56 protein-coding genes (1 of these 56 running past the window's edge) are annotated in these 56,198 nt (G+C 70.3%); 31 read left to right on the top strand and 25 right to left on the bottom strand.

The genetic code is table 11. From position 1 onward, the window contains the following. The 4 genes in view from Q0P88_RS05975 to Q0P88_RS05960 are tightly spaced (at most 41 nt apart) and all read left to right on the top strand, a layout consistent with a single transcriptional unit that may run on beyond the window. On the top strand, window positions 1-224 hold the 3' end of the coding sequence (locus Q0P88_RS05975; protein ID WP_295012101.1) for a DUF2252 domain-containing protein. The gene continues 1,174 nt to the left of window position 1, outside the view; the window shows 224 of its 1,398 coding nt (coding positions 1,175-1,398); its start codon lies off the left edge, out of view; its stop codon occupies window positions 222-224. Next, window positions 221-1,150 (top strand): aldo/keto reductase family oxidoreductase, encoded by a 930-nt coding sequence (locus tag Q0P88_RS05970; protein ID WP_295012099.1) that lies wholly within the window; start codon window positions 221-223, stop codon window positions 1,148-1,150. The genes Q0P88_RS05975 and Q0P88_RS05970 overlap by 4 nt, the downstream gene beginning before the upstream one ends. 41 nt (window positions 1,151-1,191) lie before the next feature. Then, window positions 1,192-1,572 (top strand): PLD nuclease N-terminal domain-containing protein, encoded by a 381-nt coding sequence (locus Q0P88_RS05965; RefSeq protein ID WP_295012097.1) that lies wholly within the window; start codon window positions 1,192-1,194, stop codon window positions 1,570-1,572. Continuing rightward, entirely contained in the window at window positions 1,569-2,558 is a 990-nt protein-coding gene (locus Q0P88_RS05960; RefSeq protein WP_295012095.1) for an epimerase, read from the top strand. The genes Q0P88_RS05965 and Q0P88_RS05960 overlap by 4 nt, the downstream gene beginning before the upstream one ends. A gap of 230 nt (window positions 2,559-2,788) precedes the next feature. Here Q0P88_RS05960 and Q0P88_RS05955 read toward each other — a convergent pair whose 3' ends face one another. The 8 genes from Q0P88_RS05955 to Q0P88_RS05920 all read right to left on the bottom strand — a co-directional run bounded on the left by Q0P88_RS05955 (window position 2,789) and on the right by Q0P88_RS05920 (window position 9,289). Next, entirely contained in the window at window positions 2,789-3,799 is a 1,011-nt protein-coding gene (locus Q0P88_RS05955) for a hypothetical protein (protein ID WP_295012093.1), read from the bottom strand. Then, window positions 3,796-4,281 carry a hypothetical protein gene (locus tag Q0P88_RS05950; protein WP_295012091.1) on the bottom strand — a complete coding sequence of 162 codons (486 nt, stop codon included), beginning with the start codon at window positions 4,279-4,281 and terminating at the stop codon, window positions 3,796-3,798. The genes Q0P88_RS05955 and Q0P88_RS05950 overlap by 4 nt, the downstream gene beginning before the upstream one ends. A 28-nt stretch (window positions 4,282-4,309) precedes the next feature. Beyond that, complete coding sequence (locus Q0P88_RS05945) at window positions 4,310-4,753, bottom strand: hypothetical protein (RefSeq protein WP_295012089.1); 444 nt, start codon at window positions 4,751-4,753, stop codon at window positions 4,310-4,312. Between the two features lie 50 nt (window positions 4,754-4,803). After that, complete coding sequence (locus Q0P88_RS05940; RefSeq protein ID WP_295012087.1) at window positions 4,804-5,382, bottom strand: hypothetical protein; 579 nt, start codon at window positions 5,380-5,382, stop codon at window positions 4,804-4,806. A 220-nt stretch (window positions 5,383-5,602) separates the two neighbouring features. Continuing rightward, the gene (locus Q0P88_RS05935; protein WP_295012085.1) at window positions 5,603-6,640 is read right to left on the bottom strand and encodes an epimerase; all 1,038 of its coding nucleotides are present in this window, start codon (window positions 6,638-6,640) and stop codon (window positions 5,603-5,605) included. Next, a complete protein-coding gene (locus Q0P88_RS05930) occupies window positions 6,637-7,287 on the bottom strand; it encodes a DUF4166 domain-containing protein (protein ID WP_295012083.1) in 651 nt (216 codons plus the stop codon). Before Q0P88_RS05930 ends, Q0P88_RS05935 begins: the two co-directional genes overlap by 4 nt. A 57-nt stretch (window positions 7,288-7,344) precedes the next feature. Beyond that, entirely contained in the window at window positions 7,345-8,265 is a 921-nt protein-coding gene (locus Q0P88_RS05925) for an NYN domain-containing protein (protein ID WP_295012082.1), read from the bottom strand. Between the two features lie 25 nt (window positions 8,266-8,290). Beyond that, the gene (locus Q0P88_RS05920; protein WP_295012081.1) at window positions 8,291-9,289 is read right to left on the bottom strand and encodes a Gfo/Idh/MocA family protein; all 999 of its coding nucleotides are present in this window, start codon (window positions 9,287-9,289) and stop codon (window positions 8,291-8,293) included. 53 nt (window positions 9,290-9,342) lie between these two features. Between Q0P88_RS05920 and Q0P88_RS05915 the strand changes: the two genes are divergently transcribed. Continuing rightward, window positions 9,343-10,215 (top strand): sulfurtransferase, encoded by an 873-nt coding sequence (locus Q0P88_RS05915; RefSeq protein ID WP_295012079.1) that lies wholly within the window; start codon window positions 9,343-9,345, stop codon window positions 10,213-10,215. 9 nt (window positions 10,216-10,224) lie between these two features. Here the strand turns inward: Q0P88_RS05915 and Q0P88_RS05910 are convergent, their stop codons facing one another. The 5 genes from Q0P88_RS05910 to hrpA all read right to left on the bottom strand — a co-directional run bounded on the left by Q0P88_RS05910 (window position 10,225) and on the right by hrpA (window position 19,220). Next, window positions 10,225-11,748, bottom strand: a complete 1,524-nt coding sequence (locus Q0P88_RS05910; protein WP_295012078.1) for a Mur ligase family protein — start codon at window positions 11,746-11,748, stop codon at window positions 10,225-10,227. Window positions 11,749-11,791: 43 nt separating this feature from the next. Continuing rightward, a complete protein-coding gene (locus Q0P88_RS05905) occupies window positions 11,792-12,610 on the bottom strand; it encodes a shikimate 5-dehydrogenase (protein ID WP_295012076.1) in 819 nt (272 codons plus the stop codon). A 23-nt stretch (window positions 12,611-12,633) separates the two neighbouring features. Next, the gene (locus Q0P88_RS05900; protein ID WP_295012074.1) at window positions 12,634-13,959 is read right to left on the bottom strand and encodes an O-acetylhomoserine aminocarboxypropyltransferase/cysteine synthase family protein; all 1,326 of its coding nucleotides are present in this window, start codon (window positions 13,957-13,959) and stop codon (window positions 12,634-12,636) included. A gap of 98 nt (window positions 13,960-14,057) precedes the next feature. Continuing rightward, window positions 14,058-15,005 carry an NADP-dependent oxidoreductase gene (locus Q0P88_RS05895; protein WP_295012072.1) on the bottom strand — a complete coding sequence of 316 codons (948 nt, stop codon included), beginning with the start codon at window positions 15,003-15,005 and terminating at the stop codon, window positions 14,058-14,060. A 45-nt stretch (window positions 15,006-15,050) separates the two neighbouring features. Further along, a complete protein-coding gene (gene hrpA, locus Q0P88_RS05890; RefSeq protein WP_295012070.1) occupies window positions 15,051-19,220 on the bottom strand; it encodes an ATP-dependent RNA helicase HrpA in 4,170 nt (1,389 codons plus the stop codon). Between hrpA and Q0P88_RS05885 the strand changes: the two genes are divergently transcribed. From Q0P88_RS05885 to Q0P88_RS05865, 5 genes are all read left to right on the top strand, one after another. Then, complete coding sequence (locus tag Q0P88_RS05885; protein ID WP_295012068.1) at window positions 19,185-20,021, top strand: aldo/keto reductase; 837 nt, start codon at window positions 19,185-19,187, stop codon at window positions 20,019-20,021. The two genes, hrpA and Q0P88_RS05885, sit on opposite strands and share 36 nt — an antisense overlap. 10 nt (window positions 20,022-20,031) lie before the next feature. After that, window positions 20,032-21,801 carry a thioredoxin domain-containing protein gene (locus tag Q0P88_RS05880; protein WP_295012066.1) on the top strand — a complete coding sequence of 590 codons (1,770 nt, stop codon included), beginning with the start codon at window positions 20,032-20,034 and terminating at the stop codon, window positions 21,799-21,801. Between the two features lie 75 nt (window positions 21,802-21,876). Next, window positions 21,877-23,130, top strand: a complete 1,254-nt coding sequence (locus tag Q0P88_RS05875; RefSeq protein ID WP_363316500.1) for a histidinol-phosphate transaminase — start codon at window positions 21,877-21,879, stop codon at window positions 23,128-23,130. Further along, window positions 23,127-24,542, top strand: coding sequence for an amino acid permease (locus tag Q0P88_RS05870; RefSeq protein ID WP_295012062.1), 1,416 nt, complete (start codon window positions 23,127-23,129; stop codon window positions 24,540-24,542). Before Q0P88_RS05875 ends, Q0P88_RS05870 begins: the two co-directional genes overlap by 4 nt. A 2-nt stretch (window positions 24,543-24,544) precedes the next feature. Further along, on the top strand, window positions 24,545-25,024 hold the full coding sequence (locus tag Q0P88_RS05865) for an Lrp/AsnC family transcriptional regulator (protein WP_295012060.1): 480 nt from the start codon (window positions 24,545-24,547) through the stop codon (window positions 25,022-25,024). A 35-nt stretch (window positions 25,025-25,059) separates the two neighbouring features. On the opposite strand, the gene Q0P88_RS05860 is transcribed toward Q0P88_RS05865, so the two are convergent. Both Q0P88_RS05860 and Q0P88_RS05855 read right to left on the bottom strand, forming a co-directional pair. Further along, on the bottom strand, window positions 25,060-26,049 hold the full coding sequence (locus Q0P88_RS05860; protein ID WP_295012058.1) for a magnesium transporter CorA family protein: 990 nt from the start codon (window positions 26,047-26,049) through the stop codon (window positions 25,060-25,062). Further along, window positions 26,040-27,638 carry a dolichyl-phosphate-mannose--protein mannosyltransferase gene (locus Q0P88_RS05855; protein WP_295012056.1) on the bottom strand — a complete coding sequence of 533 codons (1,599 nt, stop codon included), beginning with the start codon at window positions 27,636-27,638 and terminating at the stop codon, window positions 26,040-26,042. Before Q0P88_RS05855 ends, Q0P88_RS05860 begins: the two co-directional genes overlap by 10 nt. A gap of 22 nt (window positions 27,639-27,660) precedes the next feature. Between Q0P88_RS05855 and rsmI the strand changes: the two genes are divergently transcribed. The 5 genes from rsmI to rsmA all read left to right on the top strand — a co-directional run bounded on the left by rsmI (window position 27,661) and on the right by rsmA (window position 32,121). Next, entirely contained in the window at window positions 27,661-28,476 is an 816-nt protein-coding gene (rsmI, locus tag Q0P88_RS05850; protein ID WP_295012054.1) for a 16S rRNA (cytidine(1402)-2'-O)-methyltransferase, read from the top strand. 30 nt (window positions 28,477-28,506) lie between these two features. Further along, window positions 28,507-28,647, top strand: a complete 141-nt coding sequence (locus Q0P88_RS05845) for a hypothetical protein (RefSeq protein WP_295012052.1) — start codon at window positions 28,507-28,509, stop codon at window positions 28,645-28,647. Between the two features lie 62 nt (window positions 28,648-28,709). Further along, window positions 28,710-30,287 (top strand): methionine--tRNA ligase, encoded by a 1,578-nt coding sequence (gene metG, locus Q0P88_RS05840; RefSeq protein ID WP_295012050.1) that lies wholly within the window; start codon window positions 28,710-28,712, stop codon window positions 30,285-30,287. 10 nt (window positions 30,288-30,297) lie between these two features. Further along, window positions 30,298-31,206 (top strand): TatD family hydrolase, encoded by a 909-nt coding sequence (locus Q0P88_RS05835; RefSeq protein ID WP_295012048.1) that lies wholly within the window; start codon window positions 30,298-30,300, stop codon window positions 31,204-31,206. A 72-nt stretch (window positions 31,207-31,278) separates the two neighbouring features. After that, on the top strand, window positions 31,279-32,121 hold the full coding sequence (gene rsmA, locus Q0P88_RS05830; protein ID WP_295012046.1) for a 16S rRNA (adenine(1518)-N(6)/adenine(1519)-N(6))-dimethyltransferase RsmA: 843 nt from the start codon (window positions 31,279-31,281) through the stop codon (window positions 32,119-32,121). A gap of 126 nt (window positions 32,122-32,247) precedes the next feature. Here rsmA and Q0P88_RS05825 read toward each other — a convergent pair whose 3' ends face one another. After that, window positions 32,248-32,928, bottom strand: coding sequence for a DUF998 domain-containing protein (locus Q0P88_RS05825; RefSeq protein WP_295012044.1), 681 nt, complete (start codon window positions 32,926-32,928; stop codon window positions 32,248-32,250). 221 nt (window positions 32,929-33,149) lie between these two features. Here Q0P88_RS05825 and mgrA point away from each other — a divergent pair, with 221 nt between their 5' ends. The 11 genes from mgrA (at window position 33,150) to Q0P88_RS05770 (ending at window position 45,824) form a co-directional block, all read left to right on the top strand. Then, complete coding sequence (gene mgrA, locus Q0P88_RS05820) at window positions 33,150-34,217, top strand: L-glyceraldehyde 3-phosphate reductase (protein WP_295012042.1); 1,068 nt, start codon at window positions 33,150-33,152, stop codon at window positions 34,215-34,217. Window positions 34,218-34,221: 4 nt separating this feature from the next. Continuing rightward, complete coding sequence (locus tag Q0P88_RS05815) at window positions 34,222-35,211, top strand: 4-(cytidine 5'-diphospho)-2-C-methyl-D-erythritol kinase (RefSeq protein ID WP_295012040.1); 990 nt, start codon at window positions 34,222-34,224, stop codon at window positions 35,209-35,211. A gap of 100 nt (window positions 35,212-35,311) precedes the next feature. Next, the gene (locus Q0P88_RS05810; RefSeq protein WP_295012038.1) at window positions 35,312-36,325 is read left to right on the top strand and encodes a LacI family DNA-binding transcriptional regulator; all 1,014 of its coding nucleotides are present in this window, start codon (window positions 35,312-35,314) and stop codon (window positions 36,323-36,325) included. A gap of 166 nt (window positions 36,326-36,491) precedes the next feature. Then, window positions 36,492-38,012, top strand: coding sequence for a multiple monosaccharide ABC transporter ATP-binding protein (gene mmsA / locus Q0P88_RS05805; protein ID WP_295012231.1), 1,521 nt, complete (start codon window positions 36,492-36,494; stop codon window positions 38,010-38,012). A 77-nt stretch (window positions 38,013-38,089) separates the two neighbouring features. Next, window positions 38,090-39,337, top strand: coding sequence for a multiple monosaccharide ABC transporter permease (gene mmsB, locus Q0P88_RS05800; RefSeq protein WP_295012227.1), 1,248 nt, complete (start codon window positions 38,090-38,092; stop codon window positions 39,335-39,337). 59 nt (window positions 39,338-39,396) lie between these two features. Further along, entirely contained in the window at window positions 39,397-40,512 is a 1,116-nt protein-coding gene (locus Q0P88_RS05795) for a sugar-binding protein (protein WP_295012036.1), read from the top strand. A gap of 119 nt (window positions 40,513-40,631) precedes the next feature. After that, complete coding sequence (eno, locus tag Q0P88_RS05790) at window positions 40,632-41,912, top strand: phosphopyruvate hydratase (RefSeq protein WP_295012034.1); 1,281 nt, start codon at window positions 40,632-40,634, stop codon at window positions 41,910-41,912. Between the two features lie 50 nt (window positions 41,913-41,962). After that, complete coding sequence (locus Q0P88_RS05785; protein ID WP_295012032.1) at window positions 41,963-42,475, top strand: septum formation initiator family protein; 513 nt, start codon at window positions 41,963-41,965, stop codon at window positions 42,473-42,475. A 34-nt stretch (window positions 42,476-42,509) separates the two neighbouring features. Then, entirely contained in the window at window positions 42,510-43,031 is a 522-nt protein-coding gene (locus tag Q0P88_RS05780; RefSeq protein ID WP_295012030.1) for a DUF501 domain-containing protein, read from the top strand. A gap of 10 nt (window positions 43,032-43,041) precedes the next feature. Further along, window positions 43,042-44,349 carry a S8 family serine peptidase gene (locus tag Q0P88_RS05775; RefSeq protein WP_295012028.1) on the top strand — a complete coding sequence of 436 codons (1,308 nt, stop codon included), beginning with the start codon at window positions 43,042-43,044 and terminating at the stop codon, window positions 44,347-44,349. Window positions 44,350-44,420: 71 nt separating this feature from the next. Next, complete coding sequence (locus tag Q0P88_RS05770; RefSeq protein ID WP_295012225.1) at window positions 44,421-45,824, top strand: NAD(P)/FAD-dependent oxidoreductase; 1,404 nt, start codon at window positions 44,421-44,423, stop codon at window positions 45,822-45,824. Window positions 45,825-45,895: 71 nt separating this feature from the next. Here the strand turns inward: Q0P88_RS05770 and Q0P88_RS05765 are convergent, their stop codons facing one another. Continuing rightward, window positions 45,896-47,353: an MFS transporter gene (locus Q0P88_RS05765; protein WP_295012026.1), complete on the bottom strand. Its 1,458-nt coding sequence runs from the start codon at window positions 47,351-47,353 to the stop codon at window positions 45,896-45,898. Window positions 47,354-47,473: 120 nt separating this feature from the next. Here Q0P88_RS05765 and Q0P88_RS05760 point away from each other — a divergent pair, with 120 nt between their 5' ends. The 4 genes from Q0P88_RS05760 to Q0P88_RS05745 all read left to right on the top strand — a co-directional run bounded on the left by Q0P88_RS05760 (window position 47,474) and on the right by Q0P88_RS05745 (window position 49,476). Beyond that, window positions 47,474-47,968: a GNAT family N-acetyltransferase gene (locus Q0P88_RS05760; protein WP_295012024.1), complete on the top strand. Its 495-nt coding sequence runs from the start codon at window positions 47,474-47,476 to the stop codon at window positions 47,966-47,968. 55 nt (window positions 47,969-48,023) lie between these two features. Next, window positions 48,024-48,536, top strand: coding sequence for a hypothetical protein (locus tag Q0P88_RS05755; protein ID WP_295012022.1), 513 nt, complete (start codon window positions 48,024-48,026; stop codon window positions 48,534-48,536). Between the two features lie 121 nt (window positions 48,537-48,657). Further along, on the top strand, window positions 48,658-49,041 hold the full coding sequence (locus Q0P88_RS05750) for a sigma factor (protein ID WP_295012020.1): 384 nt from the start codon (window positions 48,658-48,660) through the stop codon (window positions 49,039-49,041). Between the two features lie 156 nt (window positions 49,042-49,197). After that, window positions 49,198-49,476 (top strand): hypothetical protein, encoded by a 279-nt coding sequence (locus tag Q0P88_RS05745; RefSeq protein ID WP_295012018.1) that lies wholly within the window; start codon window positions 49,198-49,200, stop codon window positions 49,474-49,476. 60 nt (window positions 49,477-49,536) lie between these two features. Here the strand turns inward: Q0P88_RS05745 and Q0P88_RS05740 are convergent, their stop codons facing one another. From Q0P88_RS05740 to Q0P88_RS05720, 5 genes are read right to left on the bottom strand one after another with little or no spacing between them, the layout of a single operon-like run. Continuing rightward, entirely contained in the window at window positions 49,537-50,025 is a 489-nt protein-coding gene (locus tag Q0P88_RS05740) for a hypothetical protein (RefSeq protein ID WP_295012016.1), read from the bottom strand. Window positions 50,026-50,036: 11 nt separating this feature from the next. Next, window positions 50,037-50,753: a hypothetical protein gene (locus Q0P88_RS05735; protein ID WP_295012014.1), complete on the bottom strand. Its 717-nt coding sequence runs from the start codon at window positions 50,751-50,753 to the stop codon at window positions 50,037-50,039. A 3-nt stretch (window positions 50,754-50,756) separates the two neighbouring features. Next, window positions 50,757-50,996 (bottom strand): hypothetical protein, encoded by a 240-nt coding sequence (locus Q0P88_RS05730; protein WP_295012012.1) that lies wholly within the window; start codon window positions 50,994-50,996, stop codon window positions 50,757-50,759. 49 nt (window positions 50,997-51,045) lie between these two features. Continuing rightward, the gene (locus tag Q0P88_RS05725; RefSeq protein ID WP_295012010.1) at window positions 51,046-51,873 is read right to left on the bottom strand and encodes a peptidoglycan-binding protein; all 828 of its coding nucleotides are present in this window, start codon (window positions 51,871-51,873) and stop codon (window positions 51,046-51,048) included. Then, a complete protein-coding gene (locus tag Q0P88_RS05720) occupies window positions 51,870-52,619 on the bottom strand; it encodes a hypothetical protein (RefSeq protein ID WP_295012008.1) in 750 nt (249 codons plus the stop codon). The genes Q0P88_RS05725 and Q0P88_RS05720 overlap by 4 nt, the downstream gene beginning before the upstream one ends. A 67-nt stretch (window positions 52,620-52,686) precedes the next feature. On the opposite strand from Q0P88_RS05720, the gene Q0P88_RS05715 reads away from it, so the two are divergent. Further along, window positions 52,687-52,857: a hypothetical protein gene (locus tag Q0P88_RS05715; RefSeq protein WP_295012006.1), complete on the top strand. Its 171-nt coding sequence runs from the start codon at window positions 52,687-52,689 to the stop codon at window positions 52,855-52,857. A 480-nt stretch (window positions 52,858-53,337) separates the two neighbouring features. Here the strand turns inward: Q0P88_RS05715 and Q0P88_RS05710 are convergent, their stop codons facing one another. The 3 genes from Q0P88_RS05710 to Q0P88_RS05700 all read right to left on the bottom strand — a co-directional run. After that, the gene (locus tag Q0P88_RS05710) at window positions 53,338-54,069 is read right to left on the bottom strand and encodes a hypothetical protein (RefSeq protein ID WP_295012004.1); all 732 of its coding nucleotides are present in this window, start codon (window positions 54,067-54,069) and stop codon (window positions 53,338-53,340) included. Then, window positions 54,069-55,259, bottom strand: coding sequence for a hypothetical protein (locus Q0P88_RS05705; protein ID WP_295012002.1), 1,191 nt, complete (start codon window positions 55,257-55,259; stop codon window positions 54,069-54,071). The genes Q0P88_RS05710 and Q0P88_RS05705 overlap by 1 nt, the downstream gene beginning before the upstream one ends. 17 nt (window positions 55,260-55,276) lie before the next feature. After that, on the bottom strand, window positions 55,277-56,198 hold a 922-nt coding region (locus Q0P88_RS05700; protein ID WP_295012000.1), incomplete at its 5' end, for a hypothetical protein.

The following is a 56,198-nucleotide window of genomic DNA, read 5'->3' as shown; positions in this document are numbered from 1 at the left end:
ACGCGGTCGCCTGCGCCATCACGCTCGCCCGCGCGCACGCGCAGGCCCCGTCTGCGGCGGAGGTCGCGGGGTACGCGGGAAAGGGCGTGCAGCTCGCGACGGTCCTCGTCGAGTGGGCCAACGCCTATGCCGACCTCGCCGCGGACGACTATCGCGCGTTCGTGCACCGGCCCGGAGCCGCGACGACCGCCCCCGACACCACCTCCGAGGAGAGCACCGCATGAAACAGGTGCGTTTCGCCGGGAGCACCGCGCCCGCGGTGATCGCCGGGATGATGCGCATCGAGGATCGCAGCGACGCGCAGATCCGAGCGCTGTACGACGCCGCGAGGGACAGCGGCGTCGACTTCTTCGACCACGCGGACATCTACGGCCGCGCGATGCACGGCTGCGAGGCGAGGTTCGCCGACGCGCTCGCGCTGTCGCCCGCCGAGCGCGACGAGATCACGCTGCAGACCAAGTGCGGCATCGTGCCGGACCAGGGCATGTTCGACTTCTCCTACGACCACATCCTGCGCGAGGTCGAGGGGTCGCTCGCGGCGCTGCGGACCGACCGCATCGACGTGCTCCTCCTGCACCGCCCCGACGCGCTCGTCGAGCCGGAGGAGGTCGCGAGGGCCTTCGACGAGCTGCACGCGAGCGGGAAGGTGCGCGCGTTCGGCGTCTCGAACCACACCCCGCGTCAGATCGATCTGCTGAGGACGGCGGTGACGCAGCCGCTCGTCGCGAACCAGCTGCAGCTCTCGATCGTGCACGCGCCGGTCATCGCGCAGCCGCTCGCCGCGAACATGGCCGCGCTGGAGCAGAGCGTGGGCCGCGACGGCGGAGGCATCGTCGAGTACTGCCGCATCGAGGGCATCACCGTCCAGGCGTGGTCGCCGTACCAGTCCGGCCTCTTCACCGGCGTGTTCCTGGACGACCCCGCCTACCCGGAGTTGAACGAGGCCCTCGCGCGCATCGCGGAGGCGCACGCGGTGACGCCGACCGCGATCGCCACCGCATGGATCACCCGTCACCCCGCGGGCATGCAGGTCGTGCTCGGCACGACGACGCCTTCGCGGGTGCGCGAGGCCGCGCGGGGGTCGGACGTCGCGCTCAGCCGCGCCGAATGGTACGAGTTGTTCCGTGCGGCAGGGCACACGCTGCCCTGAGCGACGTAGGTTCCGGGGCGCGTGTCTCTTAGGCTGTCGCCATGGCCGTCCTGTTCTCGATCCTGATGCTGGCGCTGCTGATCGGCGCGCTCGTCGACATCATCACGCGACGCGACGACCAGGTGAAGTACCTGCCGAAGGCCTTCTGGATCATCCTCGTCATCCTCATCCCGCTCGCGGGATCCCTCATCTGGTTCCTCGTGGGACGCGAGTACGACCGGGAGGGGATCCGCATGCCGCGCCCCGCGCGGGAACGCCGGACCCCGGATCCGGCTCCGGCGCCCGCCCGCCCCGCCGACAGCCGCAGCACCGAGCAGCAGATCGCCGACCTCGACCGCGAGATCGAGGAGTGGCGGCTGCGTGCGGAGATCGAGAAGCGACGCAAGGCGCAGGGCGGCGGGGAGAAGGGGGCGGAGGGATGAGCGCCGCGCAGGCACACCCTCGGGCCGTGATCGGCGGGGGAAGCGGGTACATCGGATCCGCGATCGGCCGGGCGCTGCGCGCCGACGGCTACGACGTGCGTACGATCGGACGGTCGGAGGCGGACGCGCACTGGGACGACCGCGCCGGGGTGCGTTCCCTGGTCGACGGCGCCGCGGTCGTCGTCGGGCTCGCCGGGCGGCGCATCGACTGCCGCTACACCGACCGCAACCGCGAGGAGATCCTGCGCTCCCGTCTGCGCACCACGCGGATCCTGCACGCGGCCATCGCGGAGGCGGACGCTCCGCCCCCGCTGTGGATCAACGGCAGCTCCGCGGGGGCGTACCGCTATGCGCTGGACGGTGCCCAGACGGAGGCGGATCCGCAGAGCGACGGCGGATTCCTGCCCGACGTGACGCGGGCCTGGGAACAGGAGCTGTTCGCCGGCGACCTGCCGGGCACCCGTCGGATCGCGCTGCGCACGACCCTCGTACTGGGGCGGCGCGCACCGGTCATGCGGTTGCTCCTGCGCCTCGCTCGCCTCGGGGCCGGCGGAGCGCAGTACGACGGCTGGTGGTTCCCGCACGGGCGCTATCGCGGCATCGGCGAGCACCCCACGCCCGCGCCGGAGCCCGACTACGTGCGCTCGCACGGGCGGCAGCGGTTCTCCTGGATCCACGAGGACGACTACGTGCAGGCCGTGCGCTTCCTCCGCGACCACGACGAGGTGAGCGGACCCGTGAACATGGCTTCTCCCGAGGCGGTGCCGAACATCGAGCTGATGCGCACGCTGCGCCGGGCGGTGGGCATGCCGATCGGACTGCCGGCACCCCGCTTCGTCCTGGAGCCGGGCATGGCGGTGCTGCGGGCCGAATCGCAGCTCGTGCTGAAGAGCAACTGGGTCGCGCCGGCGGTCCTCGCCGACGCCGGCTTCACGTTCCGCTACCCGGCCCTCGACGCGGCGGTCCGGGAGATCGTCGGGCGCTGACCCCGTCGTGAAGCACCTCTCCAGCCGGGGCGGATCCGGACGCGGAGCGGGAACAGCGACGCCCCGGGGCGAAGCCCGGGGCGTCGAGTTCTCACCCGCGCAGAGCCCCGGGGGGCAGGTGCTCTGCGTCGATGAGAACTCCCACGGGCCAAGCCACGTGGACTCCCTTGAGTCTAGCCACGGGAACCCCGAAGTCGCGGGCTCCGCGGTGGACATGTCGCGGACCGCCGTCACGCCCTCGTCGCGGTCGCCCGTCGGCCGGTCTTGCCGGCCGACCCGTGCAGGAGGCGCTCCGCGGTGTCCAGGGCCTCGGTCTCCGCAGCGGTGAGCTCCGGTCCCGTTCCGAACATCTGCCCATCGCGAAGCCGGATCACCGCCTCGTTGAGGGTACGGAACGCATCCGGGGTCGCGGTCTGCAGGTCCGCCTCGCGGACCACACGAGACGGCTTCCACCCCTCGTGCTCGCTGCGTGCCAGAGCGCCCTGCAGCGTGCGAAGCGTCCTCCCGAGTCGGCGACGACGGATCGATCCCTCGATGGCGGGCACGGACAGCCCGACGCTGAAGCCGAATGCGATGAGCACGAGGAGGACCCGGTAGATCGGATCGAGGGCCTCGACGCTCGTGTTTCCGAGGAACCGGGCGGTGTCGCGGAACACGCAAATGCCGATGTTCACGAGGCCCGCACCCCCGCCGACCAGGAGCGCCATGGCAGAGATCCGGATCGACAGCGCTCGGTGGCGTTCGGCGAGCATCGCCCCGACGACGACGGCGACGGCGCACGCGACACCGAAGTACAGCGTGTGGATGGTCGAGTAGACCAGGGTCGACACCTGCGTGTGCGCAGCGGGAATCAGCTCCGTCGTCGTCGGAAGCGGGGAGATGAGCAGGAACGCTGCCGTCTGCACGACCAGAGTCACGCCCAGCGATACGGTCACGATCGCACGGGCCTTCTTCGTCAGCAGTCCCACCGACCGGAGCATCAGGACCATCACGAAGTACGACGCCAGCGCCAGAAAGGTGTGCTGCGTGAGCGATGCGAAGTTCCGCCCGCCCAGCAGGTGGTCGACCGCGATGTAGACGGGCGGGAAGTTGGTGGTGAGGGCGAGCGCCGCGCACAGCGATGCGAGGAAGCCGACGGGACTGCGCCGGCCGACGGCCTTCAGGGGCGAGACGAGCCGGAATCCTGTGGACACGGTCAGAACCCAGAGGAACAGGAGCACGAGCGCGGCGAGCAGGATCATGAGAGGGCCGCGGTGTAGTCGTTGTCATGGCCGCCGCCGTGCGCCTCGCGGATGCGAAGGTCGGCGTAACGGGCGAACGCCTCGGCTGCCTGCTCCGCAGGTCGCCGGAAGTCGACGCTGTGCTGCCGGGCCGCGTCGAGAAGTTGCCCGGCCTCGGCGAAGGTTCTCGCGTGCGCGGGCGGATCGGCCCAGCCCAGGTGCGCGTACACGATGTGGCCGAACTCGTGTGCCCGCACCCAGGCGCGGTGGTGGGAGGAGGTGGGCGCCGATTCGAGGATCAGATGGCGATCGCCGAGGTCCATCCAGAGCGCGGCGGCGCCCCAGGTGCCGAGCATCGACATCTCCCGGATGTCGATGCTCTTGCCGGTGGCCTCGCTGACGTCCGCGAGGAGGGAGTCCATCGTCGGCCTCGACCGGGTGTTGATGAGCTCGAAAGCCTCGTGTGCGGCCCTCTCAGGGTGTCGAAGCGCGTAGTCGCCCATGGTGTGTCTCCTCGTCGGCGCCGCGTCGTCACAGATCCTGGCCGCGGCCGCGGCCGCGGCCGCGTTCGCGTTCGATGTCCCGCAGGACCTCGGCGATGGCGTCGAGGGCTTCCGGCGCGAGTCCGCCGAGTGCCCGAGCCGCATAGTCGTGCACTTTCGCCGCGCGCATCGCGACGACCTGATCCACGTCATCGGCCAGATTCTCCGGAATGTCGTCGGTGTAGAAATAGTCGGAAGGGACGTCGAGGAGATCGCTGAGCGCGGCGAGGAGCGCCCGATCGTTGGTCTGGATGTCGCTGCCCGCGAGAAAGTACGCCCAGCGCGCTCGCGAGATGTGCAGCCCCTGACCGGTGAGGAAGGCGCGCACCTCGGGGAACTGCACGGGGGCGCCGCGTCGAATCGCCGCCCGGTCCAAGGCGAGGCGGAGACGCTTCGACAGTTCGGCTGGCTTGGGCATGGGCCTGTCCATCATGAGGCTCCTCGGTCGCTGGTCGCCCTCAGCATCGCACAAGCGCACGGGCCTCATGAGGTGAGCGCGGATTCGAGGACGCGGTATGCGACGGCGAGTCCACATCCCAGGATCGTCCCGGCGACGAGCTGCGCGACGGAGTGCGCGCTCAGGGCCTTCCGCGCCCAGAGGACCGCGGCGAGCACGACGAGACCCCACGCGCCCCACCCGCCGAACAGCACGATCTGCATGGCGGCGAAGAAGGCCGCCAGCGTCGCATGCACGGACACCTTCCAGAACACGGTGATGAGTGTGACGACAACCAGCCCCCCGCCGGCGACGACGACGAGCGCGCGCAGGGGAGCGGGGGACCCCATGAGCCAGACCGCGCCCCCGCCCAGAACGAAGATGCCGAGAGTGCCCAGCAGGATCGGGGTGCGCTGACGGCGGTCTCGGACGAATCGATCGCTGACGCGGCCGGTACGGGCCAGCCAGACGGTGACTCCATAGGGAATCACCCCCATCGTCACGACGGCGGTGATCGTGGGAACGAGGCTTCGGCTGCTCCATCCGACCTCGAGAAGGAGGATCGTCAACAGCTGCGCCGGTCCTCCGATCTCGGAGGCGACCTCTGCCCAACGGCGCTTCGACATTCACCCTCCCGGTGTCCGGACTCCGCGACCGTCCGGGCCTCCCCGCTTCATCGACGCGGCGCGGGATCCGCTCCCCGCCGCGCGGGAGCAGGATCGCGGTGGGCGGCCAGGATGGGTCCTAGCCTCCCAGACTGCTAGGACCCACCGTGCCCCCCGGCGGCGGGTCGCTCTCCCGACAGAGCCGACCACTCGTCTAGGGGATCACTGGACATGTCCAATGTCAACTTCGCGGCGCGTCGCGGGGACGCAGGCGACGCGGTTGCCGGACGGTGACGCCCGTGCTCGTCCGGCGCGGTGCCGCGAAGGAGGCGCGGATCGCCTTCTCCAGATCCGGATGGCGGAACGCGTAGCCGGCCGCGAGCAGCTTCTCCGGGGCCACCCATCGGCTCTTGAGGATCAGTTCCGTCTCCGTGCGCAGGCCGATCGCGCCGAGCTCCAGCATCCAACGCGGGGACGGGACGCCGACCCGGACGCCGAGCACCCGGCGCACGATCGCCATGAGCGTGCGGTTGTCGCTCGCCCAGGGCGCGACGACGTTGACGGGGCCGTCGAGATCCGGGGTGCGCTCGAGGAAGTCGACGACTCCGCACACGTCGTCGATGTGCACCCAGCTGAAGCGCTGCCGTCCGCCCCGCGCGCCGCGGGTGTGCGCGGTGCCTGCCGCACGGCGGGCAGGGCTCGCGGGCCATCGTCCGTCGTACTGGGTGCCGCCGAGCCCGATTCGGGCGAGTGTGCGCAGGGTGGCGAGCACCCCGCCGTCGCCCAGTACGATCGCCGTGCGCAGGGCCACGCGCCGCGTGGCCGGAAGGTCGCCGCGGAAGAGCTCGCGTTCCCACGCCTTCGCGACCTCGACGGAGAAGCCGTGGCCCCGCTCGCCCGTCGACTCGGTCTGGGGGCGATCCTCCGCGTGGCGGTAGATCGTGGCGGTCGAGGCGTTGAGCCAGACCGGGGGAGGTGCGTCCGCGCGCTCGATCGCCGTGCGCAGCGCGATCGTCGTGTCCTGCCGGGAGCGGAGGATCTCCGCCCGGTTCTCGGGCGTGTACCGGCAGTTCACGCTCTTCCCGGCGAGGCCGACCACGAGCGCCGCCCCGTCCACGGCGGCGTCGATCCCGGCCTGATCCTCCCAGATGAGGTCGGCGCCCCGACGCGAGATCGTCACGACCTCCCTGCCCCGCGCCCGCCAGTGGCGGTCCAGCGCGGCTCCGAGGAAGCCCGTGGATCCGCCCAGCACCACCCTGCCCTCGTCGGCGTTGCTCATGGGCTCTCCTCCTCCGCTGTGCGGATCTCGTAGGCGAACGTCCCCGCATACGCGTAGATGCGACCGAGGAGCGGCATGTCGACGGTCAGAGCGACCCGCTGCCGGTCGGTCCCGACATCGTCGCTCTCCGTGAGGCGGATCCGCGGTGCCAGGAGCTGCGGCAGCCGCAGACGGAGCTGGGGTGAGATACGGATGCCCACCCGGGTGGAGCGCAGCACGAGCGCGCCGTGCTCGACGTCGACCGCGAAGACGGCGACGAGGATCCCCGACCGCCCGATCCGATCCCTTACCCTGCTCCCCGGCAGGGGCGAGACGACGTCGTGCATGACCCAGGTGCGATCCGGGAGGTGGAAGGTGCGGGTCGCACGGATCAGGCCGTCGCCGCCCCGGTTGCGGACGGAGAACGCGATGTTGCGGGCCGAATCCGCGCAGACCGCGCCGTCCTGGTCCGCTCGTCGGAACAGGGGGGCGAGCACTCGTCTGCGGATCCTTCCGGGCGTGCCGAGGTGCGAGAGCTCGCCGCGTCCGATACCGACGGCGCCCTCCGGGAGAGGGGAGAAGTAGGCGCGCACACGCGGAGGGAGCTCGTCGATGCGTCGCCCCAACGCCACCGCGTAGGGCGAGGTCGACGAGCGAGGTGAGGTCATGACCTCACATTATCGAACATGTTCAAAAAAATGAACTCCGGCCCTTGCCGGCCGGTTTCAGGCGTCGTCGCGGAGGCGGACGAGCCGCTCGTGACCCGACTCCTCGAGCTCGGCGATGTCGGCGCGGGACTTGAGGAACGCGTTGAACGAGCGATAGCCGAGGGACTTCTCGTTGAACGACGGGTCCATCCGGCGCATCTGCGTCTTCACGGCGGAGCTGTGCAGCCACTCGTCCGCGTCGCCCTTGTCGTGGCCGAGGCGCAGCGCGCGCTCGAGCGTCGCGGTCGCCTGGTCCTGCTCCGAGGTGCTCGGCTCGTCCTTCTCCGCCGCGGCGGCGGTGCGCGCCTGCTTGCGTGCGCTCTGCGCCTGCTTGCCCTGCTTCTTCGCCTCGGCCGCGGGGGCGGCCTGGATCCGGGCGACGCCGGGCAGGGCGTCGTACGTCTCGAACTCGTCGCAGGCCGCGGCGAGCGACTTCGCTGTGGAACCGGCCACGCCCACCCCGATCACGTAGCGCCCCAGCCGCTTGCAGCGCTGGGCGAGGGGTACGTAGTCGCTGTCGCCCGCGACGATCACGACGTGAGTGAGGTCGGGGAGGCGGAACATGTCCTCGACCGTGTCCACCGCGAGGCGGATGTCCGCGCCGTTCTTGGCGTAGGCCGCGGCGGGGAACAGCTGCACGAGGTCGACCGCGCGCGCCACGAGCTGCGAGCGGTACTCGGCGTTCACGGGCGACGACCAGTCGGCGTAGGCGCGGGTGAGGACGAGCGTGCCGAACGAGGAGGCGTAGTCGATGATCGCGCCCACGTCGACCATCGCCGCCCTCAGGCGCTCGGCCACTTCGGCATCGGCGGGGTCGTCCTGGATGCGCTGCCGGTCCTTGCTGTACGCGTTGCGCCCGTGCACCCGGTCGTACCAGGAGATGACGATGTTGTCGAAATCGAGGTAGACCGCCACACGGCTGTCCTGGGGCTCGGCCATGAGGGCTCCTTCTCCTTCTCCGACGTCAGTCGGTCTCGTCGGGGTAGCGCACCCCGATCTGTGCGCGGATCTCGTCCAGGAGCGCCATGATCGCGACGCTCTCGTCGACAGGCAGCAGATCGCTGTCGAGCGATCCGTCGGCCACGAAGCGCTCGGCGGCCTGCGCCTGGAACTGCATCCCGCGGCCTCCGCCGCGTCCGTCCATCCGGCCGTCGAACTCCTCCGCGACGGTGCCGTCGGGCAGGATCACCCGCAGCACGGTCGGGGAGTACCATACCCGTTCCAGTTCGGCCCTGGCCTCGGTGCCGACGACCACGGCCGCGTTCGGACCGGCGGCGCGCGAGGAGGACAGCGTCGTCGACACGGCGCCATCGGCATGCGTCATGACCGTCGCGACCTCGGTGTCCGCGCCGGTCTCGCCGAGCCGGCCCGCCGCCTGCACGGTCACCGGGGCGCCGAGGAGGTCGTGGACGAACGAGATCGGGTAGATCCCGAGGTCGAGTAGGGCGCCTCCGCCGAGTTCGAGCGCGTTCAGCCGGTGCGCCGGATCGCTCGGCAGGAGCTGCGTGTGATCTGCGGTGACGGCGCGCACCTCGCCGAGGGTGCCCGCGGCGATGATCTCGCGCAGGCGCACCATGTGCGGAAGGTAGCGGGTCCACATCGCCTCCATGACGAGCAGACCCTTCTCGCGACCGAGATCGGCGAGGTCCTGCGCCTGGTCGCGGTTCAGGGTGAACGCCTTCTCGACGAGGACGTGCTTGCCGTGCTCGAGCGCGAGGCGGGCATCGGCGTGGTGCATCGGGTGCGGGGTCGCCACATAGACGATGTCGACGTCGGGATCCGCGGCGAGCTCCTCGTAGGAACCGTGCGTGCGCGGGATGTCGAAGCGGGCGGCGAAGGCCTCCGCCGACGCCGTCGACCGCGATCCGACCGCGACGAGATCGAGACCCGCGGTGCGCAGGTCGGCGGCGAAGGCGGCGGCGATCCCGCCCGTGGCGAGGATCCCCCAGCGAAGTCCGGTCATGGGATCCAGCGTACGGGGTCCGCAGGGACTGACGAGGTGGGCAGAATGGAGCCATGTCCGCCGACGCCCTCCTCTCCGCGACCGAGCTGCGCGCGCTCCTCTCGCAGGACGCCCCGATCCGTGTGCTCGACGTGCGCTATCAGCTGGGCCGCACCGACGGCCGTGAGAGGTACCTCGCCGGCCATATCCCCGGAGCGGTGTTCGCGGACCTCGACGGCGAGCTCGCCGGTCACGGAGCCCCCTCCGACGGGCGCCACCCGCTTCCGTCCGATGCGCAGCTGCAGGATGCCGCCCGCCGCTGGGGGATCGATGCCGGACAGGTCGTCGTCGTGTACGACGACAGTCGCTCGCTCCCCGCCTCGCGGGCCTGGTGGGCGCTGAGCCGTGCGGGCGTCGCGGACGTGCGCGTGCTCGACGGAGGCCTGGCGGCCTGGCGGGACGCGGGAGGCGAGATCGAGGAGGGAGACGTCGAACCCGTCCCCGGCGACGTCGTGCTGACGAGTCCGGGGGACGACGACGTGCTCTCCACCGAGGACGTCGCACTGTGGACCGGGGTGCTGCTCGACGCGCGGGCTCCCGAACGGTTCCGTGGCGAGAGCGAGCCGATCGATCCCGTCGCCGGCCACATCCCCGGGGCGCGCAACCTGCCGATCGCGGAGGTCCTCACCGAGGACGGCCGCTTCCGCCGTCCGGAGGAGATCCTGGCCGCGTTCGAGCTGGCCGGTGCCGCCGAGAACATTCCGATCGCGGCATACTGCGGGTCCGGCGTCACCGCCGCCCAGCTGGCCCTCGCGGGTGCACTGATCGGGCGTGAGGTGACGATCTATCCCGGCTCCTGGAGCGCGTGGTCGAACACCCCCGGCGCACCGATCGAGACGGGGCCGGTCCCCGCCGAGACCGATCCGCTGGATCCCTCCGGGCGCTGACCGAACGGGTCAGAGGGCCTCGATGACCTCGCGGAGCACGTCGGGGTCGTACCACGGGATCTCGCCGCCGGCGAGGGCGTGGTAGCGCTCATGGCCCTTGCCGAGCACGACGACCGTGTCCTCCGGGCGGGCCATCCGCACCGCGGCTGCCATCGCCTCGCGGCGATCGGCGATCTCGGCGATCTCGACGACGCTGGACCGCGCGCCGTCGATGAGCGCGGCGCGGATCTCGGCGGGATCGTCGTCGTAGGGGTTGTCGTCGGTCACGATCAGCACGTCCGCGGACATCGCGGCGAAGCGGCCCATCATGCGGCGCTTGGCGGCGTCGCGGTTGCCGTTCGCGCCGAGCACGGCGATGAGGCGTCCCGCCGGTGAGGTCGTGCGGATCGCCCGCAGCGCCGCGTTGATGGCCTCCGGCTTGTGCGCGGAGTCGACGATCGCCGTGAACGGCTGCCCGAAGTCGAAGCGCTGCAGGCGTCCCTCGACGCTCGGCAGCGCGGCGATGCCGGGGGCGAGGCCGGCGAGATCCCTCCCGGACTCGGCGAGCGCCGCGACGGCGGCGAGGATGTTGTTCACGTTGAACGCGCCGGTGAGCCGGGTGGAGAAGCGCACGCGCTCCCCGTGTGGCGAGCGGATCACGAACTCGGATCCGTGCGCCCGCAGCACCACGTCCTCCGCACGCCAGTCGGCGTTCGGCGAGCCGCTCGCCGAGACCGTGCGCACGGGGATGGTCGCCTGCGCCGCGAGCACCCGCCCCCAGTGCGAGTCGACGTCCACGATGCCGACCTTCGCGTGCGCGGGGGTGAGCAGCAGCGCCTTCGCCGCGAAGTAGTCGGCCTGGGTCGGGTGGTAGTCGCGATGGTCGTGGCCGAGGTTGAGGAAGACGCCGGCGTCGAACGCAAACCCGTCGACCCTGCCGAGCACGAGGGCGTGGCTGGAGGCCTCGACGGCGACCGTCCCGAGCTGCTGCTCGCGCATGACCGCGAACATGGCCTGCAGCTCCGGCGCCTCGGGCGTCGTGAGCACGGGCGGGAAGAAGTCGTCGCCGACCGTCGTGCCGATGGATCCGATCGTCCCGGAGGTCTGCATCCCCGCCGCCGCCGCGACGTAGAAGGCGGTGGTCGTCTTGCCCTGCGTCCCCGTGATGCCGATGCTCGTCATCGCGCTCGCCGGATCGCGGTAGAGGAAGGCGGACGCGGGTCCCGCGGCGCGACGCGGATCCTCGACGACCACGGTCGGGACGTCCGCGGGCACCAGGGACGCACCCTCGGCGTCCGTGAGCACGGCGGCGGCTCCCGCGGCGACCGCCTGCGCGGCGAAGCGCGCCCCGTGGGAGCGCTCGCCCCTGATCCCGAGGAAGAGGTCGCCGGGCCGGACGTGGTCGGTCGCCAGGGCGACGCCGTGGAACGCCTGGTGCGGCTCGGCGGGAGGGGCGATGTCGAGGTGCGCGGCGAGATCGCCGAGGGTCGCCGTGAAGGTCTCGACGGGACGCGAATCCAGGCGCGGGGCGGGGTACTGCGAAGCGGAGGGCATGACCGTGCGATTCTACCGGCGCCTCCTGCACGCCCCGGCTGCGTCACGCCGCACGCATGAACTCCTCGGCGTCGCGCACCTGCTCGGCGGTCGGGCGGATGCCCGTGTAGAGCACGAACTGCTCGAGCGCCTGCAGCGTGGCGACCTCCGCCCCGGTGATGACGGTCGCCCCTGCCGCCCGTCCTGCCCGCACGAGAGGGGTCTCCGCGGGAAGGGCGACGACATCGAACACGACGGCGGCGGCGTCGATCGCGGAGGGCGGGAAGGACAGCTCCTCCGCCTCCGGGCCGCCCGCCATGCCGATCGGGGTGACGTTGACGAGGACGTCCGCGAGCAGCCCGCCGACGTCCGGCGCCCAGTCGAAGCCGTACAGCGCGGCGAGTGCGCGACCGGTGGCCTCGGTGCGGGCGACGATCGTGACGTCGGTGAAGCCCGCGTCGCGGAAGGCGGCCGCCGTCGCCTTCGCCATCCCGCCCGATCCCCGCAGCAGTACGGACGAACTCGTGTCGAGGCGGTTCCGGACGAGGAGCTCGGCGATCGCCGAGTAGTCGGTGTTGTACGCGGTGAGCACCCCGGCGTCGTTGACGATTGTGTTCACGGAGTCGATCGCGAGCGCGGACGGATCCATCCGGTCCACGAGGGCGATCACCTCCTCCTTGTAGGGCATCGATATCGCGCAGCCGCGGATGCCCAGTCCGCGCACCCCCGCGATCGCCTCCGCGAGGTCGGTGGGGGCGAACGCCTTGTAGATCCAGTTCAGGCCGAGGGACTCGTAGAGCCGGTTGTGGAACCTCGTGCCGTTGTTGCTCGGGCGCGCGGAGAGCGAGATGCACAGCGTCATGTCTTTGTCGAGGATCGGCACCGGATCAGCGTACCGAGGGTTGCTCAGAGTGCCGCGAGCGAGCGCTCCAGGTCAGCGAGCAGGTCGTCGGGATCCTCGATCCCGATCGAGAGCCGGATCGTCGTCGCCCCGATGCCGGCGGCGGCCCGCTGCGCCGCGGTCAGGTGCGAATGCGTCATGGAGGCGGGATGGGCGACGAGGGAGCGGGCATCGCCGATGTTGGCGACGAGCCGGACTATGCGGAGTCCGTCGACGAAGCGCTCGACGCGCTCCTGGTCCTCGTCCTCGTCGCCGCGGGACGCGAGGTCGATCGAGAAGACCGCGGGCGTGCCGTTCGGCAGGTACCGTGCGGCGAGATCATGCCAGGGGTTGTCGGCCAGGCCCGGATGGTGGACGGCTGCGACGCCCGGATGCGCGGCCAGCGCCCGGGCGATCCGCAGCGCCGAGGCGCTCTGGCGGGCGACGCGCAGGTCGAGCGTCTCGATGCCCTGCAGGATCTGATGCGCGTTGAAGGGCGAGAGCGATGGGCCGAGATCGTGCACGTACTTCGCCTTCACGAGCGTGGCGAAGGCGTAGCCCTGGCCGAACCGCTCCCAGAGGGACTGAGGTCCGAAGCGGTCCGCCTGAGCCGTGAACTGCGGCCAGCGTCCGGGGTCGGCGCCGAAGTCGAAGGTGCCGAGATCCACCGCGACGCCGCCGAGCGATCCGCCGTGGCCGCTCAGGTACTTTGTCGCGGAGTGCACCACGAAGTCGGCTCCGTGCTCGCCCGGACGCTGCAGGTACGGGGTGGTGACCGTGCTGTCGATCACGAGAGGGACGCCGGCGGCGTGTGCGACGTCGGCCACGGCGCGGACGTCGAGCACCTGGGCGACCGGATTGGCGACGGACTCGGCGAAGAAGAGCCGGGTGCGTTCGTGGGTTGCGGCGCGCCAGGCGTCGGGGTCGTCCTGATCGACGAACGTCACCGAGATGCCGAAGTCGTCCAGGGTGTCCTGGAGCAGGTCGACCGTCCCGCCGTAGAGCCGGTCGGCGGCCACGACATGGCCGCCCCGTCCGGCGAGGGCGAGGATCGTGACGGCCACGGCGGCCTGACCGCTCGCGACGGCGACGGCGGAGACGCCGCCTTCCAGCAGCGCCACCCGCTCCTCGAGGAGCTGCTGGGTCGGGCTCGCGTTGCGGCTGTAGATGTTCCCGACCTTGCGCAGGGCGAACAGGTCGCGCGCCTCGGCCAGGCTCGCGAACTCGTACGCGGCCGATTGGTACAGGGGCGGCACCGCGGTGTTCTGCGCAGTGCCCGGCGTATAGGCCGCCTGCACCTGCCTCGTGGCGAAACGGGTCTCTGGCGCGGTCGGACGGGCGGCATCGGTCACCGCACCATCCTGGGGGATCGGCCGCTCCGTCCGCGGGGTGTTTCCGACTGTTGCGCCGAAGCGGTCGCGCGACCGCGGCGCAGGGATCGGTCGCCGCCTCAGGGGCGCAGGACGATCTTGCCCCTCGTCGAGTGGTCCTCGATCAACCGATGCGCCTCCGCGGCCTCCGCGAGAGGCAGCTCGGGGCCGAACTCGACGGAGAAGCGTCCCTCTGCGATGAGCGCGATCGTCGCCGCGAGCGCCTCCGCGCGCCAGGCGAGCTCCTGCGCGGTCAGCGGATCCGGGCTTCCTCCGCTGAAGGCGCGGATCCCGAAGGACGCGGCGTCGGGTCCGCGCACGATCGTGGCGATCCGATCGCGGTCCTCGACGAGCGCGAGCGAGGACGCGATGGCCTCGTCGGTGCCCGCCGCGTCCAGCGCGACCGTGAGGGGGCGCCCGTCGGCCGCCTCCCGGATCCGCTCCTCGAGGCCGTCGCCGTAGCGGACGGGGATCGCGCCGAGCGCACGGAGCCGGTCGAAGGACGACGGGCTCCCTGTCGCGATCACCGTGGCCCCCCACGCCACCGCGAACTGGATCGCGGCCTGGCCCACGGCGCCCGATCCGGCGTGCACGAGCAGCAGGTCGCCGGCATGGACGTCGAGGGATTTGAGCGACTGGTAGGCGGTGCCTGCGGGGATCCCGAGGGCGGCGCCCTGCGCGGTGCTCACCGAGTCGGGGAGCACCGCGAGATGCGCGGCGGGGACGGTCAGCGCCGTCGCGTACGTCCCCCGGGTGTCGCGGATCGCGACGCGGTCGCCGACCGCGACCGCGTCGACGCCGGATCCGAGCGCGGTCACGACGCCGGCCCCGTCGAAGCCGACGTGCCGTGGCTCCACGATCGGAGGCAGCGGGCGCGCGCCGCTGCGCTGCTTCACGTCGATCGGGTTGACGCCGGCCGCCTCGATCCGCACGACGACCTCGCCGGCGCCCGCCACGGGATCGGGCACCTCCACGAGGGTGAGGACCTCCGGTCCGCCGATCTCGGTCTGCACGATCGCCTGAGCCATGCCCCCAGGCTACGGCCCCGTGAGGGGCGTCGGGCGCGTGGCCGTCTACGCCCCGGCCAGCGCCTTCACGATGCGCTGCGGGGAGACCGGCTGCGCCGTGCCGAGACGCTGTGCGAACAGGCTGATCCGGTACTCCTCCAGCAGCCAGCGCACCTCCACGAGCCGCGGCTCGGCGGTGCGGGGAAGCGGGATCGTGCCGCCGGCGTCCGTGAACTGCTGCACCATCCGCTCGTATTCCGTCATCCGGGTGCGGTCCTTGCCCGGGGCGTCCGCGAGCGTGCGCAGCCGGTCCAGGATCCCGTCGAGATAGCGGAGGTAGTGGGCGAGACGGTCGGTTCCCGCCATCGAGACGAACCCGTTCGGCAGCAGCCCGGCGAGCTGCCCGCGGACGTCGTTGAGCGGACCGAGGAGGGCGAGCGAGTTCTGTCCCTTCATCGCCCGTTCCACCTCCCGGGAGCGGGCCAGGATCTTGGCGACGAGCGAGACGAGGGAGAACAGCTCGTCGACGACCGTCGCGGACACCGCCTCGCGGACCCGCGTGAACTCGACCTCGCTGCGGACCACACCGGTCGTCGGGGAGGGCGTCGAGGGGCCGGTCAGGCGGTCGATCGCCGCGCGGGCGACCGCCGTCCGCGCATCCTCGATCAGCTCCGCGACGTTCGGATAGGGGGAGGCTGCGAGCGCGAGCTTCTCGGCGCTCGTCAGGTGCTGCTGCACGTACGAGGCGGGGGAGGGGATCCCCAGCAGGACGAGCCGCAGCACGCCCTCCCTGGTCGCGGCGAGCGCGGCATCCGCCGTCGCCTCCATCCGCAGGGAGACGCTGCGGCCCCGATCCACGAGCGCGGGGTAGCCGCGGACGACGCCGCCGGCGACGCGCGTGTCGAGCACGTCGGGGAGTTCGCCGAGATCCCAGGCGGTGATCCCGTCGCGCTGACTCGGTGCCGCCGCGGTCTCCGACGCCGAGGCGACGGCCGCCGCTCCCCGACGTCGCCCGCGTCCCGTGCCGGTGTCGCCGCCGCGCTCGATCGACCGGGCGACGCTCGCACGCGACCGGTCCGCGAGCTCCCGCTGCAGGGCTCCGAGATCCCGGCCGGATCCGACCACGCGACCGCGCTCGTCCACCGCCCGGAAGTTCATGAGCAGATGCGCCGGCACGCGCTCCCGATCGAAGTCGTCCGCCGTGACCCTCTGGTTCGCGAGCGGCTGGATGAGGCGGGCGAGGGCTTCGCGCAGGCTCCGCGGGGGGAGGCCGTCGTGCGCCTCGGGGCCGTCCTCGGCGAGCTCGGCACCGAACTTCTCCGCCCAGTCGGCCGCGGGGACCACATGCCGGCGCACCGTCTTCGGGAGCGCCCGCAGCAGGGCGGTCACGAGCTCGGCCCTGAGGCCGCGGACCTGCCAGTCGAAGCCGGCATCCTTCACCTGCTGGAGCAGCGCGAGCGGAATGACCGCGCTGACCCCGTCGTCCGGGGCCCCGGGGTCGAACCGGTAGGCGAGTCCGAGCACCTGATCGCCCTGCGACCACCGGGTCGGGAACTCCTGCCCGTCGGCGCGATCCGCGTCGTCGAGCAGGTCGCCCTCGCGCATCACGAGCAGGCGCGGTGTGGCGGTCATCGCCTCGCGCCACCATGCCTCGAAGGAACGGACGTCGAAGACGTCGGCGGGGATCCGCTGATCGTAGAAGCGGAACACTGCCTCGTCGCCGACGAGGATGTCCCTGCGCCGCTCCCTCTCCTCGAGCTTCTCCAGACGGCGGCGCAGCTCGGCGTTGCTGCGCCAGAACGCCGAAACGCGCTTGTCGATCCTGCTCGGATCCCACTCGCCCTCCACGAGCGCGTGGCGCAGGAAGAGCTCGCGCGCCCCGGGACGGTCGATCCGTGCGAACGACACCCGCCGGCGCGGCACGATCTCGAGACCGAACAGCGTCACCTTCTCGAACGCGACCGCGGCCCCCGCGTCCTTCGACCAGTGCGGCTCGGAGACCTGGCGTTTGGCGAGATCGCCCGCGAGCGCCTCCGCCCACGCCGGATCGATCGCGGCGGCCGTGCGTGCGTAGGTGCGCGAGGTCTCCACGATCTCCGCCGCCATGACGGCGCGCGGCGCCTTCTTGCGCAGCGCGGATCCGGGGAAGAGGGAGAACCGGATGCCGCGCGCGCCGCGGTACTCGGTGTTGCGGCGCTTCTGTTCCCTCCCGCCGGACGGCCCCGCCTTGGCGAGGGTGCGCTCGTCGAGCACGCCGATCTGGCTGAGCAGCCCCGCGAGGATCGCGCGATGGATCGCATCCGGGTCCGCCGTGCCCTGCTCGTCCGCCCGTGCGCCCTTCGGCGTGAGCGTGCGCAATTGGCGGTGCACGTCGAACCACTCGCGCACCCGGACATAGTTCAGATGCTCGGCGCGGCAGAGCCGGCGGAACGCGCTGGAGCCCAGCTCGCGCTGCTGCTCGCGCAGGTGGTTCCAGAGGTTGAGGAGGGTGAGGAAGTCGCTCGTGGGGTCGGCGAAGCGCGCGTGCAGGCGCTCCGCCTCGTCGCGGACGCCCTGCGGCGCGTCGGCGGACGGTCGCTCGCGGACGTCCTGGATCGACAGTCCGGCGACGATCGCGAGGACCGGCGGGACCACGCCCGTCCTGGTCGCCTCCACGAGCATGCGGGCGAAACGGGGGTCGATCGGCATGCGGGCGATGTCGCGGCCGATCCGGGTGAGGGACGGGGAGTCGCCCGGCGTCCTGGCCGTCCTGACCGCGCCGAGCTCGGTGAGCAGCTCGATTGCCGAGCGCACGTCGCGGGATCCGGGCGGGGTGAGGAAGGGGAACTCCGCGATGTCGCCGAAGCCGAGGGAGAGCATCTGCAGCACCACGGAGGCGAGGGAGGTGCGCAGGATCTCCGGCTCGGTGAACTCGGGGCGCCGGTCGAAGTCGTCCTCGCCGTAGAGACGGATCGCGATTCCGGGGCTCGTGCGCCCCGCGCGTCCGGAGCGCTGATTGGCGGACGCCTGGGAGACCGCCTCGATCGGCAGCTGCTGCACCTTGGAGCGGTTGCTGTACCGGGAGATGCGCGCGGTGCCGGTGTCGATGACGTACTTGATCCCGGGGACGGTGAGGCTCGTCTCGGCGACGTTCGTCGCCAGCACGACCCGGCGTCGCAGCCCCGCCACGGTGGACGGCTCGAAGACGCGGTGCTGCTCGGCGGCGGAGAGGCGGCCGTAGAGCGGCAGCACCTCGACCAGCGCGGTCTGAGAGCGGTAGGCGCCGCGGATGGCGTCGGCCGCATCCCGGATCTCGGCCTCGCCGGGGAGGAAGACCAGCACGTCGCCGCGCTCCTCGCGGTCCAGCTCCCGCAGCGCGGCGACGATCGCGGAGACCTCGTCCTCCGGCTCGCCCTCGGTCGCCCGCCGCCCCTGGGCAGGACGCAGGACTTTCCGGGGCGGGTGCGGGCCCCCGCGGGGGGTCTGCACCGGATTCTCCTGCGTCGTGTGCGACGTCGTGTCGGAAAGGGGCTGCTCGTCGACGAGCGGGCGATAGCGGATCTCGACCGGGTAGGTCCGTCCGGAGACCTCGATGACCGGCGCGGGCTCGCCGTCCGCGTCGGCGAAGTGCTTCGCGAAACTGTGCGGATCGATCGTCGCGGACGTGATGACGACCTTCAGATCCGGCCGTTCCGGCAGGATCCGGCGCAGGTAGCCCAGGAGGAAGTCGACGTTGAGGGAGCGCTCGTGGGCCTCGTCGATGATGATCGTGTCGTAGCGGCGCAGCAGCCGGTCCCGGTGGATCTCGTTGAGCAGGATCCCGTCGGTCATCAGGGCGATGCGGGTCTCGTCGGACACCTGGTCCGTGAAGCGCACCTTGTACCCGACGAGGCCGCCGAGCGGCACCCGGAGCTCCTCCGCCACGCGCTCGGCGATCGTGCGGGCCGCGAGCCGGCGGGGCTGGGTGTGCGCGATCCGCTCCCGGCCCAGGTCGAGCAGGATCTTCGGCAGCTGCGTCGTCTTCCCGGATCCGGTCGCCCCGGCGACGACGACCACCTGATGGTCGCGGATCGCGGCGGCGATCTCCTCGCGCGCGGCACTGACCGGCAGTTCCGGCGGATAGGAGATCACGGGCGCAGACATAGCCCTCCAGCTTATCGCCCCGCACCCGTCACGTCGCCCCCCGGTCGCGCCCCGTGCGGGCGTCCTAGGGTGGAGGACATGACGATCCCCGACATCACGCTGAACGACGGCCACACCATCCCCCAGCTCGGATACGGGGTGTTCAAGGTCGATCCGGCCGACACCGAGCGCACCGTGAGCGAGGCGCTGGAGATCGGCTACCGCCACATCGACACGGCCGCGATCTACGGCAACGAGTCCGGCGTGGGGGCGGCGATCGCGGCCAGCGGCATCCCGCGGGACGAGCTGTTCATCACCACCAAGCTCTGGAACGACCGCCACGACGGCGACGAGCCGGATGCTGCGATCGCGGAGAGTCTCGACAAGCTCGGCCTCGACCACGTCGACCTCTACCTGGTGCACTGGCCGACCCCGGCGAAGGACAACTACGTGCACGCCTGGGAGAAGGTCGTGTCGATCCGCGATCGGGGCCTGGCCCGTTCCGCCGGCGTCTCGAACTTCCTCGTCCCGCACCTCGAGCGCATCGTCGCGGAGGTCGGGGTCACCCCCGCCGTCGACCAGATCGAGCTGCATCCCGCCTACCAGCAGCGCGATGTCGTCTCGTGGGCGCGCGACCACGGCGTGAAGATCGAGGCGTGGGGCCCGCTCGGCCAGGGCAAGTACGACCTCTTCGGCACCCCGGCCGTCGCCGAGGCCGCGGCCGCCCACGGCAAGACCCCCGCGCAGGTCGTGCTGCGCTGGCACCTCCAGCACGGCAACATCGTGTTCCCGAAGTCCGTGCGCGCCGAGCGACTGCGCGAGAACCTCGATCTGTTCGACTTCGCGCTGAGCGACGTCGAGATCGCGGCGATCGACGCCCTCGACCCGGGCGACGGCTCGGGACGGGTCGCGTCGCACCCCGACGAGGTGAACTGACCCCACGGCCATGACGAACCGGCTCGCGACGACGGGAAGCCCCTACCTGCGGGCGCACGCCGAGAACCCCGTGGACTGGTTCCCCTGGGGCGAGGAGGCCTTCGCCGAGGCGCGTCGGCGCGACGTGCCCGTGCTCGTCTCGATCGGCTACTCGACCTGCCACTGGTGCCACGTGATGGCGCGCGAGTCGTTCTCGGATCCCGCGGTCGCCGCGGAGATCGATCGGGACTTCGTGGCGATCAAGGTCGACCGCGAGGAGCATCCCGACGTCGATGCGGCCTATCTGGCCGCCGCGTCCGCGTTCACCCCGCACCTGGGCTGGCCGCTCACCGTGTTCGCGACGCCGGAGGGGCGCACGTTCCACGCCGGGACGTACTTCCCTCCGGTCGCCCGCGGCGGCGTGCCGTCCTTCCGCACCGTGCTGGCGGCCGTGCGCGAGGCGTGGACGGAGCGCCGCGCCGAGGTCGACGCGCAGGCCGGGGCGGTGGCCGCGGCGCTCGCCGAGGAGGCGGCGGCGGAACCCGGGGACGTGCCCGACGTCGAGGCGCTCGCGACGGCGGCGGAGGCGATCGCCGAGCGGGAGGATCCGCTGTTCGGAGGGTTCGGCGGAGCGCCGAAGTTCCCCGTCGCGACCACGCTGCGCTTCCTCCAGGCGGCCCGCCGCGACGACGTGGTGCAGCGCGCGCTCGCCGCGATGGCGTCCTCGGAGCTCCACGACGAGGGCGGCGGCTTCTTCCGTTACGCCACGCAGCGCGACTGGACGGTTCCGCACTATGAGCGCATGCTCACGGACAACGCCCAGCTGCTCGAGGTCGCGCTCGACGCGGGTCGGCACGATCTCGTCCGCGGCATCGCCGCCTTCCTGCTCGGCACGCTCCGTCGCCCGGGCGGAGGGTTCGGCGCTGCGCAGGACTCCGAGAGCGTCGTCGCGGGGGAGCGCAGCGAGGGCGGGTACTACCGTCTGCCGCTCGCCGAGCGCGCAGACGCGGCAGCCCCTGCGGTGGACGGCAAGGTCATCACCGGCTGGAACGGCCTCGCGATCGGCGCCCTCGCCCGCGCGGGCGCGGTCCTGGGCGAACCAGGATGGATCGCGGCGGCGGCGGACGCGGCACGCGCCGTGCTGCGGACGAACCGTGACGCGGCGGGGCGGCTCGTCCGCGCGTCGCTCGACGGGGTCGCCTCCTCCGCGGTCGCCGCGACGTCGGATCTCGGACTGCTCGCGGACGGGCTGTTCGCGCTCGCGTCCGCGACAGGCGAGGTGTCCTGGGCGCGCACGGCGCTCGACATCCTTCAGAGTGAGCCTGAGCCGGATCCGGTCCTCGCGGCGCAGGGGATCGCCGGCGCCGAGGACGAGACCGACGGCGATCTCCCCTCGGGAGGCTCCGCGATCGCCGCGGCGTCGCTCACGGCGTGGCGCCTCGGCGCCGGGGACGAGCATCGCGCGCGGGCGCAGCGGCTCGTGGAGAGCCGCGCGGTGCGGGCGCTCGCCCAGCCGTTCGGATCGGGCGCGATCCTCCGCGTGGCGGACGGCCTCGCGCGCCCGCCCCGTCAGCTCGTGGTGGTGACGGAGGATCCGGACGGGCCGCTCGCCGCGGCGGCCCGTCTTGCCGAGGCGGACACGACCGTGGTCGTGACCCCCGCGCAGGCGGCGGCCTGGAGCGCTGCCGGCTTCGCGCTCCTCGACGATCGCGCGGGCCGCGAGGGTGTGATCTATGACTGCACCGGTTTCGCCTGCCGCCTGCCGATCACGGATCCCGCGCAGCTGATGCCTCGACGTTGAGATCAGGGGCGTGGAGATCAGGGGCGTGGAGTACAGCGGCGTTGAGACCAGGCGTCCGGCGAATAACCGGACAGAATGTATCCTGTTCCCGCGGAATCGATCGACAGACTGAGCGTGCTGCGCAGTCGGATCTGGTCCGTTTGCCCAGTGGGCCAGCGTGCGGATACAGTGACCGGGCGCCACCGTCGGCGCCCCCCCGATGCAAGGACGCACTCGATGACACACCCCGTTCCCGCGCTCCCGGTGAACCCGAGGCTTCACGCGGTGCCCGCCTACCGACAGGGTCGCTCCGCCCCGTCCGGCGCCTCCAAGCTGTCCTCGAACGAGTCGCCCCATCCGCCGCTCGCCTCGGTGCGCGCGGCCGTGCAGGAACGCCTCGACGGCATCCACCGCTACCCGCAGATGAGCGCGCCGGAGGTCATCGGCCGACTCGCGCAGCGCTACGGCGTGGATCCCAGCCTGGTCACGGTCGGCGCGGGCTCCGTCGAGCTCGCCGCGCAGCTCATCCATGCGACCGCAGGGGAGGGGGACGAGGTGATCTTCGCCTGGCGTTCCTTCGAGGCGTACCCGTCCCTCGTGCGGATCGCCGGCGCGGAGCCGGTCATGGTGCCGCTCGACGCGGAACACCGGCACGACCTCGACGCGATGCTCGACGCGATCACGCCCCGCACGCGACTCGTCTTCGTCTGCAACCCGAACAACCCCACCGGCTCGGTCGTCGGCGCCGCGGAGCTGGAGAGGTTCGTGGACGCGGTGCCGCGCGACGTGCTCGTCGTGATCGACGAGGCCTACGTGCACTTCGACGGGACCGAGTACACCCCGCGCGCGGACGCCGGGGAGCGGGTCCGCGGCGCCGGCCTCGAGCTCTTCCGCCGCTTCCCGCACGTGGCCGTGCTGCACACGTTCTCCAAGGCCTACGGCCTCGCGGGGCTGCGGATCGGCTACGCGCTCGCACCGGCCATGATCGCGGAGAACCAGCGCAAGGCCGCCGTCCCGTTCGGCGTGACCGACCTCGCCCAGGCCGCCGCGGTCGCGTCGCTCGACGCCGAGGAGGAGCTCGCGGCGCGCATCGCGGAGGTCGTCGCGCAGCGCGATCGACTGCACGGCCTGCTCCTCGCCGCGGGATGGCCCGCCGTCCGCTCGGAGGCCAATTTCGTGTGGGTCCCCGCGGGCGACCGCACCGCGGAGCTGGACGAACTGCTGAACGCGGGCGGCGTCGTCGCCCGCTCCTTCCCCGGCGAGGGCGTGCGGATCTCCGCCGGTTCCGCCGAAGACGTCGACCGCGTCGCCGCCGCTCTGGCGGACGCCCCCGAGGAGACCCGCGCATGACCACCGAGGTTCCGCTCACCACGACCACCACCAAGGGCCTGCACCCGGGGCTGACCCGCCGCCAGATCTCGATGATGGGCCTCGGCGGCGCGATCGGCGCCGGCCTGTTCGTCGGTTCGGGGCAGGCCATCGGCATCGCCGGCCCCGCCGTGATCGTCTCCTACCTCGTCGCGGGCACGATCGTCGTGCTGGTGATGGCGATGCTCGCGGAGATGGTCGCCGCCAACCCCTCCTCCGGCGCCTTCAGCTCCTACGCCCAGAAGGCGATGGGCCGCAGCGTCGGGAGCGCGGTCGGCTGGCTGTACTGGATCCAGCTCGTCGTCGTGATCGCCGCGGAGGCCACGGGCGCCGCCGGGATCGTCGCGCATCGCTTCCCCGGGCTTCCCGAATGGGCGTGGGTGCTGCTCTTCGTGCTCGCGCTCACGATCGTGAACCTGCTCGGGGTGCGCAACTACGGCCGGTTCGAGTTCTGGTTCGCCGCGATCAAGGTCGCCGCGATCATCGCGTTCCTGGTCGTCGGCGTGCTCGCGATCGTCGGTCTGATCCCCGGCACGCCCGCGACCGGCGTGGGCAACCTCGTCGATCAGGGCGGTTTCGCCCCCACCGGCATCGCCGGGATCGCGGGTGCCCTGCTCATCGTGGTGTTCGCGTTCGGCGGCACCGAGGTCGTCGCGATCGCGGCGGCCGAGTCGGACGACCCCGCGCGCAACATCAGCCGGATCGTGCGCCAGGTGATGGTGCGCATCCTGGTCTTCTACGTCGGATCCATCTTCGTGATCGTCGCGGTGCTGCCGTGGAACTCGAAGGAGGTTCTCGCGGGGCCCTTCTCCGCCGTGCTGGATACCCTGAAGATCCCCGGCGTGGGTCTCGTGATGGACCTCATCGTCATCGTGGCGCTGCTGTCGGCCATGAACGCCAACATCTACGGCGCCTCCCGGATGGCGTTCTCGCTGGGCGAGCGCGGTCTCGCTCCGCTCGCGCTCACCCGGACGAGCATCGCGGGCGTCCCCCGCGTCGCCGTGCTGGCGTCGGTGGCGTTCAGCTTCGTCACGGTGATCCTGAACTGGATCTGGCCCGAGCAGGTGCTTCCCACTCTGCTGAACGTGGTGGGATCCACGCTGCTGGTGATGTGGACGGCGACCGCGGTCACGCAGCTGATCCTGCGCCGCCGCGCCGACGCCGAGGGCATTGCGCTGCCGATGCGCATGTGGGGCTTCCCGTGGCTCTCGATCGTCACCCTCGTGCTGCTGGGCGCCGTGATCGTGCTCACCATGTTCGACACCGGCGCGCGCACGCAGCTGCTGCTCACGATCGGCCTCACCGTGGTGCTGCTCGTGGTGGCGCGCCTCACCCGCGGCCTGTCCCGTCCCGGCGTTCTCAAGGACGGCGCGGACGACGTGTTCCGGAGCTGACGATGCGCATCGATGCCCTCGACGCGGCTCTGATCCGGCTGCTCACCGAGCATCCGCAGCTGCCGGTGCTCGAATGCGCTCGGCGGCTCGGCGTGGCCAGGGGGACGGTCACGAGCCGGCTCGCGCGGCTGCACGAGAACGGCGTGATCGAGGGCGTCGTCCCGCGTGTGGATGCCCGCGGCCTCGGGTTCGCGTTGACCGCCTTCTGTCAGGTGGAGATCGATCAGAAGATCGGGCACGACGACGTCGCCTCCGCCCTCGCCGAGGCGATCCCTGAGATCGTCGACCTCTACACCGTCACCGGCGCGAACGATCTGCAGTTGCGGCTCGTCGCGCACGATGCCGAACGGCTCCAGGGCGTGCTCGACCGGATCGCCCTCGTCCCGGGCGTCGCCCGCACCGCCTCGGCGATCGCGCTGCGCACGCACCTCTCCGGTCGGGTCCTGCCGCTCGTCGACCTCGCCGCCGACGCGCACCCCTGACCGGTGCAGTCCTGGCCGCTGGGCGAGGACCCGGGTCAGCCGTCGTCGCCGGTCCAGCCGCGACGGCGGAAATACCACCACATGAGCCCGGCCGAGACCGCCATCGAGCCCAGGCCGAGGACGAGGAACGACCACGGCCCGGTCAGCACGTGTCCGGTGAGCCAGTCGAAGTTCATCCCGAAGAAGCCGGTGAGGAAGCTCAACGGCAGGAAGATGGACGCCACGATGGCGAGCTGCTTCGACGTCTCGCCCTGCCGGTTGGCGACGGTCGACAGGTAGAGATCGGTGCAGCCCGCCACCATCTCGTGGTGACCGTCCAGCTCGTCGGTGATCCGGATGAGGTGATCGTAGACGTCCCGGAAGTAGTCGTGCCCGTCGCCCTCGAGTCCGGCCAGGTCGGAGATGACGTCGGCCTGCCGGGCGAACAGATCGCGCATCGGCACGACGACCCGGCGCAGCGTCAGCAACAGCCGTTTGAGCCGGAACGTCTCCTGGAGCTCGCGCTTGCCCGCCCCCGCCACGATGGCGTCCTCCAGGGCGTTGATCTCCTCGTCGAGATCCGCCAGGACGGGGAAGTAGCTGTCGACCACGACGTCGATGACCTTGTAGACGTAGTAGCGCTCCGTCTTCGGCGCCGTCGAGCTCTCCAACAGCGTGCGCACCTGGCGCAGGTCCGTGAACCGGTCTCCGTGCACGGTGACGATGTAGTCGCCGCTGAGATGGCAGTGCACCTCGACGAGCGGGTGGTCGTTCTCGTCCTCCGGCTCCCGGCCGACCGCGGCCTGCAGCACGAGCAGGGCCGTCTCGTCGTACATGTCGAGCTTGGGGCGCTGGCCCATCCGCTGGGTGTCCTCGATCGCCAGGGGATGCCAGCCGAGGGCCGTGCCAAGGCTTTGCACGTCCTCGGCCGAGGGATCGACGAGGTCGAGCCAGAAGAACTGCTGCGCGCTGCGCAGCTGCGCGATGAGCGACTCGTCGATCGCGTCGAGGATGCGCATGGTGCCGTGTCCGCCCGTCAGATCCATGACGGCATCCAGTTGTGCAGCTGCCAGAACCAGAACGGGACGGGAAGACCCACCCACAGCGGGAGGTAGAACGCGGACACGAGCAGGATCAGCACGACGATCACGAGGACCGTCCGCTGCCCCGACTGGCGGCGGTGCCGGAGATCCGATGCCGTGCCGGCGATGTCGCGCAGAGCGAGCACGAGGGACAGGATGAGGAACGGCGCGATCAGGACCGTGTAGAACTGGAAGATCGTGCGCTCGGGGAACGCGAGCCAGGGCAGGTAGGTCGCCGCGATCCCGACGAGCGGCACCACCCGGGCCCAGGGCACCCGACGGCGCCGCACGAGGTCGCGGGCGATGCGGACGATCAGGTAGACCGCCGCCGCGACGCCCAGATACCAGATCAGGGGATTCGGGATCGAGGTGATCGTTCCGATGCACCGCTCGGCCCCGAAGCACGGCGCGTCCTGGCCGCCCACCCAGAACGCGGTGGGGCGCAGCAGCATCGGCCACTGCCACGCCGGACTCGCGTAGGGGTGTGACGCGGTCAGCCCCACGTGGAACGCCAGGATGTCCTGGTGGTAGCGCAGCCAGGAGGCGAGAGCGTTCGCGGAGGCGTGCCGGTCGTAGCCGCCGGAGGTCGCGAACCAGCCCGTCCAGCTCGCTGCGTAGACGAGAGCGGCGACGGGCACGAGCAGCAGGAAGGACACGGGCCCCTGTCGCAGCACGGCGTCGGCGGGCCAGACCGCGACGCCCGCTCGGCGGCGGGCGAGGGCGTCGGCGACGACGAGGAAGATCCCCGCCGCGGCGAGCACATACGCGCCAGACCACTTCACGGCGCAGGCGGCGCCGAAGGCGGCCCCCGCGGCGATCACCCAGGGCCGCCTCCAGAGCACGCGGCCCCAGAGCGGTTGCCGCTCGCTGGTTCCGTGGAACGTGGGATCCTCGAGGAGCGGCATCGCACGTCGGCGGTCGAGGAGGAGGAAGAGGAACCCGAGGAGGACGAAGAACGTGAGGATCCCGTCGAGCAGGCCGATCCGCGACAGCACGATGCCGAGGCCGTCCACGGCGAGGAAGAGGCCGGCGAGCGTGGCCACCGTGACCGAGCGGGTCAGCTCGCGCGCGATGAGGGAGATGACGAGCACGCTGAGGGTGCCGATCACCGCCGTCGCGATCCGCCAGCCGAAGCTCGAACCGGGACCGAACGCCCCGATCCCCAGGGCGATCAGCCACTTGCCCAGCGGCGGGTGGACGACGAACGCGCCCGCGGTACCGAGCGCGCTCGTGTCGCCCCGGGCGAAAAGCGCGTTCGCGTCGTTCTGCCAGACGCCCTCGTAGCCCTGCACCCACAGCGACCAGGCGTCCTTGACGTAGTAGGTCTCGTCGAACACGAGCGTGTGCGGGTGGCCGAGCCCGACGATGCGCAGCACCGCGGCGAGCAGGGTCACGAGCGTCGGCGCGAGCCACGAGAGCAGACGCCGCCGGGCGGGGTCGTCGCTCCACGCGTCCCGCACGCGCTCCCAGCCGGTCGGCCGAGGATCGTGCACGATGTCGGCGCCGGCGGTGCGCGGAATCTCGCCGGGGACGGGCAGCAGGGGCGCGGTCACCGCACCAGCCTATGCTGGGCGGGTGATCATCCTCGCGGCCACTCCGATCGGCAATCTGGGCGATGCGTCCCGGCGACTCGTCGAGGTGCTGGAGGAGGCGAAGACGGTCGCCGCCGAGGACACGCGGACCACGCAGCGGCTGCTGCAGGCGCTCGGGATCGCGAACCGGCCGCGGCTGATCGCGCTGCACGACCACAACGAGAAGGTCAAGGCGGCCGAGCTCGCCGACCTGGCCGCGACCGAGGACCTGGTGGTGCTCAGCGACGCGGGTATGCCGACCGTGAGCGACCCGGGTTACGGGCTCGTCGCCGCCGCGGTGGAGCGCGGCGTCACGGTCACGGCCATCCCCGGCCCGAGCGCGGTGGTCACCGCCCTCGCGATCTCCGGTCTCCCGACGGATCGGTTCGCCTTCGAGGGCTTCCTGCCGCGCAAGGCGGGGGAGCGGCGCTCCGCGCTGAGCGCTCTCGCCGCCGAACCTCGCACCCTCATCTTCTTCGAGGCCCCGTCGCGCCTGGCCGCGACCCTGGGCGACATGGCGGCCTCCTTCGGATCCGGTCGCCGTGCCGCGGTGTGCCGCGAGCTCACGAAGATGTTCGAGGAGGTCCGCCGCGGAACCCTCGCGGAGCTCGCGGAGTGGGCGGCCGACGGGGTGCGAGGCGAGATCGTCATCGTCGTCGAAGGGGCGACCCCGCGGGAGGTGTCGGCCGAGGACGCGCTCGCGGAGGTGCAGGCCCTCGTGGACCAGGGGGTGCGGCTGAAGGAGGCGTGCGCCGAGGTCGCCGCCGCGACGGGGCTGCGGTCGCGGGAGCTGTACCAGGCGGCGCTCGCCGCGCGCTGAAGCGGGAGCGGCGGCTCCGCCCGTGTGAGGATGAGCGCGTGGACGCCGCTGCTCGACGCGGCGGGCCTCACGGTGACGGAGTGCGAGCGCCGCGAGCGGGAACGCGGCGAAAGCGGCAGCATCCGCACGCACGGAGCGCTCGTCGCCCGGCGGCGGGCGGATCCGGACTGAACCGGCCTCGGGACGCCGTCATCGGAGAAACCGCCGTCTCCGTGCAGCCTAGAATCGAATCCATGCCCGCAGGCGAGTCCTTCTACATCACCACGCCGATCTACTACCCGTCGGACGTGCCCCACATCGGGCACGGCTACACCAGCGTCGCCGTGGACACCCTCGCACGCTGGCACCGCCAGGCGGGCGACGACACCTGGATGCTCACGGGCACGGACGAGCACGGCCAGAAGATGCTGCGAGCGGCGGCCGCCAACGGCGTCACCCCGCAGGAGTGGGTCGACAAGCTCGTCGCCGAGAGCTGGTTCCCGCTGCTGACCACGCTCGACGTCGCCAATGACGACTTCATCCGCACCACCCAGGAGCGGCACGAGCGCAACGTGCAGGTGTTCTTCCAGAAGCTCTACGACGCCGGGTACATCTACGCCGGCGAGTACGAGGCGCTCTACTGCGTGGGCTGCGAGGAGTTCAAACCGGAGTCCGAGATCGTCGACGGCACCGGCCCGTTCGAGGGCCTCAAGGTCTGCGCCATCCACTCCAAGCCGCTCGAGCTGCTGCAGGAGAAGAACTACTTCTTCAAGCTCAGCGAGTTCCAGGATCGCCTGCTCGAGCTCTACAAGACCGAGCCCGATTTCGTGCGTCCCGACTCGGCCCGCAACGAGGTCGTCTCCTTCGTGTCTCAGGGGCTGAAGGATCTGTCCATCTCGCGGTCCACCTTCGACTGGGGCATCCCCCTGCCGTGGGACACCTCGCACGTCATCTACGTCTGGGTCGACGCGCTCCTGAACTACGTCACCGCGGTGGGCTACGGCGCGGACGAGGAGACCTTCGAGCGGAGGTGGCCGGCCTATCACGTCGTCGGCAAGGACATCCTGCGCTTCCACGCGGTGATCTGGCCGGCCATGCTCATGGCCGCGGGCCTCGACGTGCCGAAGGGCGTCTTCGCCCACGGCTGGTTGCTCGTCGGCGGCGAGAAGATGTCGAAGTCCAAGCTCACCGGCATCGCGCCGACAGAGATCACCGATGTCTTCGGCTCGGATGCGTACCGGTTCTACTTCCTGTCCGCGATCGCCTTCGGCCAGGACGGATCGTTCTCCTGGGAGGATCTGTCCGCCCGCTACCAGGCGGAGCTCGCCAACGGGTTCGGCAACCTCGCCTCGCGCACGATCGCGATGATCGAGCGGTACTTCGGTGGCGTCCTGCCGGCCGCGGGGGAGTACACCGAGCAGGATCTGGCCGTGCAGCGCCTGGTCGCGAAGGCCGCCGCCGACGCGGATGCGGCCGTGGAGCGGTTCCGGATCGACGAGGCGATCGCCGACGTGTGGACCATCGTCGACGCGCTCAACGGCTACATCACCGAGAACGAGCCGTGGGCGCTCGCGAAGGACGAGGAGCAGAAGGAGCGTCTGGGCACCGTGCTCTACACCTGCGCCGAGGGACTGCGTGCTCTCGCCGTGCTGCTGTCCCCCGTCATGCCGCAGGCGACCGCCACGCTCTGGGGCGCGCTCGGGGCGGATGCCGCGCTCGGCGCGCTCACCGCGCAGCCGATCCGCGACGCCGGGCGCTGGGCGCAGCTCCCGGCGGGCACGTGCGTGCAGACCCTCGCACCGCTCTTCCCGCGCATCGAGGCGACGGCCTGAGCGCACGCCCATGACGCCCGAGAGCATCCCCGAGACCTACGTGCGCGAGCGCGCCACGAAGGGACGCGCGGATCTCACCTATCCGCCGCTGCCCGAGCCGCTCGCCGTCGGCGTGTACGACAACCACTGCCACCTGGAGATCGCCGACGGTCCCACGGGCGACGAGGGGTACGAGTCGCTGACGCTCGTCGAGCAGCTGGACCGCGCCGCCGAGGTCGGGATCCTCGGGGTCGTGCAGGCCTCGGGGGACGTCGAGTCCTCGCGCTGGGCCGTCGCGGCGGCGGAGGCGGATCCGCGCGTGCTCGCGGCCGTCGCGATCCATCCGAACGATGCGCCGACCTATGCCGCGGCCGGACGGCTCGACGAGGCGCTCGCGGTGATCGACGAGCTCGCCGCGCATCCGCGCACGCGCGCCATCGGCGAGACGGGCCTCGACTACTTCCGCACCGAGGCGGAGGGGCGCCCGGCGCAGCACGATTCGTTCGAGGCGCACATCGCGTTGGCCAAGAAGCACGGGATCGCGATGCAGATCCACGACAGGGACGCGCACGAGGACGTCCTCGCGACGCTGGCGCGGGTCGGCGCTCCCGCGCGTACGGTGTTCCACTGCTTCTCGGGAGACGCGGACATGGCCCGGACGTGCGCCGAGGCCGGGTACTACCTGTCGTTCGCCGGCAACGTCACGTTCAAGAACGCGCAGAACCTGCGCGACGCGCTCAAGGTCGCCCCGCGGGACCGCATCCTCGTGGAGACGGATGCGCCGTTCCTCACGCCGACGCCGCTGCGAGGACGTCCGAACGCGCCCTATCTGATCCCGATCACCCTGCGCTTCATGGCGGCGGAACTCGGGATCGACGTGGCGGAGCTCGGCGCGCAGATCGCCGCGAACACGCTCGCGGTCTACGGCTCGTTCGCCTAGCGGGACCGCCCTCCGACGGCCCGCCGCGCCCCCGGATCCGGGGAACGATGATCGGTGGGGGAGAATGGTCAGATGACCGTCTCCCTGCTCGGCGCCGCCGAGATCCGCCGGCTCGCGGCCGACCTCGACGTGACGCCGACGAAGAAGCTCGGCCAGAACTTCGTCGTCGACGCCAACACCGTGCGCAAGATCGTGCACGCCGCCGAGGTGCAGCCGTCCGATCGGGTCGTGGAGATCGGTCCCGGCCTCGGATCGCTGACCCTGGCGATCCTGGAGACCGGAGCCCGGGTGACGGCGGTCGAGATCGATCACCGTCTCGCGGAGCGGCTGCCGCACACCGCGCGGGACCGGGGCGTTCCCGACGGGGCGCTCACGGTCGTCGACGCGGACGCGATGCGGGTGACCGAGCTTCCCGGTACGCCGACGGTGCTCGTGGCGAACCTGCCCTACAACGTGTCCGTGCCGGTTCTGCTGCACTTCCTCGAGACCTTCCCCTTCCTGGAGCGGGGCGTGGTGATGGTGCAGGCCGAGGTCGCCGAACGCCTCGCGGCCAAGCCCGGTTCCAAGATCTACGGCGCGCCGAGCGTCAAGGCGGCCTGGTACGGCCCGTGGCGGCTGTGCGGCAACGTCTCGCGGCAGGTTTTCTGGCCGGTGCCGAATGTGGACAGCCTGCTGGTGGGCTTCCACCGCGATCCGGAGCCTCGGGGGACCGAGCAGGAGCGGGTGCGGACGTTCGGGATCGTCGACGCCGCGTTCAACCAGCGACGCAAGATGTTGCGCCAGGCGCTGTCGGGGATCTTCGGCTCCTCCGCCGAGGCATCGGCGGTGCTCGAACGGGCGGACGTGGCGCCGACCGCACGCGGCGAGGATCTCACCGTCGAGGACTTCCTGCGCATCGCTCGGGTCGTGCCCTGACCGTTCCCTGGACATGCGTGTGCCCCCTCAAGAATTCGGGTTCCCGAGGGGGCACATCACTCGGTCCGGAGGGACCTCTTCGCCTCCCGAGTCCCCAGATCCCGGTCGACATCTCTCAGCTGAGATCTAGACGGTAGCACCCGAAGTCCTTGTCCCCCAAATGGGGGACAAAACAATTTGCTGAGAATTTGCTGAGAATGTGCGTGGCGCGACCGCGAAACGCCGTACCTGGGTCTCCAGGACATGAAGCCAGGTGATCACGACGCCGAACGCGAGTGCCTCGAAGATCGTCAGGGTGATGACGCCGCCGATGAGCGCGGCCATGCCGAGGACGAGCACGACGACCGCGGCGAGGGCGATGCGGTTGAGGAGAGGCGAGAGCCCGCGCAGGTGGATGCGGTGCATGAGGAGGAGCCCGGCGGAGGAGGCGAGGGCGCCGTTCGCCGCCCGCTCGTGTGCGAAGACGTTGAAGGAGAGCGGCAGCACGCCCACCAGGATCAGGCTCACGCCGAGCGCCGCGACAAGCGCCGGTACGACGGTCACCGCCCCCCGCGGAGCCCGGAATCCAGCGGGAGAAGCGCCCCTGAGGCCGATTCCGATGGGCACGGCGGTCAGGGCGATGACGGAGCCCGCGAGCATCATCCCGACGTTGAAGATCGCGCTCGAGTCGTCTCCGAGCGCACCCAGACGGCTGAAGCAGGACAGCCACCAGTTCGGATCCGAGCTGGTCAGCGCGGATGCAGGTATGCTTCCACACAGCACGCCGGCGGCGATCAGAACGAACGGGATGCGTCGGGTGCGCTGCATGAGGGATCCTGTCGCGGGGCGCTCATCGAGAGTCAGCCAACGGCAGGACCGCACTCGGGCGAGCGTTGATCGGGTAACGGAACGGGCTCGGTCCGCTTCCGCGAATAATATCGAACAGCCGGTATAACGGCGAGGGCTTGACGTGCGCGGAGGGCGCGCCGCAGGTGACGGAACCGCCCCCTCCTGGCCTCCGTGACGCTCCTCCCCGCTACCCTGGGACGGTGACCGAGCCGCGCTTCCGCCCCGACGTCCTCGACATCCACCGTCCCCACACCGCCGCCCCCGACCGGTACGACGGAGCACGCTTCCGTCAGGTCGGCACGTCCGGTCTGTACCTGCCCGCGATCTCGCTGGGCCTTTGGTGGAACTTCGGAGACAACGTCCCCCTCGACTCCCAGCGCACGCTCCTGCGCCACGCGTTCGATCGGGGGATCACGCACTTCGACCTCGCCAACAACTACGGCCCGCCCTACGGCTCGGCCGAGAAGAACTTCGGGCGTCTCTTCGCGGAGGATTTCCGGCCGTACCGGGACGAGCTCATCATCTCGTCCAAGGCCGGCTACGACATGTGGCCCGGTCCCTATGGCGACCTGGGCAGCCGCAAGTACATCCTCGCGAGCGCCGAGCAGTCGCTGACGCGCATGGGACTCGACTACGTCGACATCTTCTACTCGCACCGGGTGGACCCGGTGACCCCGATCGAGGAGACGGTGGGAGCCCTCGACACGCTCGTGCGGCAGGGCAAGGCGCTCTACGTGGGGATCTCGTCCTACAGTGCCGAGCGCACCGAGGCGGCGGCCGACGTGGCGCGCGAGCTCGGCACGCCTCTCGTGATCCACCAGCCGTCCTACTCGATCCTCAACCGCTGGATCGAGGACGGCCTGACCGAGACGCTGCGCGAGGAGGGCATGGGGGCGATCGCGTTCACTCCGCTCGCGCAGGGTCTGCTCACCGGCAAGTACCTCGCCGACGGATCCGCCGAGCGGTCCCAGAAGCGCGGATCCCTGCCGGACGCGCCGGTCAGCGACGAGGGCCTGGCCACGCTGCGGGCGCTGAACGAGGTCGCCCGCGAGCGCGGGCAGAGCCTCGCGCAGCTCGCTCTGCAGTGGGTGCTGCGAGACGGCGTCGTCGCCTCGGCGCTCATCGGCGCCTCACGGCCCGCTCAGCTCGACGAGAACCTCGCGGCGCTCGACGCGCCGGCGCTCTCCGCCGAGGAGCTCGCCCGCATCGACGAGATCGCGGGTGCGGGGCTCGACGTCAACCTCTGGTCGATCTCCTCGGATCTCTGAGCCGATGAGCAATGCGGGGGAGTGGGCGGGCGAGCGCGACGACGCCCAGCCCGTCGCGCGCGTGCATGTGCGCGCGCCGGGCAAGGTCAACCTGTTCCTGGGCGTCGATGCCCCGGACGAGGACGGCTACCACCCCCTGTCGACGGTGTTCCAGGCGGTGTCGCTGTACGAGGACGTGGTCGCGACCCCCGCGGACGACGTCACGGTGAGCGTGTCCGGTGTCGCGGATCCGTCGACCGTGCCGCTGGACGATCGCAACCTCGCGCTGCGTGCGGCGAAGCTGCTCGCCGTCGCGACCGGGTTCGACGGAGGCGTGCACCTGGAGCTGCACAAGACCGTGCCCGTCGCCGGGGGGATGGGCGGAGGATCGGCGGACGCCGCGGCCGCCCTTCTGGCCTGCAACGAGCTGTGGCGCACCGGGCTCTCGCACGAGCGTCTGCACGCGCTCGCGGCGCGTCTCGGAGCCGACGTGCCGTTCGCGCTCATGGGCGGCACCGCGGTCGGGTCCGGACGCGGCGACGTGCTCACCCCCGCGCTCTCCCGAGGGCGCTACGAATGGGTGCTCCTCGTCGACGACGAGGGACTGTCCACACCGGCGGTGTACCGCGCGTTCGACGAGATCGCCGCCGAGGACCGTGCCTCCTCGGACGAGGCGGAGCTCGCGCGGGCGCGCCGGATCGATCCCGTCCAGGTGCCCCCGGAGTTCTTCGAGGCGCTGCTCTCGGGGGACGCTCTGCGGCTGGGCGGACACCTGCGCAATCAGCTCGAGGCCGGATCCTTCCGCCTGCGGCCCGCGCTCGAGTCGACGCTGGAGCGCCTCGCCGCGGACGTCGTCGGCGGGATCGTCTCGGGCTCTGGACCGACCCTCGCGCTGCTCTGCGACACCGCCGAGTCGGCGGACGCCCTCGCCGAACGTCTGCGCGGGGAGGGTCGCACGGCCCTGCGCGCCCACGGGCCCGTGCGCGGGGCGCACGTGGTCTCGGCGGCCGACTGAGCCGCCCTCGCCCCGCGCGACGTCGTCTCCCTCTGCGTGACGACGCGGCGCGGGGCATAATGGTCTCACCCGTGTGACCGTGCACATCGAGGAGGAGAGCATGTCCACTCCCTCCGAGCGCGCCCGGATGCCGAGCATCAGGGATGTCGCACGGCTCGCCGGGGTCTCGCACCAGACCGTGTCCCGAGTCCTCAACGATCACCCGAGCATCCGGCCGGAGACGAAGGAGCGCGTGCTCGACGCGATCCGGGTCCTGGACTACCGCCCGAACGTCGCTGCCCGGGGCCTTGCGACAGGGCGTTCATCGACGCTCGGGATCCTGTCCGCCACGACGGGGGAGTTCGGCCCGACGTCCTCGATCGCGGCGATCGAGGACGCGGCGCGCGCGGAGGGGTACTCGGTCAGCACGCTGAACCTCCCGGACACGACGCCGGAGGCGATCGGCCATGCGGTGCGCCAACTGGTGGGCGAGTCCGTCGACGGCATCGTCGTGCTCGCTCCGCAGGTGCGGGTCTTCCACGTGCTGCGCGGCATGGCCGTCTCCGTGCCGTTCGTCAGCCTGCAGACGGCCTCCGGGTCGGACGGGGTGAGTCATTCCGCGGATCAGCTCGCCGGTGCGCGCATGATCACCGAGTACCTCATCCGCCTGGGACACAGCGACATCCTGCATCTCGCGGGCCCGCAGGACTGGATCGAGGCGGAGTCGCGCATGCGCGGCTACCTCGACGCGATGCGCGATGCCGAACTGCCGCCGATCCCTCCCATCCGCGGCGACTGGACCGCGGACTTCGGGTATTTCGCCGGACAGGAGCTCGCCCGACGACGCGATTTCACCGCGGTCTTCGCGGCGAACGACCTCATGGCGATCGGCCTCATGCACGGCTTCCGCGACGCGGGGCTGCGGATCCCGGTCGACGTCAGCGTGGTCGGCTTCGACGACGTCCCCGTCGCCGCGCACGTCGCTCCGCCGCTCACCACCGTGCATCAGGACTTCCCCGAGCTTGGCCGCAGGGCCGTGCGGATCCTGCTCGCCCAGCTCCGCGGGGAGGACGTGCCGGTCTTCGGCCCCGCGGTCCCCGTGCTCTGCGGGCGCGAGTCCGCCGCGTCACGGTAGGGACACGAAAGCCCGAAGAGCACTTGACAGTGCTCCCGCGGCGGATGCACCATGTAACGCGATGTGAACGGTAACATTGAGCCGTCACATCGAACGGACTGGAGATCGAAGGAGATCCGTGAGCGAGACGACGTCGTTGCCCACCGTGGCCGGCCCCATCCTCGAGATGAGGTCGATCACGAAGGAGTTCCCGGGGGTGAAGGCCCTTTCGGACGTGTCGATCACCGTCCGCACCGGCGAGGTGCACGCGATCTGCGGCGAGAACGGTGCGGGAAAGTCCACGCTGATGAAGGTGCTCTCGGGGGTGTATCCCTACGGCACCTACGACGGCGACATCCTGCTCTACGGCGAGGAGCAGCGCTTCAAGGACATCGCGGCCAGCGAGCAGGCCGGCATCGTCATCATCCATCAGGAGCTCGCCCTCATCCCCGAGCTCTCGATCGCGGAGAACATCTTCCTCGGCAACGAGATCCGCCGTGGCGTGGCGATCGACTGGACCGCGCAGAAGCAGCGCACGGTCGAACTGCTCGCCCGTGTCGGGCTCCGCGAGGATCCCGACACCCAGGTGAAGACTCTCGGGGTCGGCAAGCAGCAGCTCATCGAGATCGCGAAGGCGCTCAACAAGGACGTCAAGCTGCTCATCCTCGACGAGCCGACCGCCGCGCTGAACGAGAACGACTCGCAGCACCTGCTCGACCTGATCCTGGGCCTCAAGGCCAAGGGCATCACGTCGATCATCATCAGCCACAAGCTCAACGAGATCGAGCAGATCGCCGACGAGATCACGATCATCCGCGACGGACGCACGGTCGAGACCCTCGACATCTCGCGCGGCGAGATCAACGAGGACCGCATCATCCGGGGCATGGTGGGCCGCTCGCTGGAGAGCCGCTACCCCGACCGCACGCCCGAGATCGGCGACGTGTTCTTCGAGGTGAAGGACTGGTGGGTGCGCCACCCCTCCGTCGCCGAGCGCATGGTCGTGAAGGGCTCCAGCATCCAGGTGCGCCGCGGCGAGGTCGTCGGGATCGCGGGGCTCATGGGCGCGGGGCGCACCGAGTTCGCGATGAGCATCTTCGGCCGGTCGTACGGGCAGTTCCTCTCCGGCACGATCGTCAAGGACGGCCAGGAGATCGTGATCCCCGACGTGAAGTCGGCGATCAAGCACGGCCTCGCCTACGTCAGCGAGGACCGCAAGGTCCTCGGCCTCAACCTGCTCGACTCGATCAAGCGCTCGATCGTCTCGGCGAAGCTGTCGAAGATCGCCCGCCGCGGCGTCGTGAACGGCCTCGAGGAGACGCAGGTCGCCGACCGTTACCGCAAATCCCTGCGCATCAAGACGCCCACGGTCGAGCAGGGCGTGGGGACGCTGTCCGGCGGGAACCAGCAGAAGGTCGTCCTGGCGAAGTGGATGTTCACGGACCCCGATCTGCTGATCCTCGACGAGCCGACCCGCGGTATCGACGTCGGCGCCAAGTACGAGATCTACGCGATCATCAACGAGCTCGCCGCGCAGGGCAAGGGCGTCATCGTCATCTCGAGCGAGCTGCCGGAGCTGCTGGGCATGTCGGACCGGATCTACACCGTCTTCGAAGGCCGCGTGACCGACTGCCTGCCCGCATCCGATGCCACCCCGGAGGCGCTCATGCGCAGCATGACCTCCCTGACCCAGAAAGCCTCCGCATGAGCACCACGATCGCTCCCACGCCCCCGAGCACCACGCCGACGCCGGAGGAGGGCTTCCGCTTCCGCGACATCTCGAAGATGATGGGCGGCGGCCAGTCGACGCTGCGCCAGTTCGGCATCCTCGGATCCCTGGTCGTCATCATCCTGATCTTCCAGGTATGGACCGGCGGCCTCACGCTGTCCCCGGGCAACCTGATCAACGTCGTCAACCAGTACTCCTACATCCTGATCCTCGCGATCGGCATGGTGATGGTCATCATCATGGGGCACATCGACCTGTCGGTCGGATCGGTCGCGGCGTTCGTCGGCATCGTCGTCGCCAAGTCGATGGCCGATTGGCACTTCCCGGCCTGGGCCGCGGTGCTGCTCGGCCTCGGCCTCGGCGTGATCGTCGGCGCCTGGCAGGGCTTCTGGGTCGCGTTCGTCGGCGTCCCCGCGTTCATCGTGACGCTGGCGGGCATGCTCTTCTTCCGCGGTGCGAACCAGTGGGTCGGCCAGTCCACCTCGGTGGCGGTGCCGACGGACTTCCAGTTCATCGGCGCCGGCTACCTGCCCGAGCTCCCCATCGCCCTGCCGTTCAACGTGCTCACGATGGTGCTCGCGCTCCTCGCCGTCATCTGGGTGATCGGCTTCGAGTTCTTCCTGCGCCGCTCGCAGGCGAAGGCGGGCAGCGAGGTCGCCCCGGTCTGGGTCAGCATCGTCAAGGTCGTGATCCTCTCCGCGCTGATCCTCGTCGCCGGCTACCAGTTCGCGTCGGGTCGTCCCGGGACGAGCTTCCCGATCTCCGGCATCATCCTGCTGGTTCTCGTGATCGTCTACACCTTCGTCACGCGCAACACCGTCTTCGGCCGTCACCTCTACGCCGTCGGCGGCAACCGCCAGGCCGCGCGCCTGTCGGGGGTGAAGGACCGCTGGACCGACTTCTTCGTGATGATGAACATGTCGGTGCTCGCCGCGGTCGCCGCGATGATCTACGTGGCCCGCGCCACCGCTTCCGGCCCTCAGGACGGCAACGGCTGGGAGCTCGACGCGATCGCGGCCGTGTTCATCGGCGGCGCGGCGGTCTCCGGCGGCATCGGCACCGTGATCGGCTCGATCATCGGTGGTCTGGTCATGGCGTTCCTGAACAACGGCATGGCGCTGCTCGGCTTCGGTGCCGACATCGTCGCGATGGTCAAGGGACTCGTCCTGCTCCTCGCCGTCGCCGTGGACGTCTGGAACAAGCAGCAGGGCCGTCCGTCCCTCACCGGCTTCATCACCCGTCGGTTCGCCCGCAAGGAAGAGCCGTATCCGACCTCCGCTTCCGGCAACGCGAGCGGGAAGTAGGGGAGGGGGATCGCCCTGCGCGGTTCCTCCCTGCACACACCAAGAGAGAAAGAGATCACATGAAGAAGATCCTCCTTACGGCGACAGCGCTTGTCGTCGCGGGTGCCTTCGCCCTCACGGGGTGCTCGTCGTCCGAGCGCGGCGGCACGCCCGCCGCGAGCGGCGACGCCAAGGGCTTCGCGAAGGACGCGAAGATCGGCGTCGCCCTGCCCGACAAGACCAGTGAGAACTGGGTGCTCGCGGGCAAGCTGTTCAGCGACGGTCTGACCAAGGCCGGCTTCAAGCCGGACGTGCAGTACGCGCCGGCCAGCAACACGGTCGCGGAGCAGCAGAACCAGATCCAGGCCATGGTGACCGGCGGTGCGAAGGTCATCATCATCGGCGCGAAGGACGGCAAGCAGCTCTCCACGCAGGTCAAGGCCGCGCACGACGCGGGCGCGACGGTGATCGCCTACGACCGTCTGATCGAGAACACCGACGCGGTCGACTACTACGTCGCGTTCGACAACTTCAAGGTCGGACAGCTGCAGGGACAGGCCCTGCTCGACGGTCTCGCCGCGCGTGCGGGCCACCCCGCGCCGTACAACATCGAGCTGTTCTCCGGCTCGGCCGACGACGCGAACTCCGCGGTCTTCTTCAAGGGTGCGATGGACGTGCTCGAGCCGAAGATCAAGGACGGCACGCTGAAGGTCGTCTCGGGTCAGACCGACATCACCCAGACGGCGACGGACGGCTGGAAGGCCGAGAACGCCCAGCGCCGCATGGACGCGATCCTCACCGCGAACTACAGCTCCGCGACGCTGGACGGCGTGCTCTCGCCGAACGACACGCTCGCCCGCGCCATCATCACCTCGGCGCAGCAGGCCGGCAAGCCCGTTCCGGTCGTCACCGGTCAGGACTCCGAGGTCGAGTCGGTCAAGTCGATCATGGAGGGCGTGCAGTACTCCACGATCAACAAGGACACCACGCTGCTCGTGCAGCAGGCGATCAAGATGGTCGAGCAGCTGCAGAAGGGCGAGACGGTCGACGTCAACGACACCAAGTCGTACAACAACGGCGTCAAGGTCGTCCCGGCCTACCTGCTCAAGCCGGTCATCGTGACCAAGGAGAACGCCGAGGAGGCGTACGCCAACGTCCCGAGCCTGCTCGAGATCGTCAAGTCCTACAAGAAGTAAGACGTCACACCCTGGAAGGGGTCGCCGGGCGGTGCTCGCCCGGCGACCCCTTCTCGTTAGACTGGGCGGCGGACCGACGTCGTTCCGATCCTCTTCTTCCCGACGCAAGGAGCACTTCCGTGGCACTGATCGAGGCTGTAGGCGCACGCGAGATCCTGGATTCCCGTGGCAACCCGACCGTCGAGGTGGAGGTGCTCCTCGACGACGGCATCGTCCAGCGCGCGGCCGTGCCGTCCGGCGCGTCCACCGGCGCCTTCGAGGCGTACGAGCTGCGCGACGGCGACAAGAGCCGCTACGGCGGCAAGGGCGTGCTCAAGGCCGTCGAGGCGGTCATCGACGAGCTGGGTCCTGCGGTCGAGGGCGTCGAGGCCAGCGAGCAGCGCATCGTGGACGAGATCCTCATCGATGTCGACGGCACGGACAACAAGAGCCGCGTCGGCGCCAACGCCATCCTCGGCGTGAGCCTGGCCGTCGCCAAGGCCGCGGCCGACTCGGCCGATCTGCCGCTGTTCCGCTACCTGGGCGGCCCGAACGCGCATCTGCTGCCCGTTCCGCTGTTCAACGTCATCAACGGCGGCTCGCACGCCGACAACGGCATCGACATGCAGGAGTTCTTCCTCGCGCCGATCGGCGCCGACACGTTCTCCGATGCCCTGCGCTGGGGCACCGAGGTGTACCACGTCCTCAAGGGCGAGCTGAAGTCGGCGGGCTTCGCCACCGGCCTCGGCGACGAAGGCGGCTTCGCCCCGGACCTGCCCAGCAACCGCGAGGGCCTCGAGTTCCTCGTCAAGGCGATCGAGAAGGCCGGCTTCACGCCCGGCACCGACATCGCGCTGGGTCTCGACGCCGCCGCCACCGAGTTCTACAACGACGGCGTGTACCGCCTCGACGACAAGGACTGGGACGCGGCATCGCTCACCGACTACTACGTGAGCCTGGTCAAGGACTTCCCGATCGTCACGATCGAAGACGCCCTCGCCGAGGACGACTGGGACGGCTGGAAGGCGCTCACCGAGAAGCTGGGATCGCAGATCCAGCTCGTCGGCGACGACCTGTTCGTGACCAACCCGGAGCGTCTGCAGAAGGGTATCGACCTCGGGGTCGCGAACTCGCTCCTGGTGAAGGTGAACCAGATCGGAACGCTCTCCGAGACGCTCGACGCGATCAGCCTCGCGCACCGTTCGGGCTACACGACGATGCTCTCGCACCGTTCGGGCGAGACCGAGGACACGACGATCGCCGACCTTGTCGTCGCGGTGAACTCCGGTCAGATCAAGAGCGGCGCGCCCGCCCGGTCCGAGCGGGTCGCGAAGTACAATCAGCTTCTGCGCATCGAGGAGGAGCTGGGCGACGCGGCGGTCTTCGCCGGGCGTTCCGCCTTCCCGCGTTTCAAGGGCTGATCAGCGCTTTGTGCTGAGCTGGCCGCTCGTCGGCACACGGAGGAGGAGTCATGACCGATCGTCGGACTCCTCCTTCGTCGTCTGCGGGGGGCAGAACGCCCCGGGGATCGGCGCGGCGCGGGTCCGTCGCCGCGATCGACGTGCGCGGCTGGGTCGGCGGGATCCGGCTCAGCGGCTTCATGGTGATCATGCTCTCCCTCGTGGTGCTCGGGGCCTGGGTGCTCGTGCCGACGCTCGGCACGTACCTGGACCAGAGGCAGCGGATCACGGTGCTGGAGCAGTCGGTCCACGTCACCCAGGACAAGATCGACGCGCTCAAGGCGGAGCGCAAGCGCTGGGAGGATCCGGCGTACGTCACGACCCAGGCGCGGGAGCGCCTGTACTACTTCAAGCCGGGCGAGGTCGTCTACCTCATCGACAACGACATCGACCCCGCCGCGCAGCCCAAGGACGAGGCGCCGATCAGCGACACCGCACAGGAGCGGCGCGCGGACTGGGGCGACCAGCTGCTGCGCTCGCTCACCGGGGCGGGCCTCGCGAAGACCGCGACGAGCACGCGCTGACCACCGTCGGCGGACGAACCCGTACCCTGGAAGGGTGACCACCCCTCCCTTCGATCCGCCCACGCCCGCCGAACTGGCCGTCGTCTCCGCCCAGCTCGGACGCGAGGCCCGGGGCGTCGTGGGGATCGCCGCGCGCTGCGTCTGCGGCAATCCGACCGTGGTCGCCACGCTGCCCCGCCTCGCCGACGGCTCCCCGTTCCCGACGTTCTACTACCTGACGCACCCCGCCGCCTCCGCCGCGATGTCGACCCTCGAAGCCGAGCACCTGATGCCGGAGCTCGCGGCCCTGCTCGACGACGAGGGCACGGCCGCCGCCTACCTCGCCGCGCATCGCGCGTACCTCGCCGATCGCGCGCAGTTCGGCGAGGTCGACGAGATCGCCGGGATCTCCGCGGGAGGGATGCCCGAACGGGTCAAGTGCCTGCACGCCCTCGCGGGACACGCCCTCGCAGCGGGTCCCGGGGTGAATCCGCTCGGCGACGCCGCCCTGGAGCGGGGGCGCTGGTCGCCCGACCGCTGCGAGTGCCTCGAGCCCGGAGCCGCGCGGGCCTCGTGATCCGATGGCGATGACCCGGCAGGAGGCGCCTCGGCGCAGCGTCCCGCGATGGCGACCGGTCATCGCGGTTCTCGTGCTGGCTGTCGTCGCCCCGCTGGCCGTCGCGGCCGCTCCGACGCCGTCGCCCACGCCCGATCCCGAGCGCGCCGCCGAGTACTGGCTCGCGAGCACCCATGTGGACGAGGCATGGAAGACCACCCGCGGCGCAGGATCGACCATCGCCGTGATCGACACCGGCGTCGCCAAGGGCCCCTCTGCTCTCGACGCGGCCGTGACGGACGGCACCGACGTCTCCGGGATCGGAACCTCGGACGGGCGGACGCCGCTCGGACCGCTGGACAGCGATCACGGCTCGCGCGTCGCCTCCCTCGCCGCGGCGCGGGCGAAGGCGGACGGGACGGGCATGATCGGCGTGGCGCCGGAGGCGAAGATCCTCTCGATCTCCCTCGCGTTCGGGACGACGGCCCCCGTGCCCTTCACCAAGCAGGTGGCGCAGGCGATGGTGTGGGCGGTCGACCACGGCGCGAACGTCATCAACCTCTCCTTCACCACGAACACCCTGGATTGGGATCAGAGCTGGGACGACGCGTTCCTCTACGCCTTCGACCACGACGTGGTCGTCGTGGTCGCCGCGGGCAACCGCGGCAGCGGCACGACCATGGTCGGTGCCCCCGCGACGATCCCCGGCGTCTTGGCAGTGGGAGGCGTGGACCAGAGCGGCGTCGCGAGCAAAGCGGCGTCCACCCAGGGCATCACGATCGCCGTCACCGCGCCGAGTGAGGCACTGCTCGGCATCGACGCGAACGGCACGGTCGAGACGTGGAACGGCACGAGCGGCGCCGCGCCGATCGTCGCGGGGATCGTCGCGCTCGTCCGCTCCGCGCATCCCGACATGAGCGCGGACGACGTCATCAACCAGATCATCCGGACCGCGCAGCCGGCGGCGCAGGCGACCGCGCACCCCGATCCGCTCTACGGGTACGGGCTGGTCGATGCGGGGTCCGCCGTCGCGGCCTCCTTGCCCAGCGTCGACGGCAACCCGCTCGGCGACCTGTCCGCGTGGATCCGTCTGCATCGGCGTGCCCAGGCGGAGCAGCCGACGCCGTCCACGTCGACGCCGGTGGCGATCCCGCCGCTGCCCGCCGCGGACGCGCCGACCCGGGCGGGATCGCCCCTCATTCCCAGTCCCGACTCGCTGCTGTACGGTACCCTGCCGCTCATCGCGCTCACGGTCCCTGGTATCCTGATAGCGCTTGGCGTCACCGCAGCTGCCCGGCGCATCCGTTCGGCGCGCGCGCATCGCACGCCAAAATCCTGATTACGAGGAGTTGTGCCCCTGTGGCAGACAACACTGTGGCGAGCGATTTTGTCGCGAAGAAGGGCGCATCCGTGCCCAAGATCCTGATCGTGGGCGGAGGCTACGCGGGCTTCTACACGGCCTGGAAGCTGGAGAAGCACCTGCGCAAGGGCGAGGCAGAGGTCACGCTGGTCGACCCGCTGCCGTACATGACGTACCAGCCCTTCCTGCCCGAGGTGGCCGCCGGGTCGATCGAGCCCCGCCACGCCGTCGTCGCGCACCGTCGGCACCTTTCGCGCACCAACGTGATCACCGCGAAGGTCACCGGGATCGACCACGCGCACAAGATCGCGACCATCACGCCGCCGGTCGGCGAACCCTACGAGTTCGCGTACGACCAGATCGTGGTGACCGCGGGAGCCGTGTCGCGGACCTTCCCGATCCCCGGCATCGCCGAGAACGCGATCGGACTGAAGACCATCGAGGAGGCTGTCGCCGTCCGCGACGCGCTGCTGTCGAACTTCGACAAGGCGGCATCCATCCCGGCCGGTCCCGAGCGCGACCGTCTGCTCACCGTCGTCGTCGTCGGCGGCGGCTTCGCGGGCATCGAGGCGTTCGCCGAACTGCGCAGCTTCGCGTCGGCGCTCATCTCGAAGTACCCGCAGCTCTCCTTCGAGGACACGCACTTCCACCTCATCGAGGCGATGGGCCGCATCATGCCCGAGGTCTCGCTCAAGACCAGCGAATGGGTGCTCAAGGATCTCGCCAAGCGCGGCGCCGACGTGCACCTCGACACGCAGGTCAAGAGCGCGGTCGACGGCAACGTCGAGCTCTCCACCGGCGAGGTCATCCCCTCCGACCTCATCATCTGGACCGCGGGCGTGATGGCCAACCCGACCGTCGTCCGCGCAGGAGACCTGCCGGTCGAGGAGCGCGGGCGGATCCGCACCCGCGCCGATCTCCGCGTGGGCACCGCCGAGGAGCCCGTCGAAGGCGCCTGGGCGGCCGGCGACGTCTCGGCCGTGCCCGATCTGTCCGGCGGCGGCGTCGGCGGCATGTGCGTTCCCAACGCGCAGCACGCGGTCCGTCAGGCCAAGCGCCTCGCCAAGAACCTCGTCGCCGTCCTCCGCGGCGAGAACACCAAGGACTACGTCCACAAGAACCTCGGCGCCGTCGCCGGCCTCGGGCTCTACGACGGGGTCTTCCAGTCCGGAAACCTCGCGCTGAAGGGCTTCATCGCGTGGCTCGCCCACCGCGGCTACCACGGTCTGGCCATGCCGACGTGGGAGCGCAAGTGGCGCGTGCTGTGGGGCTGGTGGAACAACCTCTGGCTCGGCCGCGACATCGTGGGCCTCGAGGCCGTGCAGACGCCGCGCGCCGTGTTCGAGGAGTTCGCCGCGCGCCCGCGCCCGGCGGCCGACGCCGCCCCCGCCCCGGCCAAGACGCCCGCGTCGTCGCCCGCCGAGAAGGCCAAGGAGCCCGTGGCCGTCAAGTAGGCCCGCGCACGCTCAGCGAAACCCCGCGTTCCTTTCGGAGCGCGGGGTTTCGCGTGCGTGGGGGGAGGGGGCTACCCGCCGTGCTCCGTCCGGTCGTCCCTCACGAGGGACAGGGGCGCGGTGACCGATTCGAGCGAACGCTGCGCCGCGCTCACGCCGAAGATCCCGCAGATCACTCCGCCCGCGATCATCACGCAGGATCCGAGGACGTAGCCCCAGAAGAGGGGCTCGCGGGAGCTCCCGTCGCCGATGAGCGCTCCGTAGAGGGTCGGGGCGATCGCGCCGACGAGCTGGCCGATTGAGAACACGTAGGAGATGACCTGGCTGCGCAGCTCGAGGGGGAAGATCTCGCTCACGGTGAGATACGCCGCCGACGCTCCGGCCGACGCGAAGAAGAACGACGCGCACCAGAAAACCGTGTGCGTCGCGGCGTCGAGCACGCCGGCCTGGAACAGGAACGCGCTCGCCAGCAAGATCAGCCCCGCCAGCACGTACGTCCCGAACAGCATCCTGCGTCGTCCCCAGCTGTCGAACAGCGGGCCGAGCAGCAGGGCGCCGGCGAGGTTACCCACGGCGAAGACGAGGAAGTACGTTCCCGCCGCCGCAGGGGGCGTGTGGTAGAAGTGCTCCAGCACGAGGGCGTAGGTGAAGAAGATGGCGTTGTAGAGGAACGACTGCGTCACCATCATCGTGATGCCGACGAAGGTGCGCCGCGGATACTGCCGGAAGAGCACGCGCGCGATGACGAGGAACGGCACGCGGCCGTACTCGCGCACGGTGATCGCCTCGGCGTCGTCGACCGGACCGAACTCCTTGCCCTCCGAGCGGATGCGATCCTCGATCGCGTCCACGGTGCGCTCGGCCTCCTCCTCCCGGCCGTGGGTCATCAGCCAGCGCGGGCTCTCCGGGATGTGCCGGCGCAGGTAAATGATGAGGAGCCCGAGCAGAGGGCCGAGGAAGAAGCTCAGCCGCCATCCCCAGTCCTGCGGGAAGATCGCGGTGTCGAGGAACAGCATGTTCGCCACCGCGCCCAGGGCCGCTCCGCCCCAGTAGGTGCCGTTGATGGCGATGTCGACCCTGCCCCGGTACTTGGACGGGATGATCTCGTCGATCGCCGAGTTGATCGCGGCATACTCTCCTCCGATTCCGGCGCCGGCGACGAAACGCCAGAGGAAGAAGAACCAGGGTGCGAACGACAGACCGGCGACCGCGCTGCCGACCAGGTAGATGCCGAGCGAGAGGAGGAACAGGTTCTTGCGCCCGAGACGATCGGCGAGCCGCCCGAAGTACAGCGCTCCGGCCACCTGTCCGATCAGATACGCCGTTCCCGCCATGCCGACCTCGACCGCGCCCATGCCCAGCGTGTGCGCGTATCCGTTGGCGGCGACGATCTGCACCTCCAGGCCGTCGAGGATCCAGGAGAATCCGAGCCCGATCACGATCAACCAGTGGAATCGCGACCACGGCAGGCGATCGAGTCGAGCGGGGACGAGCGACCTCACCTCCTTGGCCTGCAACGGCGTCGACACGGCGATGCTCCTTCCGGGGCGGCCACGAGGACGTCTCGGTGACGGATCGGTGCATCGGCGGTGTGCTGCTCGCGCCGAAGTCAGGGCGCGCGTGTCCGAGGCGCGTCGTACTCTGGGCCCGTGGCACACGTGACGCTGGAGCGCTGGGCGCCGGAACATCTCGCGCTTCTCTCCGAGGCCAACACGGCGGAGATGACGCAGTACATCGGCGGCCCGGAGCCGGACGACGACATCGTGCGACGCCACGAGCGCTACCTGCGGCTCAACGCCGAGGGTGGAGCCTGGATGTACGCGATCGTCGCGGACGGAATCCCCGCCGGAGGCATCGGATTCTGGCCGATCGACGAGAACGGCGAGGCCGCATACGAGGCGGGATGGAACGTGGTTCCGGCCTGGCAGGGCCAGGGGGTCGCCAGGAACGCGCTGCTCCGGCTCATCGGGATCGCGTCTTCTGAGGCTCCGGCGCGGGACCGTCTGTTCGCCTATCCGTCTGTGCAGAATGCCGCGTCCAACGCGCTGTGCCGCTCGGTCGGATTCGAGGATCTCGGCGAGAGGGACTTCCCGTTCCGGGGCGTGGTGCTGCGCACCCGCGTCTGGGCGCTCGCGCTGCGCTGATCGTTCCCGCCTGCGGACGGCGTCGAGCGGCGGCTCTGCGCGATAGCGTGAGGGGATGACCCCGAACCCCGGTGATCGCCCGCCGAACCCTCGTCGTCGGAGGATCCGTGTGGTCGGGGCGACGGCCGCCACGGTCGTCGTCGTCGCAGGGATCGTGATCGGTGCCCTGGCGCTCGTCGGGCGGTGGGACCTCACGACGAACGTGACGATCTCCCTCCACTACACCGGTGACGACGGACGCGCCTACTCCTGCGTGTACGACTACCGCACGCCCAACCGACTGCCGATGCCGCCCGCGATCGCCGAGGAGATGAACGCCCGCGACTGGTCCCAGACCGGGCAGCGCATGTACGAGTGGGCGAAGAACCATCCCGCCGCGTCCTGGACCACCCAGGACGAGTTCCCGGCCGACGATCCCCGCTCGACGAGGGCCGATGCGACCTGGGGGGCCGCGATGGAGAAGTTCGTCCGATTCCCTCCGTGGCAGGTCGAGACCGACCACGGCTCCGAGTACGCGCTGTGGTCGAATGCCCGGCCCGGCAGCAACTGCGAGGACGGTCTGCGGTGAGCCGCCCGGCGGTGTCATCCGCGCGGGGCGGGGACCGACCTCGGGCGCCTCGGCCTTAGCAGGTCCTCGGCGCCTCGGCAAGTCCCGCCGCTTGTGCACGGGCAAGAGCGAGGATCACGGTATGTCCGTCGTCGAGATCAGCCCTCCTTGCCCCGCGTCGGGCGATCCGGGGACTCTCGAGGAACTGCTGGGGCGGGTGTCGGGAGGGAGCCAGGCCGCTCTTGCGACGATCTACGATCGCACGGCGGCGCGCGTGTTCGGGCTCGTCCGCCGGCTGGTGCCCTGCCCGGTGGCGGCGGAGCGGGTTCTGGAGGAGGTGTACGTCCAGGTGTGGCAGACCGCCCGGCGGTTCGATCCGTCGCGGGGGGCCGCGCTCCTCTGGATCGGCACGATCGCCCGTTCGCGCTCGGCGGACGCTCTGTGCGGAACCGCCTGCCCTGTCGACAGGAACGGCGACCAGTCCCCTCACGCGGAGTGCCCCCGCTGGGACTCGAACCCAGACTGAAGCGGTATCGGGCGCCCTCTAACCTGGTCTAACCAGTTCTCACCTTTCGCGTAGTTCCGCGAAAGTGCAGCGCCGGTTAGATCAGGTTAGGCATCCAATTCGATGAGTAAGCGATGGATCCCCCGCGACGTCCGCAGCCGGCGGTAGCCTCCCCGGGTGCATGTGATCCAGCTCGCTCGAGCGCAGTGGCTCGTCATCGACAACGAGTACCGCGCGCGGTTCCTCATCGTCGAGGGGCCGCTCGTGCTGCGGGAGACCGGGGAGACGCACGTGAAGCATCGCGTGGAGTGGTGGAGCCCAGACCCCGCGCAGCGGCACACGCTGACCGTCTGCGATGGGCTGCTCGCGGCGGAGACGTGGTGCCGCGACGAGATCCTCCGCCGCGCCGCGGAACGCCGGCAGATCTCGAAGTCCGTGGAGCGCAAGGGCTTCTGAACGACGAATGGCCCCCGCCCGGGCGTGATGCCGGGGCGGGGGCCATTCGTGTCGCGGGGGTCAGCGCAGATCGCGTCGCGTCGGGTCGAGCAGGCCTGCTGACTGCAGCGGACTCGAGCTCGCACCCGTCATCTGGATGTTGACGCTGTTGGCACTGCCTGACGGTGCGGGCGTGGGTTGGACGTTCAGCACGGCGAGGAGAGCGGAGAACGCGGTGAGGGCGCTCGAGACGCCGGTCAGGATGGTCGCGGAGGTGTCGTCGGTGATGATTCCGAACGTGACGGCGACAGGTGCGGCGGCGGCGGCGAACGCGTAGACGAGGCCGCGGCCGACGGTGTTGAACCAGACGAACGCGTCCGACCGTCGGAGGAACACGAGCGCGAGGAGCCCCTGCGCGAGCTGCAGCAGGGCGCCGGTCATCACAAGGACGATGCCGGCCTGCGCTTCGGTAGCGAGGCCGACCTGCACGGCGAGGACGCCGAGGGTAGCGAGGAAGCCCTGGATCGCGACGCGGCGGCCGTCGGTGAACCAGTCTCGGAGCTTGTTCATGGGGTGCCCTTTCAGGGGGTGGGGGTCGGTGTTGGGGTGGGCGTCGCGGGCGGGGTGCAGGCGACGACGAGGTGGAGGGTGCGTGGCTGGTCCTGCGCGGTCGCGGCGTTCACCCACAGCGGGGTCGGCGTGTATCCCTCCGTGCATGCCGGGCCGGAGGGGCCGGTCGCGCCGTCGGCGCCGGTGGCTCCGGTGTCGCCCTTCGGGGCGATGCACGCGCCCGAGGAGAAGCACTCCTGAATCGCTGCGGCGATCTGGTCTGCGGTCACGGCGGGCGCGTCCTGACCGTCGGCGCCCGCGGCCCCGTTCGAGCCGTCGGCGCCGTTCTTCCCGTCGCAGCCGTTGTTCTGCGCGCAGTACGCCGCTACCGCGGCGGAGATCTCCGCGGTGGTCGGCGCTCGTCCGGGCGAACCGGTCGCGCCGGTCGCGCCCGTCACGGTGATGACCGGGGTTCCGCCGAGCTGCTTCACCTGATCCTGCAGCGCTCGGATCGCGTCGGCTTGGTCGTCGATCACCGCTTCCTGCTTGGTCGCGTCCGCGTGCTGCGTCTGGATCTGCTGGCCCTGCTGGGCGGCCGTGATGCTGAGCGCGAGCACCCCGGCGATCACGGCGCCCGCGATCAGCATGATCACGACCCACACGGCCGCGCCGCGGCGGCGCGTGTGCCGCGGGTCCGGATCCGGCACAGCCCGCTCGAGCGCTTCCTGCAGCGAGTAGTCCTCGCTCATGGGTCACTTACCTCCCTGGTCGAACATCCCCAACGGCCATTGCTCGGGCGGTGGCGGGTCGCCCCGGTAGATGTGCTGGCGGAGCCGGTCCGCGTAGTTGATCAGCACGAACACGCGCCGTTGGAGGACGTCCTCGCGTTCGCGCTGCTTCAGCCACTTGTTCAGCCGGTTCGCGGCGACCACACCGGACACCCCGATCAGGGCGACGATGATCATCGCGGTGGGAGCGATCCAGGCTTCCATTCGTCGGGTCTCCCATCGGAGGTTCGGTCAGGGAGAGGGCACCACAGGATCAGCCCGCCACCTCCGCGAGCTTCGTGAGCGTCTTCGGGCCGGCGACACCGTCCGGGGTGAGCCCGTACTTCGTCTGGAACGCGACGACCACGGCAGCCGTCTTCGCACCAGGGTCGCCGTCGACGACCAGGTCCGACCCCATGACCTTGTTGAGCGCGGTCTGCAGGTCGAACACGGTCCACACGGCGTTCAGGCCACCCGTGGACAGGTCGAGGTTGCCGCCGTAGCCGGGGAGTCGACCTTGGTCGGTGTACTGCCACAACCAGACCTGTCCGCGCGGCCAGTGCCCCACCAGCGGGACGGAGACCGGCTGCCCGGTGTTGGCCCCGTAGTCGGCGACCATGAGCCCCAGCCCGAGCCTGACGACCGTAGACCAGTCGACGTCGCGGGTCGCCGCGGCCGACAAGTACACAACCTGACGCGCGAGAGGCACCAGATCCGCGAGGGCGCGAGCCGCCTGCTCCACCTCCGCGGGCGTCCACCGGGGCGTGGTGCCTTCGTTCTCCACGTCCCACACGAATCGCTCACCGGCCGCCAGCGGCGTCGCGGCGAGCTGCGCGCGCACCGCCGCCACCTGAGCGTCGATCGACGCGTCCCGCCCGTTGAACCAGTACCGGGATGCGGGGATCCCAGCCGCACGGTACGCGGCCACCTGGGGGCGGTGCGTCGACAGTTCGTAGACGCCGACGTTCCCGCCGCCCATCTTCACCACCGCGTGGTTCACACCCGCCTGCGCCCACAGCCGTGTGATGTCGGCGGTGATGCCCTCCTGCCAGTTCGACGTGTCGACGGCGAACAGGATCCCCGGCTTCGGGTCCGGGGTCACGCTTTTGGGGGCGTGATCACCCCGCCGAGCGCGTCCCGCACCGACGTGGCGATCTTCGCGATGTCGTCCTGCGACATGCCCTTCGAGAACGCCTGGGCGGTGTTGAATGCGGTCCAGTGCTCACGCACGGCCGTCCCGTACCGCCAGTCGGGCAGATCCTTGATGTCGAGCCCGTACGTGGACGCCTCGGTCTCGAACACCTGGGAGGGCAGCGAGTACGGGGGAACGCCCTGTCGGATGATGATGCCGGAGTCCGGGGACCCGGCCAGGCGGATTGCGTACATGTCGTCCTCCTCAGGACTGGCCGCCGCAGCGACGTTGGAAGGTGCCGCGTCCTTGCCCGCGGCTACGTTGATCGGGCAGTCGAAGATCGAGCTCGTCCAGCCGAGGTACTCCCGGCTGATCTGTTCCTCGCGCTCGTCGAGGGTGCAAGAGCCTGTGACGGATCCCATCCCTGGCGCTTCGGTGACGGCCACGCGCCCCCCGCCGAGAGAAATGACGACATCGCCGTCGAGGTTCCCGTCCCACGTGCGACGCCCCCACCACACCGCAGCGCCGGCAGGAGGGTTCCGATCGCCCGCCCGCAACCCGTCGGACATGCCGCAGGCGATGTAGGCGTTCGGCGCGCCCATGCTCGTCGATGCGCCCTGCGCCTTGTACGCCAGCCACACGTACAACAGGCACCGGCTCGGCGTGACCTGCCCGTAGTTCAGCAGCCAGTTCGCTGCAGCGATGCCGTCGATCATGGTGGCTCCGTTCGATCACTCGGCGCGCTTCCGCGCTTCCAAGGTGTACAAGAATTAGACTGTCCGTATGGATGCGCTCGCCCACCTCGCTGCCCTGCGGATCGCCTGGGATCAGCGGTCGACCTTCGTGAGACTTGCGCGATCACAGGGTGCAACGTGGGAGCAGATCACGGAAGCGGTCGGGTTGTCTCGGCAGACGGTGATCAATCTCAGTCACGAGAAGCGCCTAGATTCTTGACGCACCTTGGTGTACGGTGACGGTCATGAACAAGAAGGTGCTGGTCGGGGGGCTCACGACCGCGGGTGTTGCGATCGTGATCGGCGGAATGGTGGCGCTCGGGCTGACCGTGAATTCCGGGGCGGGGGCTGTTCCGATTCCTGTCGTAGAGACCACTAGCCCGACACCGACTCCGACGTTCACGCCCACCCCGGCTCCCACGGCGACGCCAGCGCCCGCGCCTGCGCCGGCTGAGCCTGCGCCCGCAGATCCGGCACCGCTGGAGCCGCAGGAGGACACCGCTCCGAGCCAGTCGAACGAGCAGTCGTCTGATCCGGCGCCTGCGGAGCCCGCACCGGCACCCGAGCCCGTACGATGCCCTGCCGGGTCTCAGGCGAACAGCGGTGACGGAGGGAACGACACGTCTTGCCTTCCGGTGATCTGCTTCACGATCACGCTTCCCGACCCGAACCATCCGGAGTGCGATACCCCGTTCAAACCCTAGAGTCCGGCGACATCAAGCCGGGCGGCGAGAGCCTGCACCGCCGCGATAAGAGGCACGACCAACTGGCCGTAGTTGATCGTGTACGCCTCCCCGACAGGGATGACGACGTCTCGCCCGTCGACCTGGATCGGGTCGCCATGCGAGTCGCGCATCACCAGCGGAGCATCCTCGACGACAGGGGCGACGTCAGGACCAAACCCCGCGTCCTGCACCTCGCGTGCGAGCAAGAACGCCTTCGGCGGAGACGTGGGGTCATCCCACACGTACCTGCCCCAGTAGGGCGTCAGATCCAAGATCCGGGATCCTCGCATCGGTTGCAGATCCGTCTTCACCCTCTCGCTCGACGCGGAGTATCCGATCTGATAGGTGACTCCGTCGATCCATGCGCCCTTGTAGCTGGTCGCGACCGCGTACGCATACGACGGCTGCGACTTGAACGGGCCGCCATTCGATGAGACCTGACCAGATGCCGCGACGTCGGTCGGTGCGATCAGCCCGGGCGATCCGATCTTCGTGTCGATCTGCGACTTCGTGTACGAGTTCGCGCTGATCGCCGCGTTCACCGTCGTGTTGATGTTCGCGATCGCCTGCTGCACCTGAGCGACAAGCGAGTTCATCGACGTCCCGGTCGGGGTTTCGAGCTCGGCGAGCCGCACCTGGATCTGCTGCAGTTGTTCGACCAGCCACCCGAGCTCGCCCAAAGCGGGGCTTGCGTACCCGTTGCCCATCAGATCACCGCCTGCGTCGTGATGCCCACCGTGAGTCCCTTCGCGTTCCCGGACAGCGCCGTGATGCGTCGCTGGAACGTGCCGCCTTCGAACAGGTACGGGTCACCGGTGGCCTTCGCAGGGTCGTAGTTCGCGAGCGTGACCTGGCAGAAGTCGCCCTCCCAGTACGCGCCGAGGTACGGCTGCCGTGCCGCCTCCACGGTGAAGGACCACTGCTCGAGCGCCGATCGGCCGAGGGTGGTTGCCTCGCCCGTGTAACCGTCGAGCGTCGATTGCTGATTGACGCTCGAATGGGTTGTGTCGAGGGTTTCGAACGTCGCGTAGCCGAGATCGGTGAGCGCGGGATCTGTGGAGCGGGACACGAGCACGCTGTCCGCTGAACGGCCTGCAGTAGCCCATCCGATCGATGCGAGCCGTGTGGCGTCGCTCTCGACCTTCACCCCGGACACCGGCGACTGGGGCACATCGATCGCCCACTCGAACACTGTCGACGACGCCAGCAGCGGACTCGCGTCCGTGCCCGTCTGCAACACCCACTGGATTCCGAGACGGTCCGGAGTGAACTGCGGCGCGAACCGGATGTCCGGGCCGCCCTCGACCTGAGAGAGCTGCGTCAGCACCGTGCCGAGGCTCTTGAACTCCGACCCCTCGAAGTTCCGCTCCCTGGTTCCGGCACGGTCCGCTTCGAACAGGATCGGGACATTGCCACCGGTCCATGCCTGAGACTGCTGCACCCACCGTTTCGCGATCGTCCCGTACTCCAAGCCGGTCAGGTAGGTGCCGACCGCGGGGTTCGGTTTCGTCTTCCCCGCCGCAGAAGCGTCCGGAAGGATGAACTGGGTCGTATCGAGGGTCGCCGCGGCGAGTGGCAGCACGAAGCGGTGATCGAAGTACGACCACATGCCGAGCGCGTCGAGGGTGAGAATCTTCTGGTCGCGGTCGTACGTGTGCGACCAGATCGGACCCGCGCCCAGGATCACGTCATCCGACGCGCAAGCGAGCACGCTGCGTCCGGGTGCCATCGTCTGCCGAGGCCGCAGTGCAATGGTCGCCGGATCCCGCATGTCAAGATCCGCGGTCAGCTTCTCCGCCCGGTTGATCGAACGAGCCCACGTGGATGAGGCCATGACCTGGATGTCCGCGATGTCGCGGCCAGTGAGGAGGTCGGCGATGAACCAGCGAAGAGCCATGTCGACCTCCTCTCAGATCACAGGTTGGACAGGCGGGTGACGGTCAGGAATCCGGTTCCGTTGGAGTTCCCGCCGGTCTGCTTCTGGATCGTCACGACGAGGCCCTCTGTGCCGTCCACCCGGAACGTGGCAGAGGCCGTCATCCACGGGTCTGCGGAATAGGGGACTGCTGATCGGGCGAGGACGCCTTGAACAGACCCACGCAGCTCCATGAACGTCGTCCCCGTCGGAACACCACCGGGGTGTGCTCGCGCAGACAACAGGTAGATGCCCGGGTCGAACTTCAACGTCCCGTCAGCACCGTTGTATGTGTATGAGAACCCGGCCACCGTTGCCTTCGTCGCGTCCTCCGTAGGCACCTGGAAGTATCCACTTCCGTCAGGCATGGCGTTGCGGGCCAGGTTGAAGTAGCGGAAGGAAGGTGCGGCGGGGGTCCACTGTCCTCCGCGGCGCGCCAACAGTGCGGCGGCGTCGATCTGCCAGGCCAGGGAACCGTCCGCGGGCGTCCAGGCGGCGAGTTCCGTGCTGTTCCGGACCGGGAGCACGCCGCCCTCGGACGTCGTGTACTGGGCGGTCTGCGTGATCGTGACCCCGCCTGCGTTCGTCGCGGACACCCCCGACGGCACCTGCACGGTCGCGAGCTCGATCGCGCCCGTGGGGAGCGTGGCGCGGGCTAGCGCGAACGACGTCGTCGACAGCGCTGCACCAAACACGGACAGGTCGTTCGCATCGGTGCCGGGGGAGGTCTGCTCGTTCTGCTTCGCGAAGACGACGTAGTAGTTCGTGCCCGACGCCGGCGAGACAAGCGGGGAGGGCAGCTGTGCGGTGCCGTCGTTCGCGACGAGGATCGGGCCACCGTACTGGACAGCGACGGCCTGGAACGCGGCGATGTTCACGTTCAGGTCGGCCCGTGCAGTCACGACTGCTGCGAGCGACGTG

The organism is uncultured Microbacterium sp. (genome assembly GCF_945952435.1).
Taxonomy (GTDB): Bacteria; Actinomycetota; Actinomycetes; order Actinomycetales; family Microbacteriaceae; genus Microbacterium.
This window is presented reverse-complemented; position numbering and strand designations above follow the sequence as displayed.

Coding starts and splice junctions, on each gene's coding strand:
- Q0P88_RS05970 (WP_295012099.1), top strand. CDS start 221: ATGAAACAGGTGCGTTTCGCCGGGAGCACCGCGCCCGCGGTGATCGCC.
- Q0P88_RS05965 (WP_295012097.1), top strand. CDS start 1,192: ATGGCCGTCCTGTTCTCGATCCTGATGCTGGCGCTGCTGATCGGCGCG.
- Q0P88_RS05960 (WP_295012095.1), top strand. CDS start 1,569: ATGAGCGCCGCGCAGGCACACCCTCGGGCCGTGATCGGCGGGGGAAGC.
- Q0P88_RS05955 (WP_295012093.1), bottom strand. CDS start 3,799: ATGATCCTGCTCGCCGCGCTCGTGCTCCTGTTCCTCTGGGTTCTGACC.
- Q0P88_RS05950 (WP_295012091.1), bottom strand. CDS start 4,281: ATGGGCGACTACGCGCTTCGACACCCTGAGAGGGCCGCACACGAGGCT.
- Q0P88_RS05945 (WP_295012089.1), bottom strand. CDS start 4,753: ATGATGGACAGGCCCATGCCCAAGCCAGCCGAACTGTCGAAGCGTCTC.
- Q0P88_RS05940 (WP_295012087.1), bottom strand. CDS start 5,382: ATGTCGAAGCGCCGTTGGGCAGAGGTCGCCTCCGAGATCGGAGGACCG.
- Q0P88_RS05935 (WP_295012085.1), bottom strand. CDS start 6,640: ATGAGCAACGCCGACGAGGGCAGGGTGGTGCTGGGCGGATCCACGGGC.
- Q0P88_RS05930 (WP_295012083.1), bottom strand. CDS start 7,287: ATGACCTCACCTCGCTCGTCGACCTCGCCCTACGCGGTGGCGTTGGGG.
- Q0P88_RS05925 (WP_295012082.1), bottom strand. CDS start 8,265: ATGGCCGAGCCCCAGGACAGCCGTGTGGCGGTCTACCTCGATTTCGAC.
- Q0P88_RS05920 (WP_295012081.1), bottom strand. CDS start 9,289: ATGACCGGACTTCGCTGGGGGATCCTCGCCACGGGCGGGATCGCCGCC.
- Q0P88_RS05915 (WP_295012079.1), top strand. CDS start 9,343: ATGTCCGCCGACGCCCTCCTCTCCGCGACCGAGCTGCGCGCGCTCCTC.
- Q0P88_RS05910 (WP_295012078.1), bottom strand. CDS start 11,748: ATGCCCTCCGCTTCGCAGTACCCCGCCCCGCGCCTGGATTCGCGTCCC.
- Q0P88_RS05895 (WP_295012072.1), bottom strand. CDS start 15,005: ATGGCTCAGGCGATCGTGCAGACCGAGATCGGCGGACCGGAGGTCCTC.
- Q0P88_RS05885 (WP_295012068.1), top strand. CDS start 19,185: ATGACGATCCCCGACATCACGCTGAACGACGGCCACACCATCCCCCAG.
- Q0P88_RS05880 (WP_295012066.1), top strand. CDS start 20,032: ATGACGAACCGGCTCGCGACGACGGGAAGCCCCTACCTGCGGGCGCAC.
- Q0P88_RS05875 (WP_363316500.1), top strand. CDS start 21,877: ATGTATCCTGTTCCCGCGGAATCGATCGACAGACTGAGCGTGCTGCGC.
- Q0P88_RS05870 (WP_295012062.1), top strand. CDS start 23,127: ATGACCACCGAGGTTCCGCTCACCACGACCACCACCAAGGGCCTGCAC.
- Q0P88_RS05865 (WP_295012060.1), top strand. CDS start 24,545: ATGCGCATCGATGCCCTCGACGCGGCTCTGATCCGGCTGCTCACCGAG.
- Q0P88_RS05860 (WP_295012058.1), bottom strand. CDS start 26,049: ATGGATCTGACGGGCGGACACGGCACCATGCGCATCCTCGACGCGATC.
- Q0P88_RS05845 (WP_295012052.1), top strand. CDS start 28,507: ATGAGCGCGTGGACGCCGCTGCTCGACGCGGCGGGCCTCACGGTGACG.
- metG (WP_295012050.1), top strand. CDS start 28,710: ATGCCCGCAGGCGAGTCCTTCTACATCACCACGCCGATCTACTACCCG.
- Q0P88_RS05835 (WP_295012048.1), top strand. CDS start 30,298: ATGACGCCCGAGAGCATCCCCGAGACCTACGTGCGCGAGCGCGCCACG.
- rsmA (WP_295012046.1), top strand. CDS start 31,279: ATGACCGTCTCCCTGCTCGGCGCCGCCGAGATCCGCCGGCTCGCGGCC.
- Q0P88_RS05825 (WP_295012044.1), bottom strand. CDS start 32,928: ATGCAGCGCACCCGACGCATCCCGTTCGTTCTGATCGCCGCCGGCGTG.
- Q0P88_RS05815 (WP_295012040.1), top strand. CDS start 34,222: ATGAGCAATGCGGGGGAGTGGGCGGGCGAGCGCGACGACGCCCAGCCC.
- Q0P88_RS05810 (WP_295012038.1), top strand. CDS start 35,312: ATGTCCACTCCCTCCGAGCGCGCCCGGATGCCGAGCATCAGGGATGTC.
- mmsA (WP_295012231.1), top strand. CDS start 36,492: ATGAGGTCGATCACGAAGGAGTTCCCGGGGGTGAAGGCCCTTTCGGAC.
- mmsB (WP_295012227.1), top strand. CDS start 38,090: ATGATGGGCGGCGGCCAGTCGACGCTGCGCCAGTTCGGCATCCTCGGA.
- Q0P88_RS05795 (WP_295012036.1), top strand. CDS start 39,397: ATGAAGAAGATCCTCCTTACGGCGACAGCGCTTGTCGTCGCGGGTGCC.
- Q0P88_RS05785 (WP_295012032.1), top strand. CDS start 41,963: ATGACCGATCGTCGGACTCCTCCTTCGTCGTCTGCGGGGGGCAGAACG.
- Q0P88_RS05775 (WP_295012028.1), top strand. CDS start 43,042: ATGACCCGGCAGGAGGCGCCTCGGCGCAGCGTCCCGCGATGGCGACCG.
- Q0P88_RS05755 (WP_295012022.1), top strand. CDS start 48,024: ATGACCCCGAACCCCGGTGATCGCCCGCCGAACCCTCGTCGTCGGAGG.
- Q0P88_RS05750 (WP_295012020.1), top strand. CDS start 48,658: ATGTCCGTCGTCGAGATCAGCCCTCCTTGCCCCGCGTCGGGCGATCCG.
- Q0P88_RS05740 (WP_295012016.1), bottom strand. CDS start 50,025: ATGAACAAGCTCCGAGACTGGTTCACCGACGGCCGCCGCGTCGCGATC.
- Q0P88_RS05735 (WP_295012014.1), bottom strand. CDS start 50,753: ATGAGCGAGGACTACTCGCTGCAGGAAGCGCTCGAGCGGGCTGTGCCG.
- Q0P88_RS05730 (WP_295012012.1), bottom strand. CDS start 50,996: ATGGAAGCCTGGATCGCTCCCACCGCGATGATCATCGTCGCCCTGATC.
- Q0P88_RS05720 (WP_295012008.1), bottom strand. CDS start 52,619: ATGATCGACGGCATCGCTGCAGCGAACTGGCTGCTGAACTACGGGCAG.
- Q0P88_RS05715 (WP_295012006.1), top strand. CDS start 52,687: ATGGATGCGCTCGCCCACCTCGCTGCCCTGCGGATCGCCTGGGATCAG.
- Q0P88_RS05710 (WP_295012004.1), bottom strand. CDS start 54,069: ATGGGCAACGGGTACGCAAGCCCCGCTTTGGGCGAGCTCGGGTGGCTG.
- Q0P88_RS05705 (WP_295012002.1), bottom strand. CDS start 55,259: ATGGCTCTTCGCTGGTTCATCGCCGACCTCCTCACTGGCCGCGACATC.